Source organism: Vibrio sp. Vb2880 (assembly GCF_033337975.1).
Taxonomy (GTDB): domain Bacteria; phylum Pseudomonadota; class Gammaproteobacteria; order Enterobacterales; family Vibrionaceae; genus Vibrio; species Vibrio alginolyticus.
Window position 1 is genome coordinate 1 of sequence record NZ_JAWORT010000015.1, and the last position, 57671, is coordinate 57671.

Sequence of the window (57671 nt, forward strand, 5' to 3'; positions counted from 1 at the left end):
CGCCTTACTGGATCTATGCGGTTACAGTTTTGCACCGCGATACGCGCAGTTCAGTAGTGTCATCAATGATCTGTTTGATGTGACTGAAAGTGAACAAGGCAGCACCATACTGGCGCTAAAGAAGCCTATCAGAACGAATGTTATTACAACGGGATGGCAAGATATCAGGCGTATTGTTCTGTCACTTCAGACAAAGCGGACGACACAAGCAATGCTGGTAAGAAAGTTGTCTGGTTACCCTTCTGGACACCCAATATTACAGGCTCTGACGGAGTATAATCGACTGGTTAAAGCGCAATATTTACTTGACTACATCGACGATGCCAGTTTGCGGCAGTATGTGCAACGTGCCCTGAACCGGGGAGAAGCATGGCACTTCCTTAGACGAGCCATTGCGTCGGTGAATGGTGATCAGTTCCGTGGCAAAAACGAGTCTGAAATCGCTATCTGGAATGAATGCGCAAGATTGCTTGCCAATGCGCTCATCTACTTCAACTCCGCGATACTGAGTCATCTTCTGGGACACTTTGAAGCGACAGGTGATGAAGAAAAAGCGGCTATCACTCGTGCTGTTTCGCCCGTTGCATGGCAAAATATCAACTTAAGCGGGACGTATAACTTCACCAATACCGGAAAATTGCCTGATATTAGTGAAATTACGAAGCCAATCGTGGATGATTAAGCTTGGAAACGAAAGTAACCCACAGCTGGAGGCTATATAATACAAAGCCTGTAGCATTCTATGTTACTTTAGAGGGGAAAATCCCTAGAACCCCTTCTTGGCTCATAGTTATTTCCAAGCTAAAGCTATGGATTTTATGAACGCGTCTGGGCGTAATAAGATGATTACAGGGTTGGAAAAATCAATAGAGTTGTTCAATGAGGTTGAGGACATCCTAAACCCAATCACAATGACTGTCGCAGCAAAGTATGGGTTAACCGAGGAAGTTATTGCAAATATTCAAAAACAGGCTCTGGAAGATGCGAAAACCGACCTTTAACAAACGACTATGGCGTCAATAACTAATTTTTAGCTATGTTCTAATCCTACATGATGCATCTCTTAGCATATCACAACCATCTTGCGAACACATGCAATAATAGCAAGCGTTTAAGGTTTCAAGATGCTTTTTCTAATCTGACAAAAACGTTTTAATACACAGCTCTAAAACATTTTTGTCCAGATACGTGTTCCAGCGGATGGTCAGACAACCAGTATGATACTTTTATAGTCAATTGTTGTGAGATTGAAACATGGTAGTACCAATTGGTATGAATCTTTATTTATGTCAGCGTGACATTTAGAACGGTACTGACAGGCTTACTTGAACATTTAGTATGAAACTTTATTTCTCTCCCAAATCTACGGGGACTTCAAACCATAAATATACACGGTATCCACCACCTAAACTACACCACAAGCCGCTGTTACGACACCAATAACCTTAACTACCTCACTCGCTTTAACTCGAATTAAGCGAGCTTCGCTCGCAAAGAATCAAGCTCCCTTTCGCGTCTTCGACGCTAACGAATAAGGGCTTCGCCCTAAATATTTCTACTCCTTGGTGGCTTCGCCACTGCTAAGACCCCCTGGAAAAAAGTTTGGCGTAGCCAAACATAGATATGGATAGATAAAGATAGAAATAAATCGATATGAATAGTATTTACCAATCTAAGAAGCGGCGAAGCCGCTGGTTCTCCCAGGGGGGAGAATGCTCAAGAGGCGGCGAAGCCGACCTTATAGTTACAGCACGTGCGGATGGAGCGAAGCGGTGGGGGAGAGGCACCAATGAGTACCTTAAAGTGTGGTGGATACCGTGTATAGTTGACTAATTTTTGTTCGATAGTGGTTCAAATGAGGTCCGATTTAGACCTCAATATTTGAAAACGAAGTATTAAGTTAAAGCTGATAATGGCCAAGCAAATGTACTCAATGAGTTGTCTGACTCTTTGATTTTCTCCACAAGGTCATCCGCTCCGACTTCAATACCACATTCATACAGTCCATAAACCTCTTTTACAAAGAAAGGTTCGTCCGAACTAGTGTCCTTTACCATTTTTCGATTAAGGCATTCATTAATAAATGTTCTAGAGACATGTAAGTTCTCAGGATGTTGCCTGTTCCAGGTATCGATCGTATGCATTCTGGAATCTTTGATATGAGCGAGGTGCTGACTAATTTGTCCTCCAATTATCGACACTATGACAGTAATCGAAAACAATATTACTTTTAGACTAAGACGGATCGCAGATTTCATGCAGTATTCCTATTATAGAGGGGGATTTATTCTGATTTGGTGCTTAACGAGGTTGTTTGTGAAAGCTCTATCAAGTTGTAGTTAGGTCATGACATAAAAGGAACACCAGCCTTTTCTAGGTCTTGCCATGTAAGGGGGGCGTTCTTCACTGTACGGGGTGTTTCAAAGTGAACATTTTCGGCTTCTGAAATAAACATTCCTCTATCAGGATTTAAAAGATCCATGATTAAAGTGCCATCGGGATGGACAATAAACTCCAATTGATATCCCTCCGGTACATTTGGCCATTTATAATCCTCAGGAATGATGCCTTTAAGCCTTTGCGAGACAATGGAGACTGTCAAAACTTCATCTTTATCAATTTTTATCATATCAATCATACTCTTCGTTAATATTTGTACCAAAGCTCATATGGAAACTAAGTTGATCAAATTATCAACTAGCTCAGCATGAGGTTTTCCTAACATACGTATTAAAATATATGGTAACATTAGTATTGTTTTTTATACGCGAATGACATCTATTATTCAATGTTTAGTCTAGACTGCCTAAGAATGGTTGAGGAAAAGCTAATGTTTAGAACAAAGTATTTACTGATAGCACTATCTTGTACTGCTTTGATTTGCCTGATTTTCTTTAATAGCGGAGCATACAAAGACAATTTCGAGGTGGTGGCCAAGGTATGTGGTCTACTATCACTAGCTAGCTGGCTAGAACGTACAAAGCAGATATAACAGATAGTCGTCATGTGGCCAAAACCTATACATCCATATCTACTTAAAAAGCATGCGTACAGGTGTGCTCTAGATCCATATCGACACACGTTGATGACACTCCAGAACTATGACGACCTGATAAACCTAGATCTGCAGGTGCTTGATACTCTCTATCAACTAGAACATTTGATAGTCAGTCATTTAGAAAAAATGACAAACCATCATATTAACTCAATTACTAGTGGTAAGTACCTTTTCGGCTTGAAACTAATAGAGGCGGCTATACACAGACTTCCAGTACCGACATTCGAAAATATTGAACTGACATCGCGATCAGATAACGGCGTAAGACAAATCCTCGCGATAAAAGTGTTGTAACTGAGAATATTTGAACTAGGAGACTCAAGATTGGAAAGCGCAGTAACTAAAACAAGATGTACTGCTAAGCGCAATACATCAACGAACATCGAAAGGGCATGCTCTGCTAGTTTAGAAGAATTACTTTCAACCTATAAATTAATTGAAAGTATGGGAAGGTATGATCCTCTCTGGATCTCTTTCGAAAGAAACAGAATTGAACAAATTTGCAAAGTTAAAGAATGGACTAGGGTTGGTTTAAAAGAGCTCAATTGTATTTTGTCTTTGAAAGATATGATTAAGCTCGCCAAGAAAGAACCTAACCTAACACCACTACTTGACAGGTTATCAGGGTGTTATCGCGTTAGAAGTACCAATACTTACATGGTAAGTACCTCAAGCGAACTCGATTTGTTGAAGATTGAATTTACAGCAGCAGCACGATTTACTGTCGCAAGTTGGATGTACATTGCATTTTCTACCCATTTTGAGGACGGAGTTGAGCTAGGTTGGTCAACCATTGATGCAATATTCGAATCTCAATCACTCCCTTCAACACATCCAGACACATGGACAATGGACAATTTCTTATACATCTAGGAGGTAATAATATGATGCATTACAAAGACTCTGTATTTTCACCAGAATGGGGGCAGTTCACCAGAAGAATAGTTATATTGGCATTTTCTCTAACAATTGTAGGTTTAGCTGCATGGCGATTCTCTCAATTAGAGTCTTTTAATCTGCTTTATATAGTAATTCTTCTTCTTGGTATCCTTATCCAGGGGCTATACCCAATTTATGCTGAACGCAAAGAATTGAGACGCAAGCTTTACAGAAGACACTTGAGTACACTTAATATTGATATTCTCGAGAAGTATTTAAATCAAGCTGAAAGCGATATAGAACGAGATTTGATAGAAGACACCATTTCAACAATACGTTATTGATTGGTGATTGAATGGATATCAAATTCGACACTACTGAAATCTATCACGAGAATCGACACCAAAACCTTATGCGTATAGTCAACCAAGACTACAACCGTAAGATTCAGAACTTATGTAGACATTTAGATATGCCTCACTTGGCCAGTTATCTCAGCCACAGATCCAAGCCTCAGAAGAACATCAGTCACAGACTAGCTAGAAACATAGAAACAAAGCTCGGTATGCCTATTGGACAACTTGATGAGGCCATTTCTACCATAAATGTAGACCCAACAATTGATGATAACCTCCCAATTGACAAGCTTGCCAGATCTAGGAATTTAGAGATCCTATTGACCCTTATAGGGAATGGCAATATTAGCAAATTGAACTCAGAGCTAGGTTGTCATTTGAACAATCATTTAGGGCCCAATAAATCCCGTATGCTAGGAAAAAAGTTAGCAACCAGAATTGAAACTAAACTAGGGCTACGCCCTGGCACCATGAGCGTGAAATGTACTTTCAATGATTTTCTACCATATTTAAACAGGGACCAATTGACTAGGCATATCGAGTCTAAACAAGAAGAGTATGATGAACGAATGTCAAAACGTAGAATAATAATTGAACAAAGGAATGATATCGTGAGCCAGATGTTGAAGAAGATAGCCAGCTTTCTGGAAGGCAGTGGTACACATGAAATATTAGAGGATTCTGATATTAGAAAGGTGTATATCCCTGTGCCAAACCACAAAAATGAACTCCCAATATTAGTTAGCTGCGAAACTAAGCCATCAAACAGATTCTTAATTTTATGCTCTAAAGGTATGACAGAGCGACACGATAAACTCACAAACATGATTTTAAGCGATAGGGATAAGTTTGAAACAGATGTCGGTGAAATGGACCATTATCCAAAAATCGCTGTAATAAACGCCTATGACCGAGAGTTGGCGATGCCATCGTTGAATAACCCAGAAATTACATTAATTATTAAAAAGGCTTTGTATCAGCTCAGTAATTTGACAGACGACTATTTGCTAGCAAAGTTTAAGTTAAAAACGGTATATAACGAACTAGTAACCGCACAACTCCAATACGTAAAGTCATTCAGTTCTGTGCAAATCATTAAAACAAAGGAGCTGTTACATCGAGGTTTTTCAATACCCAATATTAAGTTGCGTGGAACAAGGGAACTTAGCCACTCTTTACTAGTACCAGTTAGCAATAGCAAAGATACCTTAAGAGAAGTACGGGAGTTTGCAAAAGGAAGTGGTACTGACTTCGTATTGCCCATCTGTATAAATAATGGCAATGTGGTGTCAGACCAATTTGTGCCTACCAAGACCTGGCTGGCCAGCCACATATAGATACAAGCTTGATCATAACCATATAAAAACAAAAGATAATTGATACATACTTGGTAACATCTTAGTATGTGTCAATATGGTTTTTTTTTACGCAAAGTAGGAAGTATGTTGTTCTTTCTTGAAAAATTGGGGATCAAGGCAGCGATGCACTGTCGGCTCGTGAATGGTAATCAAGAGCATTTATTATGGGGACTGGATTGGAACTCGAAAAGAGCACTACTTGAGTCAAAAAATCGCTGGTTTTGGCTACCTTTACAAAATGTAGAAATATCGAATGTTACAAACATAGTCGATAAACTTTCGGAGTTTTACGCTTCACATGATGAAAAGATATTAGGTGTAAATTGGCTTGAAGGCACACTATTGATATCTAAAGATACTCACTTGGATTGGGTTACCGAAGAAGATCTCGAGCTTCCTTAAATCATAACCTAACTGTTTAAAGAAGGATTAATTTATGGCCACTGTTGCAGCATTACCTTTCCCTCAACTACCTGAGTTTTTTTCATTTTTCGCAACAAACCCCTACGGAATAGTAATTAGTTTACTATTAGGATTGATCATTAGTGGCGTTGTGTTGAGAGGACTAGTTGATCTGTTTAGAGGTCAACAAAAGTAATAGCTCAATTTTGTTTAGTTTTTAGATAATACAATTTAAGACTTATAACCTGATGAGAAGCGGCATGTTAGAAAGAACAATGGAAAGAGAGCTCATCTTTCATGGTACACGAGCTAAGGAGTTTGATAAATTTGAGTTAGGCATGCTAGGTACAGGCGAAGGCTGTAATGATGCTAATGGATTTTACTTCGTTTCTAATCTGAAAGGAGCATGCTATCACGCTGACTATAAAGCGAGGCAGGTAGGTAAACCTACCGTATATGTGTGCGCAATAAAGGAACAAGCTAAAGTAGTAACTATTGGTAAATCCATTTCTATGCACCCCAAATATCTACAGCAACATTGGGATAAATTACCAGTGTGGATATCAACTAAGAGGGGTAAAGAATGGTACTCAGAACTTGCAAAACCACCTGAAAATCGAATACACAATGACCTAATTGATTTGAATGAACGGAAACGTTGTCATATTTTGCGTGAAAACGGTATCGATATCTTAAAGGATTTTGAGAGTGGACAATTTGTAGACGGTGGGTATCATGGCCGTTCTCATTTAGTGTTAAATCCAGACTCTATTGATATAATTGAGACTTTAAATGTAGAAGAAATATATGATGAAATATCTGGGAGACCCAAATTTTACCACCTCCGTAAAGAGCCTTGTATATTTGGTAAATCAAATATTTTAAGCCGACTTTGCGAGTATGACTGAGTATATTTTGACCCGTTTAAATCTTTCAGATATTAAGTTTAACATAGACATTGTTCTAGCATACCCAGGTTAAATATCAAATTGAAAGGGCTGGTGGGTGTTTTATAACCAGCCTTTTTGATGAACAAATAATATTTAAAACTAGATATAACTAGTCATGAAATACAATTATTGTATTTCATGCATTGAATATTCCAAAACAATCCCCACCTTAATACTAATACTAACAATAAAACGGATATAATATGTTCGACTCACTTAAAAGCACCTTTCCCTGGTCTATTATAGCTATCGTTGCTGTATCTGGCTCTGGAGTCGTCGGTGCAAAACTATACAAAGAATATCTCAAAACTACCGGGCCAGCAGTTGTTCAAGGCATTTCCGACAACGAAGCGTACAAAGACTTTGTTGACTGCCTGACGGTGGTAGATTTAGAGCGTTCTAGCTTAATGGAAAAATGCGACAGTTTCTATTTAGAATACCTACCAGCTAAAACAGATCCGAGTTACAAGAAGAAGATCATAGAAGTTCAACAGCTAAAGCCAGAGTGGATTGAACAAACCTACCAGAAATTAACTTGGTTACGATCTGACTATGGACTTCCTGATTATCCACCACTGGAAGACTTATCCAATGGTCAATTGACTTCAGTAAGCAACTGATTTCAAACCTAACAGCACAAGGCAACTTTAAATGTTGCCTTTTTTTTATCTATATTCAAGTAATATTCCCTTACGCAGTCTAGCAGACTATGTAGAACCATGGGTTATTATGTGGGTTTTACTTTAGTAGCTCGCTTTGTTTTCGTTAAGCTAATCTTCGAATAATTCATATAAACTCAACAAACAAATAACACTGTATAAATAGACATGATTATAAAGTGTAGTATAATTTGAGTTATATTACACTTTTTGGCCGTTAAGGTTAGCGTTACAGGTGACAGCGTAACACTTTATTTTTGGAGGTGAACGTGGAGATTACTAAGCAAAATTTACCAATTCCTGCATCCGGATTAGAAAAGATTAAGGCATTAGAACTAGGCAATAACAAAGAAAAAGAAAATCTTTCACGATTTAAAATCCCTTTGCCTGAACTTGACGGTGCAATTGATCCTGATCACCCAAACCTAAAGACAATACTAGATAACATGGCCATATTCGAGGCTACACGTGGTGGTTTTTCGAAGGCAACACAAAAAAACATGTTTTCCGCTGTTCGCTCTTGGATAAGATTTACTGAGTATATTGAATTAGCCTACGCATTTCCTATACATCCAAGAATGTTTTACTACTGGATACTACACCTAAAAAATGAACAGAAAGTGTCTTATGCGACTCTAATGAGCCGAAAGAACCTCATAGCCATATTTTTGAATCAACTAGGATTCGCCAACGTAACTGAAGACAAGCTTATAAAAGACTTTTTCAGGGGTGTAAAAAAGGATATGGCAGAATCTGATTTATCAAAGGTAGAGCAAAAAGTTGCTTCACCATTCAGAGCAAGCGATTTGAACAGACAGATCGAAATAGTTGGGACACTTGAACAAGCTGGGCCAAAGCTTTTCAAAGACCTAGCATACATGACCATTGCATACTCTACTGCTCTTCGAGAAGAAGAGATCTTTACTTTAAAACGTAAAAACGTCATCATTTCTGGTGACACTGTCACTATAGTGAGGACAAAATCTAAGACATCTGCAGCGCCACCCAAAAAGTCTATCATTGGCAGGTATGCAGGGATCGTGAAGAAATATATTGAACTTGTAGAAAAAGGAGTTGAGCTTTACAACCATGTAACCCCTTCAAGTCCAGTCGAAGATCAGGAATATTATATTTTTGGTTGGATTCTGAAAAATGGACAGCTTAAGGACCCATTAAAACCTATGAATGGTGTATCCGTACTTAGATTGTTCCGTAAAGCATATGAACGACAAAGTGTATTTAAAGGTCGTTGTTGGTCAGGGCATTCGGGACGTTGTGGAGCGGTAGTTGATGGGCATGTCGTTCATAAGATGAATGCAGTCGACCTTATGTCTATTGGTGATTGGACAAATATGGGTACTGTTAAAAGATATCTGAGAGCTACCGGTCACCTAGAAGCTTCAAATATCGAACTACAAAAACACTAAATCAAAGCTATCTGACGCAGAATTCGTTCTTGGTCCAAATCTGGAAACGCAGTAGCGAAGTAGTGTTTAGTAGCCACTTCTAATTGGGCCATAAACTTTATCTTTTGGGCGATGTTTCCTGTAAGGCTTATTGTTTTACCGGAGATGATTGTGCTTACATAAATCGAGCTCTCTTTAAATCCTATAGACAATGGCCCAGTTTGTTGTTGGTGAAACTTTAACTTGAAATCAAGGCATTTAAGGTTTTGAAGAAATAGGGAATAAGCTTGAATAAGTTCAGTGTGAGAAAAGGCAACTGAGATTTTGTTGTTCCAATCACTTGAGCGACCGTTATGTTCTGGGCAAATGTCTACAACAATTGAAATTAGGTTGTTAGCTATGTTTCCTAATCGAATCACCGCTGCACAATTTAATGACTTGTTATAGAGATTAATTTGACTATTTGGGTGGAAGTAAGCGTTTGATTTTGTGGCAGAAGGTTGCACTGATTGTGACTTGCCGCCAACTTCAGATAGACGAACGTCCTGCTTTTGTTGATTAAAGGCGTTCAAACAGACATCATTGCTTGGCAAAGTTGTACTTTGTGGGCTTAGGTGTTTATCGTGTACATTAACAATTCGATCTGAGGTTTTTTCTGATACTACATCCTGATGATTCAGATCATCTGTTATGTCAGAAAACTCGTTGTCTGGTTGAAATTCCCATGAATTTACACTCATATCGCCCCCAAAGTAGTACGTTAGTTGTCAAAAAAATGGCAAATACCCTTGTTTATGTATATCTTATATTGATACATAAGCAAGATTTATAAAGACTGGACTGGTTCCTGGTGAAGCAAAGAGGAGTTACCTTTGCCATCAATAGAACCGATGGGCACAAGCTTAAAACAAAAAATATATGAACCCAATCTCTCTAAAGACATTACCAAATTTTACAAGCTATGTGCTTTCTATTTCAGAGTACTTGCTCTTAAATGTTCTTGAAAACGACAAGAAAATCATAAAGAAAATTCAAAGCGGTGATGAGCTACCTCTACCTGAAATTAAAAACTCTTTAGATCAACGATTTGAAGATCTAAAGTTAGAAATATTTGACTATGAAATCCTTAAGTCAATCGCTATGAATTATCCTCATGACCACTACGCTGAAAAAATCGTGTCTTGTAACTATGACTATCATATGACAATGACCTGGTTCAAGAAGGCTATTCTTCAGTCATCTGTTAGACCACTTGCCTTTGCACAGCTTGAGTTAGGCTAAAAAATGGATTTAGAAAAACTCAAAGTGTCAGTTGAAAAGTTCTCAAGTCAGAACTTTCAAAAACAACAAGATATTCTCCAACTACAAAATAGAATGATCGGCACCATTCTACAAATCAGACTAAGTGCAATACCACCAGCTCGAAGAAGTGAATTCGATAATACCAGTTTTACAAATTTGCCAAGTTTGCTAACAAAATGGCAAGTTAATCCAAATGCTGTACAAGATATCAATTTCTTTCTGAATGAATTTGAGACAAAGTTTGGCAGGAGATTTGACCATATTAGCTTGAAGAGTGTTGAGAAAGCTAATGTACTTGAACCTAGTCAACAAACAATAAATCAGAGGCTAGAATCTTGTATAACTGGACCAGTAAATGAAAAGGACGCCATTGGTATCAAACAACAGCGTCCTGATAATGACTTCGACTTTTCTCGCTAGTAGAGCCCTTCCATAAATGCCTCATCATCAAGACATGCTCTTTCAATTTCCAAGAACTCTTCCATTTTACGTAAGTAATAGGACTGCTCTTCGAAAGTGATTTCATCAAACAAAAATTGATATCCGCTCATAGGTGTAGATGAAACTATTTTAGAGAGAAAGTGCTTTGACTGTTTAGTAAAGCCAGGAGAAACAATAAGCGCCGAAACATTGTTGGCTCTAATTGTTAGAAGTTGAGTTTGGCTAATAATTTCATGTTCTGCGTCTAGCCAACCTCGAGCTACCTTTAACTTTTTCTCTAAAAGCCTAGCGCTACGGTCTGAAACATAGCTTTCTTTTGAATTAAGCCTAACGTCACGATGATTAATACCTAACCGTGAAACTAATTCAAGATTAGCCTCACGATTGATTAAATATGCCGCACCACCTTCATTCTGTTTTGTAGCGAATATGTCGGAGAACAGTTCGCTGTAATGATTCTTATCCATAAATACTTTCTTATTTTTGAGAATAGACGCAAATAATCATGTGACTTGTATCTAAACATTAACTGCCGTTATGTCTAATTTTTACCCATGAAGAGTGAAACTTAAATAAATTTTCATCATTTGTTGCATATGTGTGAGCTATATCCCTATTTGTAGGTCGCATTACGCAAATATTTCTACAATTTGTTGAGTAATTAGTCTATTGAACCGATATCACTTCTGAGACTAGCAAATTGAAACTAACATTTGACTCAATAATAAGCCTATGCTAGCAGCTTTTGCTATTGTATTTTAGACAAAAATGGCATAGATTTATGCTATTATTTGCTATTAGACATCTTATTGTGTTCGAACTAATTAAAGAAAAAATATTGGGTTTGGCTTCCATACTCATCACTTCTTTCGCTGCTACATATTATTTGTCCGCGAGTTATACATTCGGTGTTTTCACGAGTGCCTTATTTGGCATCGCATATTTGTACTTTATGCAACGGCAACAACAACAATCGGTTAGAAGAAAGGAAGCACAAGCGAAGATACGTGGGTTTGGTTATACAAACTCAATTTCCTCTCAGATGGAAAGACCCTCTAATGCGAGTAGATCTCAAAGTTCTCCGACTCTGAATGAACAAAACCCATTTAACTTCTCTGAAGAAGAAGTTCAGGCTTTCAAATTATTAGGGCTACCTATTACGTCCCTCAATATTTCTGAAATCAAGAAAGCCTTCCATCAAAAAGTTAGGTATTACCACCCAGACATTAACCAAAACATCAGTACGGATGAATCAATCATCACTGTTTCAAATCTGAATACAGCTAAAACACTTTGCATCAATGCAACGAAGAGGAAACAAAATGAACGTCTTTAAGCTTTCTAGCATAGCATTCGCTTCTACTCTACTTCTTGGGTGCGCAACTAATGAAGTCAAAGATTTAAGGCACTTAGAAAAGAGCCCTGAAGAAAGGGCTTTTGGCGATCTTGAGCCATATGCAGTTGAAATGCTTGACGAGCTCCGATTGTTAGCAAAAACGAGAAGTGCACATGCACAAGCACTTAAAGGCCCTGAGCAGAGAAGGCAGGAGCGCATGCTCTCTACAATGCTGTTACCTGGTTTTGAAAAGGTTGTTGACTGGAATTGTGATTGTGAAGTCGAAACTGCCGTAAAAGGTATTGCTGAGACAGTAGGTTATGGTTCTGATCGAGTATTTACTTATGGCCAAAAACCACCTGGTGGCGTGTTTGTAAGTATTAAACTGAAGGATCAACCAATAAACGACGCAATAAAGATTATTGACTCTGAAAAGGGTGCCCAGGTAGACATCATGGTCGATAACCGACTTAAGACGATTGTCGTTAAATACTTGGAGACAAAAGCGTGAGAACCAATACTGCTATTTGTTTAATTGCTAGTCTATTTTTCAGTGTTACCACTTTGGCAGATGAATCTAAGCGCACCTATTACAGCTTAAGTGAACTAAAAGATGTAAAGGTTAGACAACAACTAGTAAGCGATGGTGAAGAGGCACTCAGAATTGAGTCGATCCGCGAAAGAGCTGAAGAAGTTGGCAGTGCGAATGGTTATATAGCTACGATGGAGCGCTTAACAGATGTAGTGGATAGCAAGTCTCACCTCTTTGACCGCTTGCTACCTTTCGAGCATCTCATTAACGCTTCTGCAAATCTAAGTTCAGGTGAAGCCAAGTACCTTCGTCCAGGTATGGTAGACAAAGTAGAAGCTCATGCCGCGATAACGCGAGACACAAAAGCTACGATTATCAGGACCGATAATCTTGTCTATCGATTGAGAGAACAACCTAAGCCTGTGTTGAGGAAACCGCATTGGTCTGACTATCTCTACGACAAAAATTCACTTACTCCGACCACATTAATTGACGAACTTTTACCTAGAAATTCAGAAGAATTGGAGATCTTCAACTCAGCTCTTGATGAGGGATGGGCCATGGGCTCAGAACAAGCAATTGCTGAGATGAGAACTCGTGTAATTAATGCTTTTATTGACGCAACAGCCATGATCCGTTACGTGAATTTAGTTGAGTCCGGATATATAGAAAAGCCAGATATGATTATTGAAAATGTAGGAATTACGGTACAAGGAGACCAATTAGGTTTAGGCACTCAGTTCATATCTTTGAGTGGTGAGGCAGTTTGGCAGACAAACTCTGATCTCTATTCTTCACCAGTAATAAAAGACCCTAGGGGCTCTGTACGTAGGGATGCTGTTTCTAAAGTAGAAACTGAAGGCCTTACTCACGACCAAATTAAATCCATTCTCGTTGAAGAGTGACACCTACCATGAATGATATTCCATTAATACCTGTTTCAAGCGAAATGACACAAGTAGATATCGAAACTGTCATATGGAAAGCAATTGAGTACGGTGCTTCAGACATTTTAATAGACTGTAACTATCGAATCAGAATCGATGTAAACGGGCAAATCAGGGAAATCACTGATAAACAAATGCAACCTAACGCATGCCGTAATATTCTTGAATATATGCTCGGCACCAAAAAATCGCTGATTAACAATGTTAATGCAGCTACTCCTACGTTTTTTGCATTCGTTACCAAAAACCCCAATGATCAATCTCAGATTAGGAGTTTCCGCATTGCAGCTATTACCTCAAGGTCACTTGAATATGGAAAGACCTATAAGATGGTTGGTAGGTTGAACCCTAAAACACCAAAGGACGCAGAATCTTTGGGTATAGAGCCGGAGCTAGTCAATCTTGTAAAGCATAACCGTAAAGGTATTCTTATGTTTGTGGGAGGGGTAGGCACAGGCAAAACAACTACTATGGCCGGAATTGTAACTTCAGTGCTAAAAACTCCCAGCCTTGGTAAGCATATCTTAGTTTTTGAGGACCCACCTGAAATTAATTATGAGGGAGTAAAGATTGCTCCTGGTAACAGTATTTCAGTTCATGAAGTAGGTTCAGTTGAAACAGACTCCGATGTTCAAAGTTTTAATCAAGGCCTTGAAGCTGCTCTTCGTCTTCGTCCAGATATCATCGTTCAGGGCGAAATACGAAGTAAAGAATCAATCGAAAACGCATTTAACGCTTCTAACACTGGCAACTTCTTGATGGCTACAATACATGCAAACTCTTGCGAGACAGCGATGAGCCGCATCTACAATATGATAGATGGAGAGAATAAGCTGGCTGTATTAGCTGGTTTTATTAGTCAACTCTCTGGCATTGTCGCTCAGATACTAGTTAGAACTCTCGACGGTGAAAGGATTGCTGTTAGAGAAACCCTATATCTAACTGAAGAAATCAGAGAAGAAATGCTGAAGTGTAAATCTGACACAGAGATATCTGTAGTAGTAAGAAGGCACCTAAAGGAACAAGAGCTTACCTTTTCTCAACAAATCGCAAACCTATATCACAACAGTGAAATTGGGCCAGAATATCTCCTTATGGAATCAGAATAATGGAATATAAACCGAAGCTGGATAGAAAAGCGGTACAAAATGCGATGAAAAGACCACTTTTCCTACTTATGGACGGGTCTACTATCGTCCCGGTTTTGACATTGCCAATAATGTTCAGCTGGAACTACCTTAAAGCCATGTGTGTTTTCTATGTATTAATGTCTTTAATCTCTCTTACCAAAAGGACACCATTAGAGTTTTTTATACACCTCCTGTCAAAATACAACCAAGGCAACAACTTGCCATATCGAAAAAACGAAATTTGGAAGCCAGATAACCGATAAGAAATTGTTCTTATTCGTAGGTTACCTTACAGCTTCGTTTGTTGTTTGTTATCCGAAAATGACGTATATTTATCAAAATAATAGGGGTTACTATGATGAAATTAAGATTAATTTTACCTTTACTCGTGATGAGTAGCGCGCAAGCGGGGGTTGTATTTACTGAATACGAGTCAGATACCGCTTATGGTTTAAACGACATCCAATCTAAAGTCGGTTACCAAAATAAATTACCTGCTCACGAAATACTGAATGCTTTAGCACCAGCTGGTTGGCGGGTAAATATTGGACCAGGCATCTCTTCCCACCAATTAGCCTGGGTACCTTCACCTAATTGGCGCAGTGCTGTTGCTAAGATACAGGAACTAAATTCCGGTATTTATATTGTTCTAAATGAACAAGAACGAGTGTTGGCTGCATCCAAAAATCGTGAACACCTTACGTACCTTCAGACACGAACACCAAAACTCTGGACATTAGACCCTAAACTGTCACTCAAAGAGAACTTTGAGGTTTGGAATACAAAGTCCAATATCGACATTATTTGGGGCTCTAAATACGACTTCCCTGTTAAATCACGTTCGGTATTGATTGGTGACCTAACAGGAAGAGACGGAGTCTTAGATAGAGTGCTTAAGGAGACGTTAAAAACAAAAGAACCACTGTGGATTAGTTACAGCCCTGAAATTGGTGCTGCTCATATCCTAAAAGGCGGTTCTACTGAAAAAGGGACTTACCAGTAATGAACAACACATTGAAACTTAAAGCTCTCACACTAACCATTATCGCGCTTGTCAGTGGTTGTAGTACTCCTGGTAAAGATGCCAATAGAGTTGCGACAGCACAGGCAGACGCTGCCACTGAGACGATTCAAAAACACAGACTTAAACCCGGTATAGATCAGAGCGTCTACAGCGAAGACAATAATTACGTTATTCTTGGGGAACCTTTCAAGTTAAAAGAAAGGCAAGACCTTCCAGAGATTTTTCTTACCCCGAGTAAATTCATGTCATATCGCTCTAAACCCCTTAGCGACACGATTGACTATTTGAACAATAAGTATGCCTCGTATGGGGTTTACATTAGCTTTACTAGCGACGCTATCAAGTATCTTAACCAAGACTCTGGAAGTTCCAAAGCAAGCGGTGGTACAAGTGATTCTACTGGTGATGATTTAGACGTTTCGGCACTTTATACAGATACGAACAAAGGGTCACTATTAGATGGCGCAAAAGTGTCTATTTCCCTGAACTTTGAAAAGCACGTTGCTTTAAAGCAAGTGTTGGATGCTATCGCAGCAAAAACCAACCTATGGTGGAAATACCAATCTGATGGTCGTGTATCCTTTTACCGACAAGAAACTAGACACTTTCGGATCGACCAATATGCTGGTAGTACAACTTTAAAATCAAGTATCAATTCGTCTACTAGCGGTGGTCAGCAAGGCGAGGGGACAAGCTCTCAAACTTCGAGTTCTCACTCATATTCATTTGACCGTGACCTAGGGAAACCAATGGACCAACTCCTCAAGGGGATTAAATCCATTGCTTCTGAAGATGCAAAAGTAGAAGTGTTACCTGCACTAAGTATGGTTGCTGTAACTGACACACCTCGAAAGCTGCGAATTGTTGAGAACTTTATTGATGAGTCAAATTCTACTGCTGGAAAGATGATCAGGCTCGATATAGAGCTATGGGAACTGATCACTACAGACGAATCAAATTACGGCATTGAGCAATCTATTAAATACGCTAAGAATGACTTCGAACTTAAAATCGATGGAGTTCCAGTTGGTGATGCAGCTAAGTTAGGTGGTTTAGGGCTGAGTATCGGTGATGGTAGCTTCAAAGGCACTGAAATGGCATTGAAGGCTCTTCAGGGGACTAAATCTCTTTCGCTTAAAAAGTCAATTACGACAACTGTACCAAACAATGATGTTATTCCAGTCCAGTTCGTAAATGAAAAGAAATATGCGGATAAAATCGACCAAAGTGTATCTGGTGATGTTGTAACACAATCTGCAAGCACAGATACAACAACAAACGGTATTGTTTTCTTAGCTTCACCACGTGTTAACTCAGATGGAACAATTGCTGTCCGTATCGTAACTGATGTAAGTACCTTAAATGCAATTGACCCACTAGAAGTTGGTAATACACAACTTCAACTAACAGACAGAACTGTTACTGCCATGGTTAGCGCTAGAAATATCCGTTCAGGCGAAACAATGGTTATGACTGGGTTCGAGCAAGTGATTGACAATGGCCAAAACCAGTCAGTTCTAGGCGATTTGCTATGGATGTTTGGTGGCAATGACTCTAATGCTAAAACACGCTCAGTGATGCTAGTAATTATCACGCCTCATATCGAAAAAGTTTAACCCAATTAGGTCCTTTTATGCAGTCACTAGAAGAACTTGGATTTGATAGGCACTACATCGGTTTAGATTGGTACGAGGTTTCAGAATCCGATAAGACCATCCATATCAAAAATCTGGTTAACAAATACGACGCTACAAATGCAGTAATTGTTGAAGGGTCAACAATTGATGATGCACCAAAATCAACAATCGGTTTCGCTCAAAGCATAACGACAAAATACTACAGCGCGGCGGCAATCGTCGCTCGCGCTATTTGTGTCGATCACCCGAATGCTTTCTTCATACAAAAGCTACCATCCGGTAAATATTGGTATCTTTTGGTAATTGATAAGTGCCCAGCTGGTGGTGAGAATGATTTGGTATTTGAAACGGTGGAAGAAGTTATCCAACAGATCTTCGACCATTATCAAATGTACGATCTTCATCACGTAAAATTACGCTATGTAGTCCCTAATGAGATAACAGAAAATATCTCAGAACTATTTGAAGAGTCACGTTCAGAGTACCAACAGCACTCATATGACGTCATATGTGAAGCTGTACCTAATGAAAAGTTCGCTCAAATTCAAACAATTGAGCAGCTACTCAACACAAACCCCCTATCAAAGATAAAACCATCCCACATCGTATTTGTGGCTCTTGGAATTATATTTTTGATAGGTGTGCAGGTATATAAATCTAACTCCAAGCAAGAGTATGTAATTCCTGACATAGATTCAATGGTGAAGAAAGCATCAAGCAGTACTCTAGCTAAGCAAGCTGAAAACGATTTGAATCATAAAAAAATCGAGAGAATAGACAAGGCAAATGCAACTAAAGAGGAAGCAAAATGGCTTACTCAACGTTTAACCGCATCAGATCCTAAAAAGGTCATTTTGAACCTTAAAGCCTATATTAACTCTCTTCCTGTTGATGTTGGTGGATGGTTCCCAATGACTGTCGATCTCGTTACCAAAGGAATCATTACTAGAGACTCATCAACAGTAGACAAACCAGCAGACCAAGAGTTTTTTCATGAGACGACCGTTTTGTGGAAAAACGGAGGGACAACGGTTGCCAATTTTAGAGACAACATCGAATTCGATGGAACTATCACTTATTCACTCTCTGGAGAAGAGATTACTACGTCTCAAATAGTACCGCTTCCTAAACCAGACCATTATTTTGATGAAAGTGACGCTTTTATCTTCATAAAGGAAACTCACGGCCACTACCTAGACTTACTAACCTTCATTCAGCAACAAGCAGAGAAGACACAAGGAAGACTGTACGGAGCGATTTCAGCAAACCGCAAAACAGAAAGGGAGATCCCTTTTAAAAACGAAACATATTCCACTGAAGTAAGAAACCCACAAATAGATTACACCGTTGTGAATGTACAACTTTCGTTAAGTGGGTTTGGTTGGGCATTTAACTATTTGGACCAACTAGCTAACGATATCGACAAATTTAAAAGCATGATTATACAGAGCATTTCGATAAATCTGGAAACAGAAGAGATCGTTCTTAAGATGCAGTACATACACGAAAGTAGCATTCTTAATCAACAAGACAAAGAGGTTTCATTACGTGAAAATTAATACTATTACCCTATGCATCGCGACCCAATTGTTGAGCTTTACAACTTTTGCAAATGATCAATCCGGGCAGACTTACCAAGACATCCAAAAACAACGAAGCCTCTCTATAGAGGAAAACAAATCACTCTCGCAAAATGAGTTGATACGAGCCCAAAAAGAGCATGCTAATAAGATGTTAATGCTTGACAATCAGTATCAGCAGCTTTTGATAGAAAATAACAAATTACTAAACGGTGGGCCTGAACCGAAAAAAGAGAAGGCATCGGATGAAGAGCGTTTAGCAAAATTCCAGGAGGAGACTAGGACAAAGCGTAGAGCTCAACGAGAAGCTGAAGTTAATGCTCTGCTAAACGAAATGGAAAAACAAATCTTCGTTACAGATATTTATGAGATAGCTGGTCAGTTGAAAGGTGAGTTTTGGCATAAGGGGGCTATCCAAACTTTAAAAGAAGGGGAGAGCTTTGGGGACTGGTATGTAGATTCACTGTCATTTCAAGGCGCTGTAGTCATGCCTTTCGATTATTCAACTCACAAAATGGACAAATCAAGAGCACGACATATCACGGTTAAAACCTCTGACGAAGCAATTGACCGCTTTAAGAAAGCGCAAACATTCCGAGACCGTATTATCGAGCAGAAGATTGGGGAGCTTTCAGAATCAAGTATGTTTGGAGCCCCGGCGCCTACATTAATTAATGACTCTCCCTCTCAAGGTTTAATGTTCAAGTGAGAATTTCATGACTAGTACTAACTTAGCAGAGTATAGACCTGCAACCAGCATTGTAGAATCCAGCGCAAACGAATACGACATTTTGTCAGATTCAATTTCTGGTGATTTAATAAAATACTTTGGTAGTCGTAGTAGCTCTAGTTCACACTTCTTTAACGACTTAACATACGACACTAGAGAACAACTTCCTTGGGCCTTAGGTGGTATCATTGACAAGGACAAAGTGGCACATCCAGCTTATGGTAAAAAATTCCTTATTTCGGATGGCCATATTCAAGGTATGGATGAAGGATACAACTACCTTACCGTCTTAATGACAGAAGACTTTTCAAAGTCAATCACACAAGTTCGAGCGACTATCAGAGATGATTTGGGATATACCGATCATACTCATACAAAAGTCATTAATCTTAAGTGCTCAGAAGACCTAATCCTATTACTTGCTGATGTCATCTTCATGGGCTCTGAAGAAAACCAATCTAAAGATGATGAGGGCAGAAGTTTTAAAGCGATCACTGCGTCTGTTTTAGAATCACACCCTGCAACGTCAGACATTCACTTTGAAGTATCTAATATACCTGGCAACACGTTAGTACGTATACGTGTAGATGGCGATTTAATTGATTTCAAAGAATATACATACGATAGGCTTTACGAGACGGTTGATGTTGCTTACAACATCATCGGTGGGGATGAAGCATCCGGCTCTAGCATCCAAGGTAACAACCTAAGCTGGAAAGAACCTCAATCTGGTAAATTTATCTACACGTATAACAATACTCAAATTGAAATGCGTGTTGAATTTGCACCAAGAGAAACTGAGGGCGGTGGAGATCTAGTATGCAGGATTACCAGTAAAGGGGAGAAATCCTCTATAAGAAAGCTAGATAAAGCTGGATATCACCCAGTTCAAACGCTGTTGATTAAAAAACACTCCAGTAAAAAACAAGGAAATATACTGTTTGCTGGTGTTACAGGTTCTGGTAAGACCCAGTCCATGTATTCAGTTATCGATTACTTACAAGACCTGTACAAATCTACTCGGAAGTTTGTTACTGCCGAAAACCCTATCGAGATGAACTTAGAGGGCGTTTCACAAGTTAACTTAGAAGATAACTCTAGCGCTTCTGATAATGAAATGAACACATTAACCAAGCAGTTTGAACGAATTTCCGAAAGCTTCATGCGACTAGACCCAGATATCATGGGTACAGGAGAAATACGTTGCTACAATTCAGCAAAATTTGCAATTGAATCTGCCCGAACTGGCCATGTATGTTTCTCAACAATACATGCCGCATCTTCTTGTGATGTACCAGGTCGCTTGGACGGTTTCGGAGTAGCTAGATCAGTCTATCAATCATCAAACACCCTAACTGTCATCATTGCTCAGTCTTTAGTACGAACCGTGTGCCCGTCCTGTAGTCGAAGTTATGATGAGCTTCCGAATAACTCTCCATTAGTTTATTCATTAATACAAAGCTTATCTTCCCTAGAGTTACTTGAGTACCTGCCGAACATACGTTTCGCAAAGCAAGGTGGGTGTGAAGAGTGTAATTATTCTGTAGATGGCCGTGTTGGACGAACACCTGTAGCTGAAGTCTTGGCGCCAGATCAAACAATCAGAAACCTATGGGCTAAAAACGAAGATGATTTGGCTAAAGCTCATTGGCTAAACACTGGTGGTTTTACTAAGTTAGAGCACGCAATTTATAAAATGTGCAAAGGGGTATTGGACCCTGAGATGATAGAACGTGAAATCGATCAACTTGTGGTCTCTCGATTAGATCGTGAAGAGCTAAATGTTTCTCTCTACCACCCAGAGGTTTAATTAATGGAAAACGATATTAACCAAAAGTTGCTCAGAATAAAGAGTCAATACCTTAGTGATGACTTCATTGATACCTTAAAGCTAAAGTATACAAACTTTCGTGTGGGCTCAAAGAGAAAGTCTCAACTTCTAGAGAAAATTGCATCACGTTTAGCAGATGGTGATTCAATCGTAAATGTATTGGACTCCCTCTATGAAGCATATAAGTCCCAACAACCAAAATCCCAAGAAACAAAGTTCGTAAAATATCTTGCAGACCGGTACCGATACAGACCAGTTATCTCATACATGCTCGCACCATTCTTTGATAAAACCACTATTGGAGTTGCTTACGCAATCGAGAAGAAAACTGCAGCATACAAAGTAATACGCATATGTGTCAGCCAATTACAAAGAAAACAACAAATGAGAGGTGCTGGCTTTTTAGGAATAGTCGGTCCAATTATAGGTGTTGGTTTGATTATGTTGATTTGTAGTCTTGCACACTTATACATCTATGCTGTGCTGTTTAAGGGGCTTAATATAAAACCAACTCCTATTATGACATTTGCAAGAGAGTTTACAAAAACTGTATACGAGCTAAGCCCATTTATTACAGGCACATTGGTGATATACGGGACCTGGGTAGTTTGGAGTTTACCCAATCAAATTAATCGGAGATTAACTAAATTACCACCTTGGAATGTTGTTGACGCGATTAATTCCGCTATAACCCTACAAACATTCAATGCTCTTTTGAAAGTCGGGATGCCCTCTTCAGAAGCACTAAAGCTTGTTGGTTCCCACTCAACGCCATATGTAAAACATTGGTGCCAAAAAATGCGTCTTAATATGATTGGAGGAAAGAGTGAAGGGCAAGCACTCGCCTGTGATTTCTTTAGTAGAGAACCAAGAATTGAGATTGAGTCGTATGCTACAACCTCTGACTTTACTAATAAACTAGACGATATCACCGAAGAAGTATTTGCTAACACTGAAATGCTAGTAAAAAAGCTTACGACAGGGATCATGCTCGGTTGCATGATGGCAGTTTTAACTGTAAACGCCATAGTTGGCCTTTCTATTTCTTCAATTGGTCAAACCCTTAACTAAGTTTGATAATAAAATTAACAAATTGTGAAAACCATATTCCACTTGATTGATATATGCCAATCATGTATAAAATCCAATAGCTTTCAAAGAGGAAAATAGCTATGTTATTTAAACCAAAAAAACAATATTCAAAGAAACTAAACCGCGTTCATGCAAAACGTAAAGGTGCATTTCTATCTACAGAGCTTCAATTAGTCCTGGCATTCGTGGGCATTATGGTTGTCGGTATTGCTACAACTATGGGGGATTCAGGTGCGGGTAAACTTGTTGACGATGCTGAGTCAGCTCTACTACAAGCATCGGACGAACTACGACGTACAGTGGGTGGCTTTGGTTCATACGCATCTGTTAACAACACTGACTGTTACGACAAAAACATCTGGCCTTCAAGCTGGTTAAGTGCAACCCAAGATGAATTTACCACACCTTTTTCTGATAATGGCTTGACCTGTGGAAGCGTAGACACCGCGACTAACCGTGATGGGATTACAACTACTGGTACAGGTAAATTCTTCACTTTCACTTTCTCAAATGTAGAAACAGATCAGTGTAACCTACTCGTTGGTCGTGTATTCCAAAACTTCGTTGAGATCCAGGTTGAAGGTACGCGAATTGATGGTAATGACACTCTTAAAACACAGTGTGCATCTGGCGATGAAGTAGCAATCACATTCATCAACCGTTAATCATTATTAATAAGAGTGGCCAATATGCTGCCTAGAACCTCAATCAAAAGACAAAGAGGCTTTTTCCTTCAACTTGGCATATTGGCCTCTACTGTCGCTTTAAGTATCATCATGTCCACTTACCTCATGATGAAAAGTGATCAATACGAATCTCAAGTAGACCAACTTCAAGGGCAGCGTATAGCAACGCTGCTTCATGCTATCAAGAATGCCTCAAGACAAAGTGGCTCATTAGCCCAATGGAATCAGCCGGGCCAACCCTTCCAAAACGGTGCTGAGCACATTGGAACAATGTGGTTGAAGCCAAACACCTGTGGTGGTACCCAAACATCTGAGTTCCTATTCTGTGACTTCGAAGATTCCCCTAGAATTGGGGATAACATGCAATACAAAACTGAAGTTACAAATGATGGAACCCAGGTCGAACTCAAATTAACTGTCTCAAATACTGCTGAAACTCGGGGATTTGACTTCTCTGGTGAAAACGGAGTCAAACGTTCATGTACTATAGCCCGAATTGCTGGTGGAGGTTTGGCAAACCTAAATTCAGGCACCTCAATCTCGCAAGTGGATTGCGACTTTGATACAGGTATCATTACTATGGATATCACTTGGGGCACAAGCTTCTCTGATGACCTGAGTATCCATGGTACAAACTCACCGTTAGCTACAATCGACTGGAATGGACAGGATGTCGATAATATGGACCGCCTTGAAGTATCTAGCATTGTGGACCGAGAAAACCCTGTATTTAGACTCGATTTGAATGGAACCAGCAACCTCAACAACCTCAACGTTAATTCCATAGACGCGAACTCCGGTACTATTGACACGTTACGCTCCAATTCTGCAAACTTAACTAGTGTTCGCGGCACTGACCTTGATTACGATAACGCTGACATTGATCGTGCTGATATTAATAGAGCTGACATCAATAACGGCGATATAAATACAGCTAGTATAGGCTCAGCAACAATAGACCAAGCTACAGTACGGAATAGAATCAACCAAACCAACTCATCGCAAATGAATAATTTCGCAGGGGGCTTGGCAATCGGTACTGGTTCAAACATATCAACTCTAGAGAATGGCTCTCTTTATGTCCCTGGAGCCGTTGTTGATTTCAATGACCCCTCAATGTTTTTTGACCCAAATGGCGTTTCTCGAACAAGAGACATTCGTTTGACATCGAGAGGGGGTGTAGCTCTCTCAAACCTAACAAGTAAATATGTTCACCAAGGTTCCGCTACAATAAACGGAGTTGGTGCAATTAAAGGTGTAAATTGTGGTGATGGTGCAGGTTATGCGGCAAATAGAATTGTTGTAGACTGGCAAGATAGTAAGCGTTACCACTCAGCGAACGGTGTAGTCGTATCTGACTATTCATTAAACCGAATCGGTGTTACAAAAAATGCATCTGGCTCACAATTTCTTGTCCGCCTTTACTCGTATAATTTCAAAACTAAACTTTGGGAAACACCTAGAGAAAACCGAGCACTAGCAACTATCTATTGCTATTACCCTTAAATATCTTCCCTTCCAGGGCATACCAAACTATAATATATTATAGACTAAGCTTAAGGTATGCCCTATGAACCTACTTCTTGCTATCTTCTTTGGAATTCTTCGTACTCCGGCTCTACTTTTTTATGTAACTACAGGAGTCGTTCACTACGTAATGGGCAAGCTCGTAAGGACGGTCCTAATCCCTTTATCATACGTAACAGAGAAACTCCTTAAACCCAATCACTATCTAATCGGCCTTGGTGGCCTTTTAATACTATACAAAGGATATGAGTATCTACGTGCTATAGCAGTATCAATTGCTGATACAGAAGTGTTTCTATATATGCCCGTTTGGTTACTAAGTTATCTTGAGTTTAGTGATGTACCATTTGATAGGCTAGGCTTGCCGGGTGCACAAAGACCACTTACAGAATCAATGTTAGATTTCGAGCAGGTATTGTTTGGTAAATTCGATGTAATTGATTTGTACTTGGTCTGGTGGTGGTTCTTTTTAGGGAGTCAACTAGGGCTTTACATCTACTATGCAGTAAACAGGCTTTTGAAGACAATGAACCTCGATTAAGACAATGAAAAAAGAGCCATTATCTGAATTAGTCTGAATGCAATCTGTGAGTTTCTTTATCTCGATGTGACTAGGTCTGACAGGTTGCCCTTAATCGGCTCTGTCCAATAGTTTGCTAGAGATTGAATGACTTTCTAATGTTCTCTATAGCTTGAGTGCTATACATAACCATATTTTCCCCTTGGTCGTTATACAGTTCCAATTTTCTTGATTTTAAAGTGTGGATTAGTTGCCAGCTTTTTATCTAGTCGAGGTGCTAACCACTCTTTAAACGCTTTTTTCCGTTCAGCTTTTCTAACATCTTCCACAGCAAATACTTTGTATTTTGCTTGGTTTTTTGGCTCGCCAAGCCACTTCTTGATAGCTGAATCTGTCCACAATCGATCTGTTTTTAGTCGAGTTACCGTAATCCAGTTTTTCGACCACTCAACAAAACGCTTTCGCTCTTTGATAGCTCGAATCTCTTGTTGGCTTTTAACCCAATTGGGATCGACAGCAAACTGCTTGTGGCCGATAAACCTACCGCGAGGCTTAGGCATCCTTTTCCCCCTACGACTGGTTAGATGGTTCACGGACTTTGAAGCCGTTTGGTCTAGTTAGTGAAACGGCATCACCAACCCTAGATACATTCCATGTTTCAATTAAGTTAACTTGGTCGTTTATAACTCGCACTTTGATGTTTTCATTTTCAGGATCTATTTTGATGCAATTATTGCCTCCAACTGAATGAGAGTACCCAAACAACCAATTTACGGACTCGTTGGGGCACTCTTCGAATCCATGAACATAACCAATTTCACTATCATCAATCTGTAGCTCAGCTACAGGTGAGATGTAGATAGTAATATCAGCCATTTGCTCATTGACCATTTCGTTATAATCATCTACAAGGTCACAAGCACTCAAAAGAGGCAGTGCGATAGCTAATGTTAATATGCTTTTCAATTTCATCATTTCCCCTTAAATTACGTTTCTTGTTTTCAGCTCATCTACGTGGCGTTCTTCACGATAAACACGAGATCATGGCCCTTATACATCAATCAATGCTTTCAACAAATCCCTCTATTAGCTCAGATGTATTCGATTGTGCACCACCAGCGAATCCAGTTGAGCTATTTAATGAAGGTAAGATTTCTTTTATAAGGTTCAATATTGACAGTCGAGTTAAAGTGTAGGAGGTCATATCTTTAACTCTTTTTGCTTCCATCTCCTGGGCGGGATTATTGATCTCCATTTCCTTATTGGCCGTTTTTATTTTCTCTTTTAACAGCCCTAGTTGCTTGATCTTAGAAAACTTTAATTCGTTATTAACAGTAAACCCTAAAGTGGCGTTCCATTCGCAAGATAGTTGAAGTGGGCGCTTTTGCGCTAGTAAATTAGCATTGATTTCATCTGACTCAATATCCTGGTTACTGTATCTCACCTTGTTCGCACCGTTCGCTCTATTCTCAAATGCAATATCACCATTTTTAATTGCCAACGTAGGCGGTAACTCCAGGCTGCTAAGCCAACTAGTAAATACACTCGAAACATCATTATTAACTGTTAGCGGGCTCGCAGGAAATGTTTTGAATGTAAGCTTGAATAAATCAATAATCGCTTCAACTTCTTTGTTTCCACTTGAACCGATAAAAAGAAACTTTAGCTCAGTATTAAACCAAACAATGATATCTTTGAAACGTGTAAGCGATTTCGGTATAAGAAGGTTTTCACACATTTCACGTAAATTCTTGACATCTTGTGAAGAAACCTTGGCATTTACTCCCCATGTCCTGGGGGAATCTTGTGCAAGCTGAATCATTTTCTGCCTGACAGCTTCGTCCAATGTACTAGATGCAACAGACCTAAAGCGCTTTTCTATACGAAAAATGTAATCGTTTTCTAGCTTAATGTAAGGTTTATTTGATTGCAGTAACTCAGCCCAGCCATATTTAGTCTTAATCGCACCAGTCAAAGGCTTCGCTTTCAGTTTCTCAAACATTTCAGAGTGCAGATTTGGGTCCAAGTTGAAGTCTTCAGGTAACTTGTAAATCACAAAGGTTTTAAACATGATTTACCTCGGCTTTATTGGAAAGTGGCAGTAAACGCATAGGATCTTTTTTGATGGCAACTAAAAATGAATACACAGAACCAAAGCGATTGGTGTCATATTGCCAATATAAATGCAGGTAATGAAAATAGATAAAGGAAGTAAATGCACTTAGCAAGGTCAAATACATGGATGTCATTAGGTAACTAAATTGAACCTCCGAGGTTACTATCGTTACAATAATGAATTTGGCAACACTGTTTACAGCGAAGAAGCAAAAAGCCAATACGAAAAATAGCGTTAGCCAAATAGACAGCTGTAGGTTTCTGGCTTTGCCTTCAACCTGTTCATCATTCATGTCGAAACCAGCTTTAACAACCTCATCGAAAGGTACAAGATTGAAGTGTACGGGGGTCTCCATGAACGGAACCATTTTCATATGGGCGGGGACAGCTCTAACAAGTTCCATGTACGTAGTTGGCTTCACTTCGGTACGCTGAATGGTTAAATCATACCGTCCATCTTCCCCTTTTTTTAAAATCAAACGGTTCGCTGATTCAGAGGCTGTCAACTGAGGTAGATGAGGGCTAATTTCAAGCATATCGTTTGCTAGCTGCTCATTAGAATCACTGGGACGCTCCTCGTGTTTTAGAACCAACAAACGATTACTGTCTTTCTTAAAATCAGGAACACTTCCATTAGCCTCTGAAAACACACTCGATTCAAACAAGCTATAACCATGTTTCAGTAGGTACTCTCTATTGACTTCGGTGTATGAGTCTAGATAAGGCAGGGACGTTAAAGGGTCAAAAGATTGCTGATAATCTCTTGCAGACTTTATTTCATTTAGTAGGCCTCCAGGGAGCCTGTATTCATTATGAATACTCTCCAGAGCTCTATCTATAGGGGTTATATGAACCCACTCAGTCCAAAACCTCAGTCTAAACATATTCCATGTCCAATCATTTGGGGTCTTGCTTGTGGCGTTTTTAAAAAAAGTTGAAAGTATCATAGATTACATAGTCCTATTTGCTTGCACTTGGTGGTCGTTCAGACTTTTCACCATTTCCTGTGTTTCCATTTCCGTTATTACCACTGCCATTATTACCATTGCCTTGCTGATCCTGTTGAGGTTGTTGTTTTTGAAGTGAACCATTAAAAGCATCAGACATTTTGTTGAAGGTACCATTCGTTGCTGATAGGTACTGATCAGAATCACCAAATTGACCAATAGCATCTGTAGCAACCCAAGACATTAAATTGTTGGCAAATAAGTTCGGAGCTTTTAGACAATAAACAAGTAAACCAAATAGAACGATTGGATATCCTCCTGTAAGCATCACTAAATCAAAAAGATCCCAAGAGGAGGGTAGGTTAACTCCAATGGACTTCCACCAAACGCTATTAAGGAAAGCTAAGCTGAGGTTACACATTGCAAAACCAAGCATTAATCCAATTACATGAAGAGTCGGCCTCAGGAATATGGCTCCGTAGAGAGCTGCCATTCTTAGACCATGAACAGCCATTAGCCCTTCACCTGCAGCAGAGGCTAATAAAGCACTGCCCAGGGCAATGCCTGCCAGAGCTTCGGCACAAATGATGAAAAAAGCGGTAACAACAAATAGGAATGTAATTATTGGCACCATTGGCAATACATTACCTAGAATAAAAGCACCGATAAGGCTAGATACAACCAGTGGAGCGACTGTTTTAACGAAGAAGGCCAAAGGTATAGCGAATGGAGCTGACAAAGCAGAACTCTCGAGGGCACCTTTGATGACATCTGCGCCTTCAGTTGCCAATACAACGATGTACCAAATGTTCTTAAGCGCTTCACCTAACGTAGATAATAACGCCAAAGCATTTGTAGACCCTGTAACGTCGAATAGAGCTCCATCATAGTCAATGCCGCTCATCCCTGGCGTTTCTATTGCAGATGCCAGATTACCATTATAATTACCAAGGCTTAGAGCTGAGCTTAATATTCCGGAAGCAACAGATACTATTGCAGACTCGTTGCCAGTCGCCGCTGCTTTTGCGTTTTCATTTGTCGAGTGAACGGCCATTAGTGCGGACCAGTTATTCAACTTCTGCGCCTCAGGCCAATCTGATTTTATGTCTCCACTCATTGCAAGTTGTTCAGTTAAGTCCCAAGTGAACTTTGGAAAATTGCTTGCCAGCCAATACGTCTTACATTCGTTTGCTTCATCTATTTCATCATCAAGAGATGAATCGAAAAGGTTTATACTTGGAATCCATGAGAATACAGAACGGCAGAAACTGGTTCTTTCCGGTATATTTGTACTCATTACATTGTCTAATGAAAAACCTACTCCAGATGAAGCTAATTGCATCATTCCATTCATACGGCTAAACGCTAGAGGAGCCATCATCCAGCCCCCTTCTGTTAATTCTTCGACCAGCGAGGATGAGCCTGATATGCTGATATTCGCTTTAGAACTACCGCAACGACTTGCTTCATATTGACCCTGCCAAGACTGAGATAACTCCCCCATATAACCGCGCTCTACAACTTTAGACTTACACATTGCTAAATCAACGTGCGCTTTGAATAGGTTTTCAGCTAACTCTTTAGAGCCTAATTCATTGAGTAAATATTCACGATAATAAGAGTCATCACTTCTTCGCATTGCCGTTACATATTTTGATAAATCTGCGTTCTTCAGCCGCGATAACATACTCGATACAAGCGTGTGTAATTCTGACATGAAAGTGAACGTAGCCTCTGTACCGTAGTAGTTCGAGTAATATGCAAGCTTTTGCTCCACTGATGAGCTAGCAGTAGGTTTACGGGCGAAATCAAACCTGATTGAACCACAGGCTCCTCCACGAAATTCTAAAATAGCGCCAGTATTTTCAGCCCCATTCTTTCCTATAGGCTCATCGACATAATTAAGAGAAGAAGAAGACCCGCTTGAATTAGGGTACATTGAGCTGATTCGTGAAAATGATGGAAATGAGTCGGTTGGGAATATGCTAGATGTCCCATTTGAATTAATCGATTTTAAAGTGAATTTTCTATCATTTGAGCTTTCAAACAACTCAGCACAAGAAAGCATAGAAACCATAGTTTCTCCAACTGAGAACACTTCACCTACATTCGTAGACGCTATTTGCGCTCCAGTATGATTCACATAATCATTTACTCCAGCTTTCCAGAATACATCAGCTGCTCCCGCACCATGGACGATTACATACATCCCAGAAGCTTGTCCTACCGATACAAAGGAACCAGCAGCATGAATCATAGGCGCCAATGACCCCAACGCTATTGCAATTCTTAATGGAACGTATGGTGACATTTTCCCAAAGACATGACCTGTAGCAGCAGCATTCATCATGATGTGACCAGAGTTATATATGACATTTATTGATCCATAGAGTAGGGCTAAGAAATTGAGCCCCCCCAACATGACCATTAAAGGCGTCAATGTCGCTTCTACACTCTGATTACCAAAAAGGTGATGTACCCAACCACCGAATAAAATTGCTAAAAAGTTTGTTGTCGACCCTGTCTGAACATGAGCCTCTATACAAGTAAGAGTAAAATCTGCACAAGTTGCCATAGGGGACCTCAGTTCATGGTTGCAGCTGTGATAGTGTTGCTCAGTGATTGATAGAAGAAATCGATGTACACAAGGAAAATTCCGAACCCCATATGAACAACAATATGACTAAACTTAATTTGTCCTGACATCTGTGGATTGGCTAAGAGAGTTATTCCCATCACACCTCTGAAGTAAGATATAACTCCGTAAATAGACATGACCGCAAAACAAGCTCGTATAGCAATAGAACGAGTTTGCATCCCCGTTCCTACGGTAGAAACATTGACTAGGTTAGTAGCTCGCTGACTTATGTCATCAAACATTGCCGCAGAATAGGGAGTGCTAAAATCTAATCCTGAACCATGCCAAAATAGACTCCCCCAAGCAGCTATTCCTTCTCCAAATTTCCACATAAATGCTGAAGCTATAAAAACTGCCATTATCAATTTAGGTGAGGGAGGACTTCCATACATTTGGCTAACCATGGGGGACGACGTTCTTGTCCTCATGAGGGCAAGCCATAAATAGACACCCTGGACAAATAGATATAAACCCAGCCCCTGAGCTACTAGGATTATTCCATCAACTAAAATGACAAATTCATGCGTCAGAAACCGCTCTAGAACGTCAGTGACCTCTACAGCCATAATTAGTATTTCCTTGCATTTCCAGCTATTTCATTTAGCAGTTGAGTTTGTAAGCCTAAATTGAATTCGCTTGATAACTGGGAATCCAGTATATGACCCAGCAGAGCAAGGACCCTTGCATCAATTTGAGCGTTCATTCTTTGGACTTGTTCCACAGTGGTAAAATTAGCCTTGCAAGCTTGACCAGCTGGTGTGTTTAACCAATCATCCATTTCACGCTGGGTATTTACCATTGCGGCTTTGCGTGAATAACAAGACTTGTCACCACCATTTCCGTAGAGCTTTATTTGCTCAGGAGAGTTATAGAAATCAATATCAGCCTTTATTTGCTCAAGAATAGATTGAATAGGGCGCCCATTTTCATCACGAGGGTTGGTGAGCCCGTTAACTCTAAGAGCTGTATTAAATCCAGCTGTAGTTCTTAGATGACGTTTAAGCCATCGGTTGTAAGCCATCTTTGCATCTGCACCCGAGTTTTCATTGATAACTTGGTTATTCTCACCGCGGGGCATTTTATTTATTTCACCGGAGCTAAAAAGTACTTTAAGCATGGTGTCAGTGCGCTCTTTCTCATCAGTTGATTTGGAGTAGCCACCTTCACCCATGCCGGGTAAAACACCTTTTATATTTAATAAATCGAGTTCAACAGTATCTCCATGCGTAACGCCCTCTAAAAGTGATACAGACTCATCTGCTAATGATTGCAGCCCTGTTTCACATCTATCTCCTTCACAATCAATTTCATCTGAAAGCTGCACAGCAAAATCAAGGCTATTTGTCTGGGCTTCGCAATAAAAGTCATCTGTAGCTTCATAAAGTGCAGACACCGCTGCTATGCCATCACACATCAATGGTGAGGGTTCCATCTTTGCTTGAAGCTCAAGGTTAGAAGTTTCCGAAACACTGTTAGAAATGGCCTGTGTTGATGCGAGTTCGCGCATCGTATCTTGAGATGCTTTCCATTCCTCCATTAGTTCTGTCATTGTCATTTCAGAAATCTTTAAACCCTTTTCTTCAGCCCATAACATCGCATCTTGAGCACTTTGGCTGATTATCTGACCTAAGCCTGTTGGGTCTGTACAGATTACGGCGTTTGCTGTCCCTGGCAATAAGACCGCCAGGGATAAACTTAATAACGTTTTCTTAAACATTAGCGTGCTCTCTATAAATCAAACCCACCAATATCAAATGATAGGTCTTGAGTTGGTTGAGACGGTGAGTTTCCATCATTTGATGGTTTGGATGGAGTTGCTTCGTTGAATAGTTCGGAGAAGTCGAGTTCAGGCACTTGTGTATGTTCAATAGAATGACCAGTCTTCAACGCCCTATCCGTATTCAATGCGTATTCTGAAACACCAATTTGCAGACACATATGTTCGAACTTTGCATCGTTTAGTCCAACCTCGCGATTCGAGGCAGGGTGGTTTCTTAAGATATGCATTTGTGGGTCGACCAATGGGCCGATAATTGAGTTATTGAATTTCATTTCAACCTCTAATAGACTCGAAACTAATGTCATATTACAATAAAAAACAACATCAGCAAAACCCAAAAGTCACCTATGATTAGACTAACGTTCGATAAAAAATGGATAGATGAATACTGGCAAGAGGTTGAGCCAAAAGTAATGAGCAGCATTTCATCCTTTGAGGCCAGAGAAAGCTGGGTTGTTGAGGATCAGTCTCCATCATTAAGAGAACTTAATCGCATTGCTGAAAACCTACCTCAATTAGCAAATTTCCCATTGAATCAGGATGTGCAAGAGCAAGCCGATCGGTTACTCGTAATTTTGGGGTGCTTACCGCTAAAAACGTCTTTAGCTGCTTTTGGTTGGCTGGGGGCTTTTAGTCAAAACGATCACAAATGGAATTACATTGTCTCTATCCACGCGAACCAAACTCTAGCGAGTCAAAGTATAGAAAACCGAAACCGGTATAAGTTTGCCAAAATTCTTCACACAAGATTAAACCTCTTCAACTTTCTAATCGAATTCGACAAGCAATATATGAGTGAGGATGCAACTCGATTGGCACTGGCAACTCACAAAAGATTAATTCAGGAGAATACTAAGGATGGATAATAATAAAATTATTCGTTTTGCACTTCTAGCTTCAGTCATTGCAACTGTCACTCCCTTTAAGAGTGAAGCAGCAAGGGTATGTCGACAAAAAGTCTCATTGCCAGCACCTTCAGCTGGTATATGTGACGTAGATACAAGCAATCCTAAGATGGGAAACCCATTTGCTTATATAGACCCGACTCAAGGGTGTGATTTCTCTTTTAGTTTGCCAGGTCTACCTTCGTTTAGCCTCGATGGTTTACAAGGAGCTCTATGCGATACCATTCAGGATATTGGGCAGCAAGGCATTGACGACGCACTTGGCCCTGTACTTGATGCGATTCCAGATAGTGTAGACCTCGACCTAGATAATTTGATGGAAGGCATCTTCGATGATCAAATTGAGATGCAAAGTAAATTTTGCCCTGTCTATGACGACAAGGGAAAACTGGTTTCGTACGAATGTGCGTCTGATGGGAATGGTGGCGGTGACATTATAGACATAGAAGACCCTGATCATGGAGACAGAGAATGTTATACACAAAATGGAATTACATACTGTAAGGATGATGAAGGAGAGGTAACTGAACCAGACCCAGAACCTTATGACCCTGAGAAAGACCCAACTTTGCCAATATGCTCAGAGTTAGACAGTTTCTTTGACTCTGAAGGTAACTTAATACCTTGTAGAAACGGTACAAGCAGACAAGCCGTTTACCCTCAATCTGAACAAAACCTTCCTAGTTCATCAAGAGATACCAACCAATCTACCAAACCAAAATGGGATGTGAAAAAAGGGTGGTAATGTGAATTTAATACTTGTTGAAAGCAGCCTTAAATCGAAGCAAGTTAACTTGGCTCTAGGTGCACTAGGTATTCAAGAAGAGTTTACTTGCGGATTTACTATGGGGAGAGTTTTCGATTTTAAGGTCGGAGACCCTTCTCTAAAGTGGTCCCCAAGGAACTCTGACGTATACCAGTATCTGTCTACTCAAATTCAACGCTCAGACAATGTTATCGCTATGACAGATGCTGACGAACAAGGAGAGTACATCGCCTACCAATTGCAAACCATAGCAAATCAATATGGTCGTTCACTTGTGAAAGCCGATCTGAGTGAGTTATCACCTTTAGGCATAAAAACAGCACTGAGTAAGGTTAGGCCAATAAACCTAGACGTTGTAGCACAAGCACATACAGAACGACTATTAAATCTTAAAGTAGCCAATTATGGTATTAATCAGGGTATTGGACCAACGAGTATTCATAAGTTAATGGTTGCAAGCCATTTAATGGATACACCTACTCTTAATGTAGCTACATTCTTAGATGATGAAAGTTCCGTTAAAGCCCTAACTTACAACACTTCCCTAAAGTCAGCCGAGTCTGAATTAGTTGAAGTTCCAACGAAACCGCCATCAACCTTAAACATCTACCAGAACGTAGCAATACACTACGATACGCCTGTCTGTGATATCGCAAATAATCTTCAAGACTTATATCAATCTGGAAAGCTTTCATACGGGCGTGTGACCGAGAATTATTGGTATCCAAGTGCAGAGAACTCCGTAGAAGATACCCTAAGCGAGCTTTGTGTAGCTATAGACATGGAAAGATTTGCGGCATTAACAGAAAGAAACCAAGCCCACTCAGCTATTTATGTCGTTGATCATCGTTCCGTGTACAGCAAACATTCAGAAGTAGAAATGGTAACTGAATTTACAAAAAGTGCTTTGGGCTTGAGCGATAAAAAGACGTATCTAGCTGATGCTGGTGGACCTATTTTGTCAACTGAAGAACTAGTTCAGCCTGGTTTAAAACGCAGCTCCCCAGATATCCAGATCTTACAAAGCTTAAATGAACTTGGCCTATATAAGCCTTCTACCAGCCCAACTCTTTGTAGTTCCCTTAGCTCAGCTTTTTACATTAACTCACAACTGAACAAAGAAGCTCTAAAGTTTCAGTTTTCTATCACTAAGCGTCTTTTCCCTTCTCTCTTAGAACATATAGAGATGCGTCAAAATCCAATCACCCAACGAGTAAACCATAAAGTAGATGGGACGGAACTAACTATCACTAACAACATGGCCAACACCTTGTTTGATAATTTAACGATGAGTAGGTAATCATGATCAAATTCCATAAAAAGAAAGGTTTAGCACTATCATTAATGGCCTTAGCCAGTTTCTACGCTTTTGCTGAGTATAAAACTGATAAAGCACCTATAAAGAGTAATCCAACAAGTGAGGTTTATGTAAGTGGCTCGAGTACTTTGCCAATTGAACAACTCGTTGAAGAAAAAATGAGTGTAACCACATACAAAATAATTAAAATCATGGAAGACACTAACCTTTATGCCGCCTTCACAAACAAAGGGACATTCATTGTTGATAGCGATGTTAACTTTGCAATTAAGGGGAAAATGATTGATCTGTCCAATGGCGATAACATCCTTGGTCGTATATTCGGCGCACATAAGGATGAGATACAGTCAATAATCACCAAAGAGAAGGCAATAGTTGCTTTCACAGATAGCAGTCATAAAGCTTCAGTCAAATTGAGCGACACCAAGCCCAAGCCTCAACCAATTCCAGCTGAACCTTCTGAACATAACACCAACTTAAACAGCTCTCATGAAGAAAAGATAAACGAGATTTTACGTAAATCTCCAGGAGTTCAGGCGTTAATCAAAAGAAAGTTGGCCATGGAAGCGAAACAAGAACAGCTTGAGCATCAAGAAAGTTCTGATTCTAGCAAACAACAACCCGTAACTCAGTCATCTATTCCAAGCGTAAGCTCCGAAAAAACATCTAACACAATCATGGATGAATTAAAGAACATCGAGCCTCATATGCGTCAAAAGTTAGGACCTACATACGCTCCGATGCTTCTTCCAGCAATAGATGATGATAGCTTTATTGTTTATGAAAATGATGCAGATGTCCCTTATAAGGGAACTTTGACAGTTGCTACCGATTTTAGTTGTCCAGTATGTAAACAGCTACATACTCTAATTCCTTCTTTAAATGCTGAGGGTGTAAAGGTACGTTACATGCCTTATCCTAGAAAACGGATTATTGATTACCCATTCGAGAATAACTTTACAGTCGATCAGTATATATATCGTACTCACCAAGAGCCCCTTAATAGCTTTGGTGAGTTAGTGCTTAATGGATACTGCTCTGATGATAATAAAGCCGCATACAATGAACTCTTTTCTACTAAGAGCTTAAGAAACTTTCCAAGTAACATTTCGAAGAGTTGTGAAACTAAAATGAGGGAATTCAAGATTTTGGGCGATTTAATGTTCGCAGGTGGAACTCCCTACCTAGTTTGGGGAGACGAAGACACTCCAGCAAGTGAAAGGGGTTATATTCGCGGAGTTATGAGAAGTGATAGAACAATTTTCGATCTACTAAAACGAAAGGAAAGTTAGTAACTAGATAATAACTTTAGAGATCATCCCAAACCCTGAAACTTTATTTGGCCCATCTTGGGCCAAATTTTTATTCAATATAATAAAAGTCTAATCTATGGGAGTTACTACTATTGCATCCGCATCGTCAGACTCATGATTACCGTCATATGGCACTAGAGTAATTAGAGAGGCAGATTCTAACTTGTTACCAACGCTTGCTGTAACAGGTAGGCACATATGAAGTTGACGATTCTCACTCTTTGTCATGTTATGAACCCCTCTGCGAGATCGTTCAGAAACAATCACCTCCGTTTCGACTTCATAATGCAATTGCAATTCGTGACTACTTGATAAAGAGAGTGGTGTTGGTTCTACTTTGAACCCGGTAAACTCAATTTTCTTTACAGCATCCCAAACTTCACCTAGTGGCCAACCTAAATAGTGGTTGTGTTTTGAATCAATAGAATAAGCAATCATAGAAGACATACTCCTTGAAAGTCCTATTCTACCTTCCGACACTTCTTTAATTTCTAGGCTGAAGATAGAGTATAGCTCTATGTCTGCTCGCCCACTAACTGCAGCAATCCAGGCTGCATTTCCCTCATAGTCACCCATTTGACACCATTGTTTTTAATTGATGAATGTCTTATATTATACAACTATTACCCCCCGCGCAACGAGGCAAACATGAGGTTAGAAGATAGCCTACAAGACCATGTTTTTGATTCAATTAGTAGGTCATTAGGTCTAACTATCAATGAAAAGCAACACCTTCAATTTGCAGTTAACTGGAACACGAATGAGTTGATGCTTTCGTCTTACATGGCTGCTAATGCTCTTAACGGAACATCTACGTTTGACTGCCAGCTGCCTATTGTTTCTATTGATGAAGATGGGGATATAACATCGCTCGAACTCCCCCATGAAATTGATTGGAGCAAGCCAAAGCAACAGTCCCTTCTATCCATAATAGAGATGCACGGTATTCGTCTTGATAAAAGCGAACCTAGTGAAAACTTTAAGACATGGCTAAGGGTTGCACAGCTGAATGAACTACATAGTGTTATTAAGCGATCTGTTGAACACCATCGTAGCAGCAATTCACCGAATGCCCATCAGATTCCGTTGTTATTAGATAGAACAGACTATCTCTTCGAACCTTCGTCAGGTTTGGCCGTACCTAACACGCAATCAATGCTAAGTAATCGTGTTGAAAACCAGATAATCAACCAGACAACCTACAAGCACAATCTAATTCCAGATAACGAAATAGTGGTTAACCCAGCATTAGACATTTCTATTGGGGTGGAAAGATGAAGAAATTCTTTACAATTGGGGTGGCTATAGTTGCATTCATTCCGTACACAAGCCATGCATTCTTAGCTTGGACGATTGTAGATCCAGCCAAAACAGGTCAAAAAGCTAGTCAAACAGCCACTGATGGTATGACAGCAGCTGAAAGAGCGCTGACTAAGTCTCAAGAAATGGCAAACGAGATCAATAACGCGATTAAATCATTCCAAAACGACGACAACCTCAAAGCTTTCCATACAGCTACTGTATCAGGTAGTCACTCTGAAACGCACAATTTGCTAATGCAATCAAAGATGGAAGTTACACCAGGCCTTTGTGAATTTGTTGAGAGGGCGTATGTAGCTAATTTTGATGAACAAGGCTGTCTATTCTTTGATGATGATGGCCTAACTAGTTCACTAGTAATTGAGGGGGAGAAGGTACTTCCTGGAAAACTAGCCGAAGAAACCTTTGATAACCTTAAGTCCAGCATATCTCATAGAGCTCCTATTGGCGCACCTAACCTTCACGAAGAATACACAATCCTTCTAAATGACACCTTTGGGCAAGCAGTATTGAGTGAGTTATCGCACGAAGACCGTTTAGCTATGGATCAGTTAGTTGGTCTATTAACAACTCAAAATCAATCTACGATCCCTCACCCAAAAGACATGAAAGGTTCTGACGATGAACTCAGATTAACTAGAAAACTGAATAGATACCTTCGAAGTGACTTAGCGATTGCCACTATGAAATCGAGTTATATAAAACGCTCCCAATTGAGCGATATGAACTCTATTCAGTCAGATATATGGCAAGGCAGAACGGAAGAGCTTAGCGATATGAAATCCTTAGGAATGCCTGTAGAGACAGTTAATGGGCTGTCTCCTAGGCCGACCAGCGAAAGTGTTGCTCGGATGGATGCAATTCAATCAGCACGATTAGCAAGATACCTTTTGGCCTACTACGAATCACTACTTACAAGAGAAGCCAACCTTGCTCTTAAGACTCAAATTTTAGCGGAGTTAGCAGAAAATGGACTATAACAAACACTCAATAACAGACCTTATTAACAGCATCCCGCTAGAGTCTATTAGGCTTGAAACACCTGACTTTGAATTCGCAAGCCAAGGACAGAGCTTAAGCACCTCTTCTGTAGCTCCCAATTTACCAGAAACTATCAACTTCACTCCAATATCAGAAATAACACCTGACACACCAATAAAACGGTATTCATTTTCACCTACCGTTAACATTGAAAGTACTGGTATCGATGCTGGTGGTATTACAAATGTAGCTGCGAGCTTAAAAAATTCAGCTATTGAGCACTCCGTAGGAAAAGGATCACCTTCAACTGAAGAGCATGTATTGAAGCATACTGAACCTGCTGAGGAAAAGCATATAAAAACAAAAGAAGAACCCCCAGAACAAAAAACTGCATCCCCAGACCAACCAGCAACTATTGAACGTAATGTTGAGAATGAAAACGTTCCTAAACAGGATGAAGAGAAACCAAATAATAGAAAAAAAACTACCCCACCAAGTAAGGAAAACGGAAGGGAGCAGGATAGTGTACAAAATAAAGAAAACAAGAAGGTCGACCAGTACAACCAAAACATAAATACAAATAGGAACTCTTATGGCCTATTTAACCTCAACCATAACGGCTCCAAAGCTCAAGGTGGGCCTTCTTTCTTAACAAACTCCTACAACAAATTAAAAGGAGAACAGCCAGGGTTGAAACAAATCAACAGTGTCATTGATAGGTCAAGAGATCTTCAACAGTCCTACCTGGACCTAAAAGGACTGATTGCAGAAGGAGCACCAGCTTCAACACTTAAAAAAGCTGAGAAAAACTTCGAGAAGATAGCTAGTGACCTAAATAAAAGTGTTTCAAAAGTTCAAAAGGGATTGGACAACCTTGGTCCTAATGCGATTGACCAACTAGGCAAAGCCGTAGGCCAAGACAAGCTATCCCAATGTAAAAAATCACTTGAAACTGCAACTAAATTACTTTCTGGAGAAAACGTTCAGGAAGTAGGTATGCAGACTAGCAAGATTGTCCAGAAAGCTGCGGAAAACATGCACAAAACTGTTGAAAACATTACAAATACAATTAACACAACCATCAACATGCTTGGGTTAGGAAGAGGTTAACGATGAGCAATTTTATTGAGTTAATGGAAAGTGAAAACGTACCAACAAACTTTAAATTTCTTCTAGGATTCCATCAAGAGACCAGCAAGCTTTCGCACTTCGGAATCGCAAAGCACATTGGTTTACTAGATCAATACATTGAAGATAGCGTTGACTTAGGTTTGCTTAACAATATGACGCTTGAAGAACTATGCATTCAGTTTCCTCACCTAAATATGAGTAAAGAAAAGTTATCTATCTTGAAATCAGGAGTACCTTACTTCAATGGCTTGTATCAACTAGAAATAAACAAAGAAGCCTACAAGTATAAGGACCTCTATGACTATTGCACTGATGGTAAATCAATTGTTCTGAACCTAAACAATAAACCCATAATATTTTTGCCTAGCGAAAATGATTACTATCAACTACAGCTCGATATTAGTAGCAAAAACCACTCTAACGAAATCGTTTTTTGGCTTGATTGCGCTGGCTTATTACCTACAACAGCCACCGAATCATCGGCTCCCGGTACAGGGATCGCCATACAAGAACAAGTCATGGCAAATAACTACTATATAGCCATAGCACCTGAAAGTGAGATTGTTCGTAACCTTTCTAGGATAGACTCCAGTGTATTCTCGAAAGTTAATGAAAAGCTATATGAAGACCAATTACCACATCAGGCCGAAGGGTGTATTGAATTTCTTTCTTTTGCGGAAAAGCACCTGATACACAAGATCCACTTCAATATTATAGATAGCTCTATCAATAGAGTCGTCTGTCTAAATCAAATGGTTACTGAATCTTTTGATTGGACTTCTCTAGGTATGTATCAGGGGTTAAAGCTATTTTTGCAAGAATCCGGCATACCTACCAAAGCTTTAAATGAAACCCCGTATTCAGGTTTCACGGTTATAGAAATGCTTACATCAGAACATACTGATGAAAGCTTTGAATGCGGCATTAAAATAAACTCAATCCCTATCCCTGGCGGCTATACCCTAATTTTGGACATGATGTACACATCTGAGTTTGAGATAGAGACAAATCAGACAAGCACTCCTGAAATTCAAGAGGGAATTGTTCAGTTAAGCTTCGGGAGTATTAAACAAGATCCACTTGGTGGAATGATCAATAGCGTACGAGAGCATTTGAATGAAGAAAATGGAGATACATTTCTAGCGTATGAAGATTCATTTCCTATCTACTTAACAGATCTTGTTCACACAAACCTCTCAGGTGATATCAATAGTTTACTCTCACAGTACGCTTCTTCAGGTATGCAGTTCCTAATAATTGGAGAAATCTCTAGCGAATTCATTGCCAATACTGCACTGATTGCAGCACAAAATGGCTTTATGGTGTTCGGATGGGTTTATTCGGCCACAGAGTCAGGCGCACTAAAAAAATTCACGTATAAACAATCTATTTATAGACAAAGCGAACCTCATGCACTTGGGCAACTCGTTAGACCTATCCAAATTGAACATGAAACTAGCGAGTAGGGGGAACTATGAATCACAATACACCTAGTAACATTGTAGAAAGACTAGAAGCAAGTCTCCGAGGCACGGTCTATGCCACTAAAAAAGACCGTAACAAAACTATTTTGAGAGATTATGGACATCCATTCGGACGCTCCAAGAACTCAATGGGTGCTAGTTTAAAGCTTTCCGATTACGTGAATGGAAAGTCAAAAAGTCTCAATGAAACTTATTCGAGGGAATTTGCAGAAGTTCATTGGGCTAAAGCCGCTGCATTGGCCATCCATCTAACATCTGGATTTGAAGTCTATTCAAAAAATGGTATTTCTGAATTCTTTGAAGAGCGTAAAAAGCTCGGAAAAATTGCAAGTGAGCTCAGGGCTACCGGAGACGATGTATATAAAAATCCTGAGTATGTGGCCGCTAAAAACAAAGCATATGAAGCATGGCAACGTAGGTTTAGTCCAGAACACAACTCAGCATCAATCTTAGATAAAACTCACAAAGCTCAAGATTCACTTTTAAGTGAGTTCTCTAGCCAAGCAGTTAAACTTGGGTACATAGATCATTCTTCACTTTTTAGATTAGAGAAGCTAGTTAGAGAAAACATAAAGTCTCTAAATAACGGGGTTCATGAAAATGAACTAGCTAATCCTGCTCAAATGTATCAACACAAAGCTGAACTTTATGAGCTAATGTTGAGCGAAACGTATCAAGCAGACACTAAATCACTGCAGCTTCTTGGTAAAAATATGTTTCAAGAGCACTTAAGTGAGATACAAAGTTACGCAGATAGTCAAAAGTACACAAGCTCTAGTGGTAAGCGCGTTGATTTTGACATTGACCTAAACTCATACGCTGACTCTCCAACTATTGGTGAAAATGGTGCAAAAGTCGGAGGTATCGCTAAGGAATTCCACCACAAAGGCGGTAAAAAGTCAGAATGGTCGGTTGCAGCTGGGATTAGGGTTTTTTACAACGACAAAAATCCGAGTGACATAACGCCAACGGTCTCACTTGCCGTCGGTATTTCGCTTATAGGTCGAGACTCTACATTTATCAGTTTTAAACCTGACTTCAAAGGCTGGTGCGAACGTCTACCTTGTGCCCCTTTGGGTAACGAGGCAAACCTAACAGCTGAGCAAGCTCGTCTTGCTCACGAAACTCGTCAAAAAGAACTAGCGGATAAAATAGCTGCCTCCGCAAAAGAAGCAGAGCTTAAGCATCAACAGAAGATGCAAGAGATAGCTGAAGCTAACGCTAAACGTGAGATCGAGGTTAAAACCTTAATTGATGCCAATTTCGAAAAACCAGAACTCACTAAAGATTCCGTAAAAGGCACTTATATCCAAAAAAAACATTTGGAGGCCTTACTAAACTATCCAGAACTCCATGGTCTGATGAGACTAACATCTTTATACGACCAACCAGCGGTTAGCATTCAAATGGGCCCTAATGTGGAGGAGACTAGAGGGTTACAGTTCTTAGCCCATAATGGCTCTCCCTGGAACAAAGAAAATCCCACTAACAAAATGTTTGAAGTCATGAATGACGACATGAAAAACAATTTTGTTCAACTCGGCAATATTACACCTAAGACAACGATCATAACGAGTGAAGGCTTTGCTAATGGAGGGTCTTTGTTTATCGCCGCTAAGGAACGTGGTTTAGATGTTGCTGTTGTTTGTGCGATGTTTGCTAATAATATCTCTCACGCAATAAAGCGGTACAGCCAGGACTACCCTAACAACCCCCTATTAAACGCCTCAGATAATGACTGTTTTTTAAAAGCCCCTACGAGTGAACACTCGATTAGAGCTCTTAATTTGAATACAGGCGCGAAGGTCGCTCTTCAAGCTTACGACGAATTTGGGGTAAAAAGCTTTAGCGTTGATTGGGAAAAGTTAGATGTACTTCCAGAAGCCACTGCAATTAAGGCTACAGACTACAATAATTTATTCGATATTTTTGAATATGATAAAGCTATAGAAGTTATGGGAGACCAGTTAGAGCTGGTAATAAGCAACAATACTACACCATCAAAAGAGTATGTCGCTCCCAGGAAATTTCTGGATGCAGAAAGAGATAAATTCACTGATATCTTTGATGCATATGGCATCGATGGGACCCTACTAACCACTAGCTTTCCCGTTGGAATGCAATTCGAAACTCCAAAAGCAGTATCCGTAGAACAAGAGCGAATAGATCACCGAGTCTCTGAGCTACCTGTTCAAGAAGCTAACGTAGCTCCTAATGAACATAATATAGAACGAATAGTGTCATATTCGCTACAACGTCACATCGACGGAGATTGGCAAACTATTGAGAAAGCAGACACCGCTAAAGAAATTTTAATAAACCTAGAAATTGAAAAGGGACACGCAGTTCAGATAGCTTATGAGAAGTTTTCTCAAGCTGAAAAAAACCTTGATAGTGCTTACACCAAAGCTCTCGAATATGTTGGTTCAACATACAGATGCTTTGACGAGGAATCAAAAGTACCTTTTACTTCCGCAGATACATACAACGATATTAGGGATATTCAATTGGCCCATGATGTCGTTTTGCTTGTTGAGAATGAAACGGGAACATTTGCTAGACCAATAAGAGTTTCTGAAGATGGTGAGCTTGTTATCGGAGGTAGCAAAGGGCTGAAACAACCGAGATACAACAGCAGAGCAGACCTTGCACAAGACATCAACGCTGTAGTCGAATCAATATATTTTAGTAACAATAATTATCAGTGGCTTACTGATCAAAACTTTGTATTACGAGATATTGATGCAGATGGTAAGCCAGACAGAACTACTTCAAGGACATTTGAGGAAGAATTCGGCCTCAGCGTATCGGAAGTAATGTCTACATTAGTGGACCCAAGGTCGATACAAGCAAAGCTCGAAAACTCAAATCAGACAATCAAAATAAATTGTACGACGACAAACGAACTTGAACCAGTAACTGAATTAGAAATTGACAGTAATGAAGTTGCTTATGAGCTTGACAGAATCAGCTCTCAACCAAACATTATTGATATCGATACATCTGCTTTTTCTAGTGCAGATCAAAACTTCTATATCGAACCCGCTGAGCGGCAGTCAAAACCTTACACAGTTAAATCATTTGCACCTAATGGAGCTGTAAACGGTAACTATGAGTTCGATTCATTGGCTCTTGCAGAGAATAAAATTGACGCATTGAATGGCACTAAATTCACCATACCTACAACCGTTTACTATATTTCAAAGCATGGTGAAACGCCTATATCAACAACAATCGACCCTGTGGATTTACCGCTATTGCAGCCAAAAGCACCACTGCAAGAGGAACCTGGTCAACTTTCTCGAGAACTAGAAACCTGCTTAGTACAAATTGATTCAACAGATTGGGGGACGTACGAACTCCCAATATCAAATGATACCCCGATAATGTTGAACCAAGAGGGTAGCTGGGTTAATGCATCAACTGGAGAGCCGACAAAGACTCTTAGCTTAATTGAGCTATACAACATCGAAAACGCCCATACAGAAGGTTTAGATAACGATAATGAATTAACCTTAGATAGTACCAACTTCGCAGAGCTTGCTGCCGATGGTGGCTTCGATATTGATTTCAGAGAACAATATACAGGCTTGGACCATGATCTTATTGAAACCACACATGAAATAGAACCCATTGTCGATGATTTCAACTTTGATATTGACACATTAGCTAACCTTGACATGAATGAACTGGAACCTGAAATAGAGGGAGCCCAGTTAGAACAGCTCAAAGAAAATATAGTTGATGCTATTGACCTAGAAACAGACAACGAGCCTGTAAACCACGAGCAAGAACTGACTAACCCTGACGCTTGGTCCGATGAACTCACTCACGGCAATCATAACCTGGAAGAGAGCATTGAGGTTGAGGCAGAAACGGATAGCCCAGAATTACTCGATAATGCAGATGACTGGTTGGATGAATTATCTGAACTTGACGCCCCATCGTTTAAACCCTCAACAATCGACCCATTAGAGAGCGATATGCCTGATTTTTCAGGTATGGAAGACGTTGAATGGGGTCTTGATGATTTCGGCATAGATGAGGAAGAGCAAACCATTAGTGTTGCTGGCTCAGAACATGTTGAAAACCAGGGCACAATAGATTTGTTTGAGTTAGCTGACCAAGAAGTGGAAGTCCAATCCGTATCTAACGAACAGCCATCATCTGTAAGTCAAGCAGAAAGACACAGTATAGATACGACAATCAATGACGTAAGTATTGAATTGGGTCAAGTTGACCCCAAGTCCGATGGACTGGATCTTAAGCATCAGAAAACTACAGGGGTAGGCGAGCGTTCCTTGGCTGAGCAATCTATGGAGAAGATTGATAGAACGACAGATGTGCTTGTCAACTCTACAACAAGACCACCAAACAGCGATGAACAAGTAATAAAAACTAATACTGGGGCAAAATCATTAAGTCAGCTAGTGTTAGATGAACTAAATGCTACAAGTATTAACTTTAGTGACCAGTTCACACCAAAAGATACTTTTGTTGGAATTTCAAGCTTTACGACGGTAGGTGCCTGGGCCGATAGTTCGAAATATTGGAAATCAACAACCACTGTAGAAGCCTCTACTTTGAATGTTAGAAGTGAAATCGATTTACCTTTAGTAGACGTAGAAGCTCCAGATGTTAATGTGCCAACAACAGAACAATTAACGTCTATATTCGATAAATCTAAGCAGAAAGCTTGGAATGAACAACGAGCCGCAAACTCAATCCAGGCGCAAGTCGAAATGTTTGAGGAAATTGCGCTTTCTGAGAACCAAAACTTTAATGCGAACCTAGATGTTGCACCAGACCTTGATGGTACTTCCTCTTCCTATAACCCTAATAGTGAACAGACATCCTCAGATGCGATACCGTCAAAAGACACAACAAGCCCTGACATAGAAAATACAGCTCCTGCAAACGAGATAAAGGATGAATCCAGAAATGGACAACACCAAAGTGAGATAGAAAAGGAACTTTTAAAAGTACTTCAGTCACTCAAATCCTCAGATAAGGAGAGTGTGGCCCATCTTACTGGACTACTTACAAACATAGCTGAGAGTGCAGCCAAAAATGCCATAGACGTCCATGACGTTAAAAGTAGAATTGAGACACCACATAAAGTAGAAGTGACTAACCAATCAGAGGAGCCTATCCAGGTTGTAACCAAAACATTCTCGGAGACAACAAAGGTCAATATTAATGACTTCGACTTCGATGATAATCCTGATGTAAAAGCTTATGTGAAACTTGCTAATGAACTTGTAGGCGACAAAGGACAGTCAGCTATACAAAAGAAAGCAGCCTTCCTATACGCATCAAAGACATCTCCAGAATCAGATACCAAAGAGCTAACTCAAAAAGCACTTGAAGTATTGGTATCAATAAAAAAACCTGAAGACAACTTAGCTAAACAAGAATATGCATCTAAAGCTAGTGAAATAGGCAATTGGTTGGCGACTGAAGCTAGAGTGGGGATGATGATCGAATCTACACGCAATGAGCAAGGCTACGTGACGAAATTTTCTGCTCTTGATAAAAAGCTACACGCAAAGGTACATGAATATCTTACCACGCCTTCAAGCCCAATTAAGGGCGCTAATGACCCTATATACTTTAGTCGAATTTGTCTAAAGGACGCTATTGAAAAACGTCAAATACCTGAGGATACGCTTAGGCAAGCTCTTTTCGGCATATGGAATAGCCCTGTGGGTAATACAGGTGAACTATCTAAATACTACAACAAAGTTGCTACCAGACTGCACGAAACTGGAGTAAGGAAGGTAGTTAACGATCTTAAAGAGAAAGGTATTATTGAGAATGACCCTAGTAGTAGACAAAATCTACTGTATGAAGACCCACTAGATGGGACACAAAAGTCCTTAAAGATTTCAAGTTTAAAATCTGCAGCAGCTGGTTTGGTAGCAGAACGTGAAATACAAGCTGCAAAAGAAATGCCTCGAACAGCGAAGAAGAATCAACGTGAGCCATACAGCTACTTCGTAGCTAAAGCATTTGAGAATCTAACTGAAATTAGTACTCCTTTAAAAACGGAGATTGATTTAGATAAGCCATGGAGAGCAACATTGCGAAGAGGTGATGGTTCGCGTTCTGATATGAACTCCAAAGAGCAAGAAACTATGGAGATTACAAGATAACAATGATTTCTTATCTGTTCCTGGTAATTACTGGTAGTCTCATTGCAAAGATCACTTATGTCATAGCTGGATTACTGCCACAAATTGAAGAAGATGAGATCAGAAATGATCTCATCACCTATTATCCTGAATACTCTTTAGAACCAAGTAACCGTGAAGGACGGTTTGACTTCACTAGCTTATGCAAAAGTGTTGGATACTGGGTACCTTTCTCCTGCATTGCTGGTGGCCTGAAGGGAAACAACCAAACTTATAAAGAGGTATTTGTATTAGAAATTACCGTAGCCGCTTCAACGGTGACTCTATACCAAATAGCAACTTCATTTGAGCAGTTTCTTTTAATGCTCATTTTCTTTTGCCTAACAGCAATGGCGTTTTTGGTTGACCTAGCGAGTCAATTTCTACCAGAAAAACTAACAAATTTCATTTTATGGTCTGGTTTGGTTCTGGCTTGTACAGAGTATGGCTATCTATCTTCCGAAGAATCGCTTAGCGGTGCTTTATTAGGGTATGGGCTTCTTTACCTTTTCAATACTATGCATAAAGTGCTTTACAAAAATATTGGAATGGCAAATGGTGATTTAAGGCTGGGGGCTGGTATAGGGGCTTGGGCTGGCGTAGAGATAACAATGCTCACAATACTCTTTATGTTTGTGTTCATCGTCATAACATACATAAGAGGAACGAGAGGGCAGTATCCACTGGGGCCATATATAGTGATAAGCTCTTACATAGCATTCATAGTCAACAATCCCAGTTTTTTAACTATTAATTTTTAAATTAAAGCAGCTATCGTAGCTGCTTTATTTTCTAATATGAATAGTAATATGGGCCCTACCAAACCACTACCTCATGTTACTTTCATCCAACCCATATTCTGTCTCCGCTAAATCGAGTAGCAGATTTAAAAACTCATCATTCGTTGAAGACTTAGCTACTCTCTTACATAAGGAATCAAACCTTTTTTTGGTAAGCTTAGACAGTGCCATTGTGGTTGTTGAAGTTTTATCACGAGATTTCGCAGCATGAAACAAACCGACGAACTTATCTACTCTAGACTCTGGAAAGAAAACCAATAATTGCATGAAAGTAGACCGAATCTTCTGTACATCCGTTTCATCAATTTTATTAAGCTGAGATTGAATTGCTTTAGATGTTGTACGAAAACCATCCGGGTCATTGCAGTGGTTAAGTGCCAAAAAATTATCGTTAGCATCCAGAATCCACTTTAAAAACTGGTAGTTATTTGGCCCACGTATGTTAACTTTTTTGCTTAATGAATTAGACATGAGTATCGGCCTTTTTATACAGCGTGAAAAACACGGTCGTCCATAACCAAGCTAAAACGTAAAATCCCTCGCCGGGAGGAGCTGTAAGCAAACATCCAATAGATACAATTACCACTGCAACCTCAACGGCCTTTAAGAGGGTAGGAGATAGTACTCCACCTTTGAACTTATGAATGATGCATAGCAAACCAAGTACAAATGCCGACGTCATAAAGACTAAGACTGCATTTCCTTCAACAACTGATGACACCAAACTTACGGTAGCAAATAGGGCAAGTAACATCATAAATTTGTTAAAAATCTTTAGCATTTGTACTCCTGATCTCTTAGTTATATATACTCAAAGTCAGCATGCTTAGAAGCTTCAGTACCTACGTACGAGTATTCCGCTTTTCTCACACGAACAAAGAGGGGGCTATAGCTATTATGTTGGTTGAAGTGGCCAACAGCATGGTTTCTTTCGTCAGCGATAGCTCTTTCGATTAAAGCTGATTTAAACTCGCTATACGTAGTGCTCCTATTACCATCGGAATCCTCAGGTAACTCCAAAATCAAATTCAATATCAAATCTGAAAATTTATCATTTGGTTCTGGTAGCTCAGAGTCGAGTCTATCGAGTAAGGAAATCGAATCTGATATCACACGGTAGATTAGAATATCAGTAAATTTAAGCTTCTCGAGATCATTAGAAAACTCAGAATCGATGCCTTCAACTCTGTTTAGAATTGAGCCGAGAACATCGTTAATAGCAACGTCTGACTTGGATTTGAGTATTTCTTCATCAACCTCACTACTTTTGAGTGACATCAGAGTAGAACAAAGCTCATCGACAACGATTTGAATTGATTTTTCATAAATTGAGTCTCTTGTAGTTAGCAATCGCTCGCAGAATGACATGTGTCTTTCAGCAATATGAATCCTTTCAAGTTCTGAGTTCAACAAAGATCTCCTAGATTCACCTGCCTTTTCATACTGAGAAACTTTTCTGTTTAATCGTTGCAGTTCCTCTTGTAACTTATCAACTCTTAACGAGAAATCAGAGCACTCTGCTTTTAACAAACGTAAGTCAGAAGAGGTTGATTCAAGAGATTCGATTTTCTCAAGCTTCACCTTCTTATCTGCCTTAGCTTTTCTCAACTGTGTACGATTAGATGCAATTGAAGCGTTAGCTTTCTTGGCTCGTTCAATATATAAACTGGCAAGTTCAATTAGTCTTAGATAAAGAGGTTGTCGAGCGCCTTTATAAATGCTTCTTTGAGATTCAATAGCGCTTCTAGTGCATCTCTTTAAAGAGTCAACGCTATCCCTATTAAAAAGCACGAGCTGGTCTTTCTTAAGAATAATGTCCTTAGCAATAAAATCTTCAAAACGTTCGTCATACAGCTTTGCTGTCCTCTCAGATATCTCTTTTATGCTTTTCTCGCGGAATTCAGAGTTACTTAACGTTTGGTTTGGTGCATTCTTTAGTACGTCCATCATTATTTCTTCTGAACGACGAAGAGAAACATCAACGTTATCCAGTAACAGCTCAGTAGGACGAAGAGTATTGCTCTCATCAATCGTGCATAATCCCGCTCTAACGAAATACATTAAAGCGTCTTGCACTTTGAAAGGTATGTCAGAACCATAAGAGACATTATTCAATAAATTTGAGCGCTCTTGTAGAAACTCTAAATCTGAGTCACTTCTTAATGCGCGAGCTTGGGCCCGTACTGCTCTTGATATTTGGCATGAAAATAGGGCAATTGAAATCTCATCAACAACTTTAAAAATCTTAGCTGCAAATCTTGTAATCCTATTATCTAAAGAGTTAGTTAGGGTCAAGTAGCCTAATCGCTCATCTAGCCACATGAAATCCTTATGACAGATAAGCAAAGAGTGAGCTAATTCCTCTCTTTTATGTACAGGCAGCTTTTTAGGCATGAGAGGTAGTAAGATTTGCTCTTGTATCATCCCATTGAACTTTACAGCTCGTTCTGCGTGGTTAAGAAGGTTTTCTAACTTAACGTTAAAGTTGTTTGGAATAAGGAAAAGCGTAGACTCTTTAGTATTTCTCTCACGACCCTTTATACGTGTGTCATTGAACTCAAAATAGAGCCTCTTAATTTTGAGTTGTCTCGTGTCGACTTTTGGTCTGAACTCTAGGATTTTCATCAGCCCCAAAACATTAAATGGTTTTTCACTAAATGCTTCTTGATGTCCAAGCTTGGGGTTAAAACTCTGATATTTGGGATCGGCTAAACGTTGGGCAAGTAGCCCAATTTCAATTGGGACCTGAGAGTACAGGTAATCAAACAGATTTTCGAAAAACTCATCCCACGATTTAACTAGTTCCTTGCCAAACGAATCTACAAGTACACTCTTGATGACACGGATTCTTTCGGTACTAACAGTTGCTTCTGGGTACTCCACGTCAAGAAATTCTTTAATCTGAGCTTGAGTATGTGGACCCTCACCATTTAGCCCTAGTGCCAACTCTAAAATTCGGGCGTTGCGTTTGGGATTCTCTAGTAGTTCAATCTTTTGAACAATGTCTGCCAGCCTAGAGATAAGTAACTTTTTGGTTTTTGGCATTCTTATCACCTTAAATCAAAGGTTTACTACTTTTGTATTTATTATATTGCGGTAATAACCATATTGCTAAGAATTCTATTATATATTATAGCAAATGTTAAGTCAGCTTTGTGTTAATAAAATTAGATATATGCTATAAATGGACTATAAACAATAGAAAGTGGAGTTCACAATGACTGTAGAGCTAGAAGAGTTAAAAAGCCCTTGGGTGGAACTGTATGAACAATGTTTAGAATCAGCATACGATTACCCTTACAGTGACTTAGAAGGTTTCCCTGGCTTATACGCCAGAAGACTTAAAACAGCAATTTTGCTAAAACAAAATAGGAACAAAAAAATCAGTATAACTGAAGCAAGTACGATTGCAGATAGAGCAGCAAAACACACCCTAGTCGAACTTAGGGCTAAGTTCACAGAGCGTTGTAGTTTTTCACACATCAAAAACGAGCTCAGAAAGGGTAGTGCTAGCCAGATTCCAGGAAGAAAAATAATAGACAATGGTATGGCTGCAAAATTCATGAACATTGTCGTTGGTTTCCCTACCTATAAACTAAGTTCTAACGAGATTAAATTTCTCCTTTCGAAATTCGATAGTGACTTAGTACACTACGATAGTGAGAAGTGGTACATAACGATCAAGGTTTTTGAATTGCATTTAGAAGAGGCGGAACCGACACCACAAGAGATGGCTGTTCTGGATAGCGTTGCACGATCTTCAATTCCTAGCATTATTGCATACACATTGGACTCAGATTACAAGATCGACTGGAAGGACTTTTTTAACGCTGTTAAAGCAAGAGTTAAAGAAACAGTTAAACAAGGTTTTAATAGGTTCAAAAGTCGGAAAGGGGACTTAGACAATGAACAAATTGAGGCTCTCTTTGACGAATAAAATCGCTACCAACTCCTTTCAAAAGTGGGGCTTAACTAAACAGTGCTAAGCCCCATTAGCCCCATTTTTCTTAAGCTATCAGCAATGACTCCATGTTGAAATTATCAATAGCTAAGCTATCAGAGACACCATCTTTACTTTCAAGATAATCATCTTTCGTAGAAAAAGCATCTGGCTGTTCAGTTTGCCCCTCAACAGCTCTAAAGCCAATAGGGTGGTTTGAAAGCTTTTCAATACTTGAAGCTATTTTAGCCAAATGTTGCTCAACATTTTCGAGTGTCTTGTACTCATTACACTTAAACCTTTCTTTATTACTTTGGTTTTGAAGGAAATGAATAGCAGAATTCATCATATTGATAGCATGTTGGTTGACATCATTAAGAGCTTGCTTGGGATCGTTTTCGGAATGTGCAGACAAATAAGTATGAACGAGACCTTGGTGATACACAGAAGAATCCGTTATGTGTATGCTAGCTCTTCTCTTTACTTTATCAATGTGTAACCCTAAGTTGCGGCACCAATCCCAGTCTCTGATCTCATGAGGGAGGATGTTATCAAAATAATACATAAGCTTATCGAACTCACCCTCTTCGATGAAATACCCAATTCTAATTAACTCTTCGACTAACGATTTGAGAGTTATTGATTTTGAATTCGCTAACTCTCGGCATTCTGTTGAGTAATCATTTGGTATCCTTATTTCCACTTTTAATGAAAAGCGCCCCATGACCTTTGCCTACTTATTCTTTTTGTTGTTTTGGTACCAAAGCTCTGCAAACAACTCAAGGCCCCAAGCGTTTAGCTTGTCTGCTTCATCTGGTATGAGGAATGAGTTGTTATCTTTACCGTAATACTCTTCAATTAAAGGTGTAATTTCTTCACGCAATGCGGCAATAGTACCTCCAATGAATATGATTAAATCAATATCTACAGCTTTAGATAAGGTATCAGTGATTGCGCCAAAAATCTTACTAGCTAGCTCCTTCCGTGCATTCTCTGCCCATTCTGAATGATCTTTTTCAACCCCCCGAACTGTAACAATACCTTCATCAATTAACTTACGGCACTGCTGATGTGTGGGTGTGGTGAAACCTAAATCGTAAAGGTAGTTGGATGCTTTTTTGACAATCTGATTGAACCCGATGTCCTGGGTGACAGAACGATCCATATCAATAGTTCCATCGTCAAACACAGCTATATCAGTTGTTTTACCACCAGGATCAGCGATTGCGATCGTTTTTCCTATGTATTCAGGGTTATGTACCAACATCCCTGAATCATCTCTCTTAAATAGGAATACACGAAGGGCTGCTAGTGCTTCGGGCTGAACAAGTAGAGCTTCAATATTTGACTTCCGCAGCTTCGATTCCGGGTCAGTACCTAAGTGATCAAAAGATCTCTGCATAGAGAGCATCTTTTGCTTAACATTGTTTTCGTTGACGGACCCATCTGTTTTAAAGAACTGTCTTAATGGCATTCCAGTACAAAGAACGTACTTTTTATTGAGTAACTCATCTCCAAATTGATTTAAGCCATGCTGCAGTAAAACCTGAGCTGCTTCACTATTGGAGAAGTCATCGTTCCTGGGAATAGGTTGTTTTACCTCACCAATGGTGTAAGCGTTACCTGTAACAGCAGAAGTAAATTTCGTTTGAACAGGAGCATTACTTGATACTGAAAAGGTTTCATCTAGTACCGCAAAACGTTCAGTCGAACGTTGGATGTGTGTAGGAAAGGAGGTTTTAACAGATTCAGCTGAGATCTTATGTTGGGCATTACCGTCATCATACCCAATAAATAGTGTTGAACAGTCGTTAAACATAGTAAAATATCTCTATTGTTTTTTAGTGATAAATGCAATATATAGCATGTCTGTGACAACCTCAAATATTTTCACTTTAGGAGGCAGGTGTTGATTGAAGACTGGCGAGAGAAGTTAAAGGAGAACTTGGAGAGAAATTACCAAATAGAAGTATCATCTCTCTATATATCGAAAAAGAATCGAATGGTATATGTACAATTTTCTGACAGTTCAAATGTACAAAAATACTTAGGTTTAAATTTAGACCTAGTCGATGTAGTGATTAGACAAAATACATGGGAATATTGCCAGAATAGCAAGGTATCAACGTTAATTGAAAAACGACATAGAGTAAAACTACCAAAGAATAAAATGAGTAAATATTGCTTCGAATCTTAGTAAGAGTAATCGAAAACTAAGTTATTTTTTATCAGAAGATCTATTTAACTTTAGTTAAATAGATCTTCTGATAACCTATTTTATGGTAAATGGCCATTATGTTTAATACTCACAAATTTCAAATTCACAGGGGAAAGAGATTTCACATAGTCAACTTTCAAAAGGAGGTATCTAACTTATTGATATTTGGTAGGTGGTAACAACTACGTGTACAAAATTCCAATCGTCGCGAATTTAACATAACATAGATAATATACACTAAGAGTGTAAGAGCAATTTTAATATGTCCTCTTATACTTAATGAACATGCAGAGCTTTGAGTACCTCAACCGATGCTAAATCCCATGATTGACCGAGACTTTAATCGTATTACAGTGATGCAAAATGTTCGCGAACACCGCCTTCGTCAAATCGACGATTTAGGCTGCAAATATATATAATTTAAGCCCTCGACAATTGGAAGCTTATGTAGTCAGTTAAGCCAGTTTGGTGCTTCTACGTTAGCACATACGTCAAGAGCCGAATCAAGCAACCGACGTTTTCTTTGCCTAATCATCTGAACATCATGGGAGCTCAATACTTTGATTTGTAGCTAACATTCGCTTGTGAGGTTCTAACGGAACAACACAACTTGGCTCTGACTGTCTATACACTAAGTCAGTTGATGACAGTCGATGGCCCCACGTGCCACACTAGCCATTTGCTTGCCAACCTCGTTATTCACATAGGTCAAATAATAAATAGTATTTTCAATTTCTGAATACAAAGGTGGAAGGTTATCATTAAGGTTCCAACCTCATTTTAAAGTAAATTGTTCTGAGCTCCTTGCTCTAAGTAGACCTCAGTTGCTCTCCCCAACATCCCCCTGGCCTTCACTCAAAATATTCACATTATTTCAAAAGATACGTCTCTTAACATCTTAAAAATGGACGCACCTATCGCTTTGGCAACATCACACATTGAGCTGTCTAAAGCTAAAACATGCTCTTAAGTTGATAACTTAAGATAAATCCACCACAGCACTTAATTACTCACAGTTGTAGATATGCCCTGGCAAAGGGTCTTTTTTGTCCTGACCGATTAGTGGCTATTTGGTGGGACTGTAATGGCAATTGGATGGCATTAATCAAGCTAATATACCCGATGGACATTTAATAAGTGAGTAAAGCATTACGTCACAGTGAGAGTAATCGGACACTTAAAGGTCATAGAAAGGAGCCCAAAAGGACAGTGTAATTTTTGATATTTACAAATATGGGAGAAAAACAAGTCTGTTAAACAAAACGCAGACCCTTCTTTAGAATTAAAATATTTTAATACTTTTAAATTTAAAATAATTAAAAGGGCTTCGCCAAAATATAGATCGAAATAATCAATGTCAAGTTCTTTGATATTGCATTGTGATCGGGGGATGACGGGTTGGCTGGGGCCGAGCTGTCGGGGGTGACCCCCAAGAAGCGGGAAATTAAGCATTTAGGGCTTTAGCCCTAAGTGCTTAAATGGATAATTCGCTATATCCAGAGTGATCAATTGACTCTGTCATGGTGATCTTGCGACCAAAGAATGACCACTCTAATTTACGTACTAAACGTGTTTTGTACTGGACTTCTGAAATTACAGAAGGCGTAGTTTCCACACCAAACGTTTCTCTCAGTAACTCTTGTGCCTTAGCAACTATTGACCCCTGCGTAATCTCGAATTGAAGATCGAACAACTTTTCTTTCACAAGGTCTCCGATAGGTGTTTCTGAGGCTTTGCCGAATTCATATTTTATTCCCAGTTCACAGTAGACAGCGTTTGGAGTTTTTTTCTGAAATTCCGCGCTAAAGAATCTCCCCTGAGTTAAACCCATATCGTTATCACCAACTTGACCAATAATCTTGCCGTTAGTGATGTAGAAGTTATGAACTGTTACTTTCATTTTTTGTCCCGCCAGTAGTATTCCCAACTGTTTCCATTATACCAAAACCAGATTAAAATACCACATTAAAACACAAACAAAAGTAAAATATACTTAACTATTATTATTGACTTTTATCCAGACAAAGACGACACAATAGGGCTCGATAGAGGGTTAGCTTTTTAGGCGAAGCCGTTAAGAAAAGCGTTGAAATTTCTTTTAGCTGCCGAAGGCAGATCATTTAGGCCACCAGCCCCCTGCCATAGCAATGACAACGGGGTTTATGTTGGCATTGCTATGGCGCTGGAGGTCTAGCAGCCTTGAGCGATACATTGAAATGCATCAAACCTTATTACTGCACTAAGGATGACAACGTCTTTTTGTTGGCGTCCATAGTGAATTAGGTTTGATTGAAATTTCAATGACAACACTTAGCGAGGAACGAGCTTTAGTGATGTAGGGGTAAGTCCGGCGGGTGGGCCTCGGTGGCGACTAGGGGGAACCCCTATTAGTGGAGAGCGTCCAATTGAAACAAATTTACTTGTTACAATTGGATAGTTATTAGTATTAAAATTAAAAG

56 protein-coding genes (1 of these 56 running past the window's edge) are annotated in these 57671 nt (G+C 39.5%); 36 read left to right on the forward strand and 20 right to left on the reverse strand.

Going from position 1 to position 57671, the window contains the following annotated elements; all coding sequences use genetic code 11:
* Together R7M92_RS16170 and R7M92_RS16175 are read left to right on the forward strand one after the other, a co-directional pair.
* On the forward strand, window positions 1-682 hold a 682-nt coding region (locus tag R7M92_RS16170; protein WP_225468083.1), incomplete at its 5' end, for a Tn3 family transposase.
* A 127-nt stretch (window positions 683-809) separates the two neighbouring features.
* Window positions 810-1001, forward strand: coding sequence for a hypothetical protein (locus tag R7M92_RS16175; RefSeq protein ID WP_225455764.1), 192 nt, complete (start codon window positions 810-812; stop codon window positions 999-1001).
* Window positions 1002-1895: 894 nt separating this feature from the next.
* Here the strand turns inward: R7M92_RS16175 and R7M92_RS16180 are convergent.
* Window positions 1896-2258 carry a hypothetical protein gene (locus tag R7M92_RS16180; protein WP_025634091.1) on the reverse strand — a complete coding sequence of 121 codons (363 nt, stop codon included), beginning with the start codon at window positions 2256-2258 and terminating at the stop codon, window positions 1896-1898.
* An 86-nt stretch (window positions 2259-2344) separates the two neighbouring features.
* On the reverse strand, window positions 2345-2629 hold the full coding sequence (locus R7M92_RS16185) for a hypothetical protein (protein WP_138058896.1): 285 nt from the start codon (window positions 2627-2629) through the stop codon (window positions 2345-2347).
* 753 nt (window positions 2630-3382) lie between these two features.
* Between R7M92_RS16185 and R7M92_RS16190 the strand changes: the two genes are divergently transcribed.
* The 8 genes from R7M92_RS16190 (at window position 3383) to R7M92_RS16225 (ending at window position 9089) form a co-directional block, all read left to right on the forward strand.
* Window positions 3383-3931 (forward strand): hypothetical protein, encoded by a 549-nt coding sequence (locus tag R7M92_RS16190; RefSeq protein WP_025634097.1) that lies wholly within the window; start codon window positions 3383-3385, stop codon window positions 3929-3931.
* Between the two features lie 11 nt (window positions 3932-3942).
* Entirely contained in the window at window positions 3943-4281 is a 339-nt protein-coding gene (locus tag R7M92_RS16195; protein ID WP_025634098.1) for a hypothetical protein, read from the forward strand.
* 11 nt (window positions 4282-4292) lie between these two features.
* Window positions 4293-5630 carry a hypothetical protein gene (locus R7M92_RS16200; RefSeq protein ID WP_025634099.1) on the forward strand — a complete coding sequence of 446 codons (1338 nt, stop codon included), beginning with the start codon at window positions 4293-4295 and terminating at the stop codon, window positions 5628-5630.
* 105 nt (window positions 5631-5735) lie between these two features.
* Window positions 5736-6053: a hypothetical protein gene (locus R7M92_RS16205; RefSeq protein WP_025634101.1), complete on the forward strand. Its 318-nt coding sequence runs from the start codon at window positions 5736-5738 to the stop codon at window positions 6051-6053.
* Between the two features lie 34 nt (window positions 6054-6087).
* Entirely contained in the window at window positions 6088-6249 is a 162-nt protein-coding gene (locus tag R7M92_RS16210; protein WP_170926990.1) for a hypothetical protein, read from the forward strand.
* 64 nt (window positions 6250-6313) lie between these two features.
* On the forward strand, window positions 6314-6961 hold the full coding sequence (locus R7M92_RS16215) for a hypothetical protein (protein ID WP_042776360.1): 648 nt from the start codon (window positions 6314-6316) through the stop codon (window positions 6959-6961).
* A gap of 245 nt (window positions 6962-7206) precedes the next feature.
* Window positions 7207-7623: a hypothetical protein gene (locus tag R7M92_RS16220; RefSeq protein ID WP_025634104.1), complete on the forward strand. Its 417-nt coding sequence runs from the start codon at window positions 7207-7209 to the stop codon at window positions 7621-7623.
* A gap of 308 nt (window positions 7624-7931) precedes the next feature.
* A complete protein-coding gene (locus tag R7M92_RS16225) occupies window positions 7932-9089 on the forward strand; it encodes a tyrosine-type recombinase/integrase (protein WP_025634105.1) in 1158 nt (385 codons plus the stop codon).
* On the opposite strand, the gene R7M92_RS16230 is transcribed toward R7M92_RS16225, so the two are convergent.
* Entirely contained in the window at window positions 9086-9808 is a 723-nt protein-coding gene (locus R7M92_RS16230; protein WP_025634107.1) for a hypothetical protein, read from the reverse strand. The genes R7M92_RS16225 and R7M92_RS16230 overlap by 4 nt on opposite strands.
* 178 nt (window positions 9809-9986) lie before the next feature.
* On the opposite strand from R7M92_RS16230, the gene R7M92_RS16235 reads away from it, so the two are divergent.
* Window positions 9987-10349, forward strand: a complete 363-nt coding sequence (locus R7M92_RS16235; protein ID WP_025634109.1) for a hypothetical protein — start codon at window positions 9987-9989, stop codon at window positions 10347-10349.
* A gap of 3 nt (window positions 10350-10352) precedes the next feature.
* A complete protein-coding gene (locus R7M92_RS16240; RefSeq protein ID WP_025634110.1) occupies window positions 10353-10790 on the forward strand; it encodes a hypothetical protein in 438 nt (145 codons plus the stop codon).
* Here the strand turns inward: R7M92_RS16240 and R7M92_RS16245 are convergent.
* Entirely contained in the window at window positions 10787-11278 is a 492-nt protein-coding gene (locus R7M92_RS16245; protein WP_025634112.1) for a hypothetical protein, read from the reverse strand. The two genes, R7M92_RS16240 and R7M92_RS16245, sit on opposite strands and share 4 nt — an antisense overlap.
* A gap of 314 nt (window positions 11279-11592) precedes the next feature.
* On the opposite strand from R7M92_RS16245, the gene R7M92_RS16250 reads away from it, so the two are divergent.
* The 13 genes from R7M92_RS16250 to R7M92_RS16310 all read left to right on the forward strand — a co-directional run bounded on the left by R7M92_RS16250 (window position 11593) and on the right by R7M92_RS16310 (window position 25404).
* Window positions 11593-12147, forward strand: a complete 555-nt coding sequence (locus R7M92_RS16250) for a J domain-containing protein (protein ID WP_025634113.1) — start codon at window positions 11593-11595, stop codon at window positions 12145-12147.
* Entirely contained in the window at window positions 12134-12658 is a 525-nt protein-coding gene (locus R7M92_RS16255; RefSeq protein WP_077202328.1) for a hypothetical protein, read from the forward strand. Before R7M92_RS16250 ends, R7M92_RS16255 begins: the two co-directional genes overlap by 14 nt.
* Complete coding sequence (locus R7M92_RS16260; protein WP_025634116.1) at window positions 12655-13584, forward strand: type IV secretory system conjugative DNA transfer family protein; 930 nt, start codon at window positions 12655-12657, stop codon at window positions 13582-13584. Before R7M92_RS16255 ends, R7M92_RS16260 begins: the two co-directional genes overlap by 4 nt.
* Before the next feature lie 8 nt (window positions 13585-13592).
* Window positions 13593-14735, forward strand: a complete 1143-nt coding sequence (locus R7M92_RS16265; protein WP_025634117.1) for an ATPase, T2SS/T4P/T4SS family — start codon at window positions 13593-13595, stop codon at window positions 14733-14735.
* 376 nt (window positions 14736-15111) lie between these two features.
* Window positions 15112-15759: a hypothetical protein gene (locus tag R7M92_RS16270; protein WP_025634121.1), complete on the forward strand. Its 648-nt coding sequence runs from the start codon at window positions 15112-15114 to the stop codon at window positions 15757-15759.
* The gene (locus tag R7M92_RS16275; protein ID WP_025634122.1) at window positions 15759-17396 is read left to right on the forward strand and encodes a hypothetical protein; all 1638 of its coding nucleotides are present in this window, start codon (window positions 15759-15761) and stop codon (window positions 17394-17396) included. Before R7M92_RS16270 ends, R7M92_RS16275 begins: the two co-directional genes overlap by 1 nt.
* 17 nt (window positions 17397-17413) lie before the next feature.
* Window positions 17414-18976, forward strand: coding sequence for a hypothetical protein (locus R7M92_RS16280; protein ID WP_025634123.1), 1563 nt, complete (start codon window positions 17414-17416; stop codon window positions 18974-18976).
* A complete protein-coding gene (locus tag R7M92_RS16285; RefSeq protein WP_025634125.1) occupies window positions 18966-19706 on the forward strand; it encodes a hypothetical protein in 741 nt (246 codons plus the stop codon). The genes R7M92_RS16280 and R7M92_RS16285 overlap by 11 nt, the downstream gene beginning before the upstream one ends.
* 7 nt (window positions 19707-19713) lie before the next feature.
* A complete protein-coding gene (locus R7M92_RS16290) occupies window positions 19714-21537 on the forward strand; it encodes a GspE/PulE family protein (protein ID WP_025634126.1) in 1824 nt (607 codons plus the stop codon).
* Window positions 21538-21540: 3 nt separating this feature from the next.
* Window positions 21541-22629, forward strand: a complete 1089-nt coding sequence (locus R7M92_RS16295) for a hypothetical protein (RefSeq protein ID WP_025634128.1) — start codon at window positions 21541-21543, stop codon at window positions 22627-22629.
* 101 nt (window positions 22630-22730) lie between these two features.
* Window positions 22731-23315: a hypothetical protein gene (locus R7M92_RS16300; protein WP_025634129.1), complete on the forward strand. Its 585-nt coding sequence runs from the start codon at window positions 22731-22733 to the stop codon at window positions 23313-23315.
* A 111-nt stretch (window positions 23316-23426) separates the two neighbouring features.
* Window positions 23427-24842, forward strand: coding sequence for a hypothetical protein (locus R7M92_RS16305; protein ID WP_139351514.1), 1416 nt, complete (start codon window positions 23427-23429; stop codon window positions 24840-24842).
* Window positions 24843-24906: 64 nt separating this feature from the next.
* Window positions 24907-25404, forward strand: a complete 498-nt coding sequence (locus R7M92_RS16310; protein ID WP_025634132.1) for a hypothetical protein — start codon at window positions 24907-24909, stop codon at window positions 25402-25404.
* A 188-nt stretch (window positions 25405-25592) separates the two neighbouring features.
* Here R7M92_RS16310 and R7M92_RS16315 read toward each other — a convergent pair whose 3' ends face one another.
* From R7M92_RS16315 to R7M92_RS16350, 8 genes are all read right to left on the reverse strand, one after another.
* A complete protein-coding gene (locus R7M92_RS16315) occupies window positions 25593-25943 on the reverse strand; it encodes a hypothetical protein (RefSeq protein WP_025634133.1) in 351 nt (116 codons plus the stop codon).
* Between the two features lie 10 nt (window positions 25944-25953).
* Window positions 25954-26349 carry a hypothetical protein gene (locus R7M92_RS16320; protein ID WP_206946967.1) on the reverse strand — a complete coding sequence of 132 codons (396 nt, stop codon included), beginning with the start codon at window positions 26347-26349 and terminating at the stop codon, window positions 25954-25956.
* A gap of 91 nt (window positions 26350-26440) precedes the next feature.
* Complete coding sequence (rdgC, locus tag R7M92_RS16325) at window positions 26441-27454, reverse strand: recombination-associated protein RdgC (RefSeq protein ID WP_025634137.1); 1014 nt, start codon at window positions 27452-27454, stop codon at window positions 26441-26443.
* Window positions 27447-28445, reverse strand: coding sequence for a hypothetical protein (locus R7M92_RS16330; protein ID WP_025634139.1), 999 nt, complete (start codon window positions 28443-28445; stop codon window positions 27447-27449). Before R7M92_RS16330 ends, rdgC begins: the two co-directional genes overlap by 8 nt.
* Before the next feature lie 13 nt (window positions 28446-28458).
* Entirely contained in the window at window positions 28459-31020 is a 2562-nt protein-coding gene (locus R7M92_RS16335) for a DotA/TraY family protein (RefSeq protein WP_025634141.1), read from the reverse strand.
* A gap of 8 nt (window positions 31021-31028) precedes the next feature.
* Complete coding sequence (locus tag R7M92_RS16340) at window positions 31029-31649, reverse strand: hypothetical protein (RefSeq protein ID WP_025634142.1); 621 nt, start codon at window positions 31647-31649, stop codon at window positions 31029-31031.
* Window positions 31650-31651: 2 nt separating this feature from the next.
* A complete protein-coding gene (locus tag R7M92_RS16345) occupies window positions 31652-32800 on the reverse strand; it encodes a hypothetical protein (RefSeq protein WP_025634143.1) in 1149 nt (382 codons plus the stop codon).
* 11 nt (window positions 32801-32811) lie between these two features.
* Entirely contained in the window at window positions 32812-33135 is a 324-nt protein-coding gene (locus tag R7M92_RS16350) for a hypothetical protein (RefSeq protein WP_025634145.1), read from the reverse strand.
* Between the two features lie 75 nt (window positions 33136-33210).
* Here R7M92_RS16350 and R7M92_RS16355 point away from each other — a divergent pair, with 75 nt between their 5' ends.
* From R7M92_RS16355 to R7M92_RS16370, 4 genes are read left to right on the forward strand one after another with little or no spacing between them, the layout of a single operon-like run.
* The gene (locus tag R7M92_RS16355; RefSeq protein ID WP_025634146.1) at window positions 33211-33729 is read left to right on the forward strand and encodes a hypothetical protein; all 519 of its coding nucleotides are present in this window, start codon (window positions 33211-33213) and stop codon (window positions 33727-33729) included.
* The gene (locus R7M92_RS16360; RefSeq protein ID WP_025634147.1) at window positions 33722-34513 is read left to right on the forward strand and encodes a hypothetical protein; all 792 of its coding nucleotides are present in this window, start codon (window positions 33722-33724) and stop codon (window positions 34511-34513) included. Before R7M92_RS16355 ends, R7M92_RS16360 begins: the two co-directional genes overlap by 8 nt.
* 1 nt (window position 34514) lies before the next feature.
* Complete coding sequence (locus R7M92_RS16365; protein WP_025634149.1) at window positions 34515-35834, forward strand: toprim domain-containing protein; 1320 nt, start codon at window positions 34515-34517, stop codon at window positions 35832-35834.
* Window positions 35835-35836: 2 nt separating this feature from the next.
* The gene (locus R7M92_RS16370) at window positions 35837-37144 is read left to right on the forward strand and encodes a hypothetical protein (protein WP_025634150.1); all 1308 of its coding nucleotides are present in this window, start codon (window positions 35837-35839) and stop codon (window positions 37142-37144) included.
* 90 nt (window positions 37145-37234) lie between these two features.
* On the opposite strand, the gene R7M92_RS16375 is transcribed toward R7M92_RS16370, so the two are convergent.
* Window positions 37235-37741, reverse strand: a complete 507-nt coding sequence (locus R7M92_RS16375) for a hypothetical protein (protein WP_025634152.1) — start codon at window positions 37739-37741, stop codon at window positions 37235-37237.
* A gap of 72 nt (window positions 37742-37813) precedes the next feature.
* On the opposite strand from R7M92_RS16375, the gene R7M92_RS16380 reads away from it, so the two are divergent.
* The 6 genes from R7M92_RS16380 to R7M92_RS16405 are packed head-to-tail and all read left to right on the forward strand — an operon-like array spanning window position 37814 to window position 49015.
* A complete protein-coding gene (locus R7M92_RS16380) occupies window positions 37814-38443 on the forward strand; it encodes a hypothetical protein (protein WP_025634154.1) in 630 nt (209 codons plus the stop codon).
* Entirely contained in the window at window positions 38440-39465 is a 1026-nt protein-coding gene (locus R7M92_RS16385) for a hypothetical protein (RefSeq protein ID WP_025634155.1), read from the forward strand. Before R7M92_RS16380 ends, R7M92_RS16385 begins: the two co-directional genes overlap by 4 nt.
* Window positions 39455-40576, forward strand: coding sequence for a hypothetical protein (locus tag R7M92_RS16390; RefSeq protein ID WP_025634156.1), 1122 nt, complete (start codon window positions 39455-39457; stop codon window positions 40574-40576). Before R7M92_RS16385 ends, R7M92_RS16390 begins: the two co-directional genes overlap by 11 nt.
* A 2-nt stretch (window positions 40577-40578) precedes the next feature.
* A complete protein-coding gene (locus R7M92_RS16395; protein ID WP_025634158.1) occupies window positions 40579-42063 on the forward strand; it encodes a hypothetical protein in 1485 nt (494 codons plus the stop codon).
* An 8-nt stretch (window positions 42064-42071) separates the two neighbouring features.
* Window positions 42072-48236 carry a hypothetical protein gene (locus tag R7M92_RS16400; protein WP_077202327.1) on the forward strand — a complete coding sequence of 2055 codons (6165 nt, stop codon included), beginning with the start codon at window positions 42072-42074 and terminating at the stop codon, window positions 48234-48236.
* Window positions 48237-48238: 2 nt separating this feature from the next.
* Window positions 48239-49015, forward strand: a complete 777-nt coding sequence (locus tag R7M92_RS16405; protein WP_025634161.1) for a prepilin peptidase — start codon at window positions 48239-48241, stop codon at window positions 49013-49015.
* Window positions 49016-49081: 66 nt separating this feature from the next.
* Here R7M92_RS16405 and R7M92_RS16410 read toward each other — a convergent pair whose 3' ends face one another.
* From R7M92_RS16410 to R7M92_RS16420, 3 genes are read right to left on the reverse strand one after another with little or no spacing between them, the layout of a single operon-like run.
* Entirely contained in the window at window positions 49082-49525 is a 444-nt protein-coding gene (locus tag R7M92_RS16410) for a hypothetical protein (RefSeq protein ID WP_025634162.1), read from the reverse strand.
* The gene (locus R7M92_RS16415) at window positions 49518-49835 is read right to left on the reverse strand and encodes a hypothetical protein (RefSeq protein ID WP_025634163.1); all 318 of its coding nucleotides are present in this window, start codon (window positions 49833-49835) and stop codon (window positions 49518-49520) included. The genes R7M92_RS16410 and R7M92_RS16415 overlap by 8 nt, the downstream gene beginning before the upstream one ends.
* Window positions 49836-49855: 20 nt before the next feature.
* Entirely contained in the window at window positions 49856-52099 is a 2244-nt protein-coding gene (locus R7M92_RS16420) for a hypothetical protein (protein ID WP_025634164.1), read from the reverse strand.
* Between the two features lie 172 nt (window positions 52100-52271).
* On the opposite strand from R7M92_RS16420, the gene R7M92_RS16425 reads away from it, so the two are divergent.
* Window positions 52272-52991 carry a hypothetical protein gene (locus tag R7M92_RS16425; protein WP_025634165.1) on the forward strand — a complete coding sequence of 240 codons (720 nt, stop codon included), beginning with the start codon at window positions 52272-52274 and terminating at the stop codon, window positions 52989-52991.
* A gap of 70 nt (window positions 52992-53061) precedes the next feature.
* Here the strand turns inward: R7M92_RS16425 and R7M92_RS16430 are convergent, their stop codons facing one another.
* The 4 genes from R7M92_RS16430 to R7M92_RS16445 form a co-directional block, all read right to left on the reverse strand.
* Window positions 53062-53718 carry a hypothetical protein gene (locus R7M92_RS16430; RefSeq protein WP_025634166.1) on the reverse strand — a complete coding sequence of 219 codons (657 nt, stop codon included), beginning with the start codon at window positions 53716-53718 and terminating at the stop codon, window positions 53062-53064.
* A gap of 9 nt (window positions 53719-53727) precedes the next feature.
* Window positions 53728-54813 carry a ParM/StbA family protein gene (locus R7M92_RS16435; RefSeq protein WP_025634167.1) on the reverse strand — a complete coding sequence of 362 codons (1086 nt, stop codon included), beginning with the start codon at window positions 54811-54813 and terminating at the stop codon, window positions 53728-53730.
* A gap of 1873 nt (window positions 54814-56686) precedes the next feature.
* Window positions 56687-57112, reverse strand: coding sequence for a hypothetical protein (locus R7M92_RS16440; RefSeq protein WP_025767165.1), 426 nt, complete (start codon window positions 57110-57112; stop codon window positions 56687-56689).
* Between the two features lie 523 nt (window positions 57113-57635).
* Window positions 57636-57671: the final stretch of a hypothetical protein gene (locus R7M92_RS16445; RefSeq protein ID WP_025636793.1), read on the reverse strand. 210 nt of this gene lie beyond the right edge of the window; 36 of the gene's 246 nt are visible here — the last part of the coding sequence; the start codon falls outside the window, past its right edge; its stop codon occupies window positions 57636-57638.

What these genes read in the sequence shown, in the direction of transcription:
- R7M92_RS16175 (WP_225455764.1), top strand. Translation starts at nt 810, where the DNA reads ATGGATTTTATGAACGCGTCTGGGCGTAATAAGATGATTACAGGGTTG.
- R7M92_RS16405 (WP_025634161.1), top strand. Translation starts at nt 48,239, where the DNA reads ATGATTTCTTATCTGTTCCTGGTAATTACTGGTAGTCTCATTGCAAAG.
- R7M92_RS16275 (WP_025634122.1), top strand. Translation starts at nt 15,759, where the DNA reads ATGAACAACACATTGAAACTTAAAGCTCTCACACTAACCATTATCGCG.
- R7M92_RS16235 (WP_025634109.1), top strand. Translation starts at nt 9,987, where the DNA reads ATGAACCCAATCTCTCTAAAGACATTACCAAATTTTACAAGCTATGTG.
- R7M92_RS16210 (WP_170926990.1), top strand. Translation starts at nt 6,088, where the DNA reads ATGGCCACTGTTGCAGCATTACCTTTCCCTCAACTACCTGAGTTTTTT.
- R7M92_RS16230 (WP_025634107.1), bottom strand. Translation starts at nt 9,808, where the DNA reads ATGAGTGTAAATTCATGGGAATTTCAACCAGACAACGAGTTTTCTGAC.
- R7M92_RS16245 (WP_025634112.1), bottom strand. Translation starts at nt 11,278, where the DNA reads ATGGATAAGAATCATTACAGCGAACTGTTCTCCGACATATTCGCTACA.
- R7M92_RS16315 (WP_025634133.1), bottom strand. Translation starts at nt 25,943, where the DNA reads ATGCCTAAGCCTCGCGGTAGGTTTATCGGCCACAAGCAGTTTGCTGTC.
- R7M92_RS16385 (WP_025634155.1), top strand. Translation starts at nt 38,440, where the DNA reads ATGAAGAAATTCTTTACAATTGGGGTGGCTATAGTTGCATTCATTCCG.
- R7M92_RS16390 (WP_025634156.1), top strand. Translation starts at nt 39,455, where the DNA reads ATGGACTATAACAAACACTCAATAACAGACCTTATTAACAGCATCCCG.
- R7M92_RS16270 (WP_025634121.1), top strand. Translation starts at nt 15,112, where the DNA reads ATGATGAAATTAAGATTAATTTTACCTTTACTCGTGATGAGTAGCGCG.
- R7M92_RS16240 (WP_025634110.1), top strand. Translation starts at nt 10,353, where the DNA reads ATGGATTTAGAAAAACTCAAAGTGTCAGTTGAAAAGTTCTCAAGTCAG.
- R7M92_RS16415 (WP_025634163.1), bottom strand. Translation starts at nt 49,835, where the DNA reads ATGCTAAAGATTTTTAACAAATTTATGATGTTACTTGCCCTATTTGCT.
- R7M92_RS16205 (WP_025634101.1), top strand. Translation starts at nt 5,736, where the DNA reads ATGTTGTTCTTTCTTGAAAAATTGGGGATCAAGGCAGCGATGCACTGT.
- R7M92_RS16255 (WP_077202328.1), top strand. Translation starts at nt 12,134, where the DNA reads ATGAACGTCTTTAAGCTTTCTAGCATAGCATTCGCTTCTACTCTACTT.
- rdgC (WP_025634137.1), bottom strand. Translation starts at nt 27,454, where the DNA reads ATGTTTAAAACCTTTGTGATTTACAAGTTACCTGAAGACTTCAACTTG.
- R7M92_RS16435 (WP_025634167.1), bottom strand. Translation starts at nt 54,813, where the DNA reads ATGTTTAACGACTGTTCAACACTATTTATTGGGTATGATGACGGTAAT.
- R7M92_RS16400 (WP_077202327.1), top strand. Translation starts at nt 42,072, where the DNA reads ATGAATCACAATACACCTAGTAACATTGTAGAAAGACTAGAAGCAAGT.
- R7M92_RS16355 (WP_025634146.1), top strand. Translation starts at nt 33,211, where the DNA reads ATGATTAGACTAACGTTCGATAAAAAATGGATAGATGAATACTGGCAA.
- R7M92_RS16370 (WP_025634150.1), top strand. Translation starts at nt 35,837, where the DNA reads ATGATCAAATTCCATAAAAAGAAAGGTTTAGCACTATCATTAATGGCC.
- R7M92_RS16440 (WP_025767165.1), bottom strand. Translation starts at nt 57,112, where the DNA reads ATGAAAGTAACAGTTCATAACTTCTACATCACTAACGGCAAGATTATT.
- R7M92_RS16375 (WP_025634152.1), bottom strand. Translation starts at nt 37,741, where the DNA reads ATGGGTGACTATGAGGGAAATGCAGCCTGGATTGCTGCAGTTAGTGGG.
- R7M92_RS16425 (WP_025634165.1), top strand. Translation starts at nt 52,272, where the DNA reads ATGACTGTAGAGCTAGAAGAGTTAAAAAGCCCTTGGGTGGAACTGTAT.
- R7M92_RS16340 (WP_025634142.1), bottom strand. Translation starts at nt 31,649, where the DNA reads ATGGCTGTAGAGGTCACTGACGTTCTAGAGCGGTTTCTGACGCATGAA.
- R7M92_RS16290 (WP_025634126.1), top strand. Translation starts at nt 19,714, where the DNA reads ATGACTAGTACTAACTTAGCAGAGTATAGACCTGCAACCAGCATTGTA.
- R7M92_RS16200 (WP_025634099.1), top strand. Translation starts at nt 4,293, where the DNA reads ATGGATATCAAATTCGACACTACTGAAATCTATCACGAGAATCGACAC.
- R7M92_RS16180 (WP_025634091.1), bottom strand. Translation starts at nt 2,258, where the DNA reads ATGAAATCTGCGATCCGTCTTAGTCTAAAAGTAATATTGTTTTCGATT.
- R7M92_RS16215 (WP_042776360.1), top strand. Translation starts at nt 6,314, where the DNA reads ATGTTAGAAAGAACAATGGAAAGAGAGCTCATCTTTCATGGTACACGA.
- R7M92_RS16360 (WP_025634147.1), top strand. Translation starts at nt 33,722, where the DNA reads ATGGATAATAATAAAATTATTCGTTTTGCACTTCTAGCTTCAGTCATT.
- R7M92_RS16305 (WP_139351514.1), top strand. Translation starts at nt 23,427, where the DNA reads ATGTCCACTTACCTCATGATGAAAAGTGATCAATACGAATCTCAAGTA.
- R7M92_RS16330 (WP_025634139.1), bottom strand. Translation starts at nt 28,445, where the DNA reads ATGATACTTTCAACTTTTTTTAAAAACGCCACAAGCAAGACCCCAAAT.
- R7M92_RS16335 (WP_025634141.1), bottom strand. Translation starts at nt 31,020, where the DNA reads ATGGCAACTTGTGCAGATTTTACTCTTACTTGTATAGAGGCTCATGTT.
- R7M92_RS16280 (WP_025634123.1), top strand. Translation starts at nt 17,414, where the DNA reads ATGCAGTCACTAGAAGAACTTGGATTTGATAGGCACTACATCGGTTTA.
- R7M92_RS16410 (WP_025634162.1), bottom strand. Translation starts at nt 49,525, where the DNA reads ATGTCTAATTCATTAAGCAAAAAAGTTAACATACGTGGGCCAAATAAC.
- R7M92_RS16295 (WP_025634128.1), top strand. Translation starts at nt 21,541, where the DNA reads ATGGAAAACGATATTAACCAAAAGTTGCTCAGAATAAAGAGTCAATAC.
- R7M92_RS16250 (WP_025634113.1), top strand. Translation starts at nt 11,593, where the DNA reads ATGCTATTATTTGCTATTAGACATCTTATTGTGTTCGAACTAATTAAA.
- R7M92_RS16345 (WP_025634143.1), bottom strand. Translation starts at nt 32,800, where the DNA reads ATGTTTAAGAAAACGTTATTAAGTTTATCCCTGGCGGTCTTATTGCCA.
- R7M92_RS16420 (WP_025634164.1), bottom strand. Translation starts at nt 52,099, where the DNA reads ATGCCAAAAACCAAAAAGTTACTTATCTCTAGGCTGGCAGACATTGTT.
- R7M92_RS16380 (WP_025634154.1), top strand. Translation starts at nt 37,814, where the DNA reads ATGAGGTTAGAAGATAGCCTACAAGACCATGTTTTTGATTCAATTAGT.
- R7M92_RS16185 (WP_138058896.1), bottom strand. Translation starts at nt 2,629, where the DNA reads ATGATAAAAATTGATAAAGATGAAGTTTTGACAGTCTCCATTGTCTCG.
- R7M92_RS16350 (WP_025634145.1), bottom strand. Translation starts at nt 33,135, where the DNA reads ATGAAATTCAATAACTCAATTATCGGCCCATTGGTCGACCCACAAATG.
- R7M92_RS16265 (WP_025634117.1), top strand. Translation starts at nt 13,593, where the DNA reads ATGAATGATATTCCATTAATACCTGTTTCAAGCGAAATGACACAAGTA.
- R7M92_RS16300 (WP_025634129.1), top strand. Translation starts at nt 22,731, where the DNA reads ATGTTATTTAAACCAAAAAAACAATATTCAAAGAAACTAAACCGCGTT.
- R7M92_RS16310 (WP_025634132.1), top strand. Translation starts at nt 24,907, where the DNA reads ATGAACCTACTTCTTGCTATCTTCTTTGGAATTCTTCGTACTCCGGCT.
- R7M92_RS16195 (WP_025634098.1), top strand. Translation starts at nt 3,943, where the DNA reads ATGATGCATTACAAAGACTCTGTATTTTCACCAGAATGGGGGCAGTTC.
- R7M92_RS16430 (WP_025634166.1), bottom strand. Translation starts at nt 53,718, where the DNA reads ATGGGGCGCTTTTCATTAAAAGTGGAAATAAGGATACCAAATGATTAC.
- R7M92_RS16220 (WP_025634104.1), top strand. Translation starts at nt 7,207, where the DNA reads ATGTTCGACTCACTTAAAAGCACCTTTCCCTGGTCTATTATAGCTATC.
- R7M92_RS16395 (WP_025634158.1), top strand. Translation starts at nt 40,579, where the DNA reads ATGAGCAATTTTATTGAGTTAATGGAAAGTGAAAACGTACCAACAAAC.